The organism is Cobetia sp. MC34 (genome assembly GCF_018340035.1).
GTDB lineage: Bacteria > Pseudomonadota > Gammaproteobacteria > Pseudomonadales > Halomonadaceae > Cobetia > Cobetia amphilecti.
This window is the reverse complement of the sequence record NZ_JADPPY010000003.1, coordinates 115,344-173,014: the sequence shown is the minus strand read 5'-3', so window position 1 is coordinate 173,014 and position 57,671 is coordinate 115,344. Positions and strand designations below refer to the sequence as shown.

The 57,671-nt window shown below is 63.0% G+C and carries 44 protein-coding genes and 3 tRNA genes (2 of these 47 cut by a window edge); 19 read left to right on the top strand and 28 right to left on the bottom strand.

Annotation, left to right across the window (positions count from 1 at the left end):
• From IZU87_RS02940 to IZU87_RS02925, 4 genes are all read left to right on the top strand, one after another.
• On the top strand, window positions 1–154 hold the 3' end of the coding sequence (locus IZU87_RS02940) for a beta-ketoacyl synthase (RefSeq protein WP_213113658.1). 1,721 nt of this gene lie to the left of the window's left edge; only the last 154 of its 1,875 coding nucleotides appear in the window; the start codon falls outside the window, past its left edge; it ends in the stop codon at window positions 152–154.
• A 227-nt stretch (window positions 155–381) separates the two neighbouring features.
• A complete protein-coding gene (coaD, locus tag IZU87_RS02935; RefSeq protein ID WP_043334599.1) occupies window positions 382–891 on the top strand; it encodes a pantetheine-phosphate adenylyltransferase in 510 nt (169 codons plus the stop codon).
• Between the two features lie 10 nt (window positions 892–901).
• Window positions 902–1,159: a YfhL family 4Fe-4S dicluster ferredoxin gene (locus IZU87_RS02930; RefSeq protein WP_213113619.1), complete on the top strand. Its 258-nt coding sequence runs from the start codon at window positions 902–904 to the stop codon at window positions 1,157–1,159.
• A gap of 569 nt (window positions 1,160–1,728) precedes the next feature.
• Window positions 1,729–4,665, top strand: coding sequence for a sensor domain-containing diguanylate cyclase (locus tag IZU87_RS02925; protein WP_213113618.1), 2,937 nt, complete (start codon window positions 1,729–1,731; stop codon window positions 4,663–4,665).
• A 107-nt stretch (window positions 4,666–4,772) separates the two neighbouring features.
• On the opposite strand, the gene IZU87_RS02920 is transcribed toward IZU87_RS02925, so the two are convergent.
• Window positions 4,773–5,054 (bottom strand): hypothetical protein, encoded by a 282-nt coding sequence (locus IZU87_RS02920; RefSeq protein WP_234368090.1) that lies wholly within the window; start codon window positions 5,052–5,054, stop codon window positions 4,773–4,775.
• A gap of 273 nt (window positions 5,055–5,327) precedes the next feature.
• On the opposite strand from IZU87_RS02920, the gene IZU87_RS02915 reads away from it, so the two are divergent.
• The 4 genes from IZU87_RS02915 (at window position 5,328) to IZU87_RS02900 (ending at window position 10,378) form a co-directional block, all read left to right on the top strand.
• Window positions 5,328–6,662, top strand: coding sequence for an MATE family efflux transporter (locus tag IZU87_RS02915; protein WP_213113615.1), 1,335 nt, complete (start codon window positions 5,328–5,330; stop codon window positions 6,660–6,662).
• Window positions 6,663–6,830: 168 nt separating this feature from the next.
• On the top strand, window positions 6,831–8,141 hold the full coding sequence (locus tag IZU87_RS02910; protein ID WP_213113614.1) for a short-chain fatty acid transporter: 1,311 nt from the start codon (window positions 6,831–6,833) through the stop codon (window positions 8,139–8,141).
• 272 nt (window positions 8,142–8,413) lie between these two features.
• A complete protein-coding gene (locus IZU87_RS02905; RefSeq protein WP_043332919.1) occupies window positions 8,414–8,938 on the top strand; it encodes an acyl-CoA thioesterase in 525 nt (174 codons plus the stop codon).
• A 114-nt stretch (window positions 8,939–9,052) separates the two neighbouring features.
• Window positions 9,053–10,378: a bifunctional transcriptional activator/DNA repair enzyme AdaA gene (locus tag IZU87_RS02900; protein ID WP_213113613.1), complete on the top strand. Its 1,326-nt coding sequence runs from the start codon at window positions 9,053–9,055 to the stop codon at window positions 10,376–10,378.
• A gap of 13 nt (window positions 10,379–10,391) precedes the next feature.
• On the opposite strand, the gene IZU87_RS02895 is transcribed toward IZU87_RS02900, so the two are convergent.
• Window positions 10,392–11,843 (bottom strand): aminotransferase-like domain-containing protein, encoded by a 1,452-nt coding sequence (locus IZU87_RS02895; protein WP_213113612.1) that lies wholly within the window; start codon window positions 11,841–11,843, stop codon window positions 10,392–10,394.
• A gap of 157 nt (window positions 11,844–12,000) precedes the next feature.
• Here IZU87_RS02895 and IZU87_RS02890 point away from each other — a divergent pair, with 157 nt between their 5' ends.
• The 6 genes from IZU87_RS02890 to IZU87_RS02865 all read left to right on the top strand — a co-directional run bounded on the left by IZU87_RS02890 (window position 12,001) and on the right by IZU87_RS02865 (window position 16,091).
• Window positions 12,001–12,603, top strand: a complete 603-nt coding sequence (locus IZU87_RS02890) for a LysE family translocator (protein WP_213113611.1) — start codon at window positions 12,001–12,003, stop codon at window positions 12,601–12,603.
• Window positions 12,604–12,736: 133 nt separating this feature from the next.
• Window positions 12,737–13,342, top strand: coding sequence for a glutathione S-transferase family protein (locus IZU87_RS02885; RefSeq protein ID WP_213113609.1), 606 nt, complete (start codon window positions 12,737–12,739; stop codon window positions 13,340–13,342).
• A 44-nt stretch (window positions 13,343–13,386) separates the two neighbouring features.
• Complete coding sequence (locus IZU87_RS02880) at window positions 13,387–13,830, top strand: GNAT family N-acetyltransferase (RefSeq protein ID WP_249330403.1); 444 nt, start codon at window positions 13,387–13,389, stop codon at window positions 13,828–13,830.
• A gap of 106 nt (window positions 13,831–13,936) precedes the next feature.
• Window positions 13,937–14,341: a DoxX family protein gene (locus IZU87_RS02875; protein ID WP_043332928.1), complete on the top strand. Its 405-nt coding sequence runs from the start codon at window positions 13,937–13,939 to the stop codon at window positions 14,339–14,341.
• A complete protein-coding gene (locus tag IZU87_RS02870) occupies window positions 14,341–14,925 on the top strand; it encodes a DNA-3-methyladenine glycosylase I (RefSeq protein ID WP_213113608.1) in 585 nt (194 codons plus the stop codon). Before IZU87_RS02875 ends, IZU87_RS02870 begins: the two co-directional genes overlap by 1 nt.
• Before the next feature lie 50 nt (window positions 14,926–14,975).
• Window positions 14,976–16,091, top strand: a complete 1,116-nt coding sequence (locus tag IZU87_RS02865) for a metal-dependent hydrolase (protein ID WP_213113607.1) — start codon at window positions 14,976–14,978, stop codon at window positions 16,089–16,091.
• Window positions 16,092–16,176: 85 nt separating this feature from the next.
• On the opposite strand, the gene IZU87_RS02860 is transcribed toward IZU87_RS02865, so the two are convergent.
• The 3 genes from IZU87_RS02860 to IZU87_RS02850 form a co-directional block, all read right to left on the bottom strand.
• The gene (locus IZU87_RS02860; RefSeq protein WP_213113606.1) at window positions 16,177–17,496 is read right to left on the bottom strand and encodes a sodium ion-translocating decarboxylase subunit beta; all 1,320 of its coding nucleotides are present in this window, start codon (window positions 17,494–17,496) and stop codon (window positions 16,177–16,179) included.
• Between the two features lie 70 nt (window positions 17,497–17,566).
• Entirely contained in the window at window positions 17,567–19,402 is a 1,836-nt protein-coding gene (gene oadA / locus IZU87_RS02855) for a sodium-extruding oxaloacetate decarboxylase subunit alpha (protein WP_213113604.1), read from the bottom strand.
• A 205-nt stretch (window positions 19,403–19,607) separates the two neighbouring features.
• A complete protein-coding gene (locus IZU87_RS02850; protein ID WP_213113603.1) occupies window positions 19,608–19,874 on the bottom strand; it encodes an OadG family protein in 267 nt (88 codons plus the stop codon).
• Window positions 19,875–20,130: 256 nt separating this feature from the next.
• On the opposite strand from IZU87_RS02850, the gene IZU87_RS02845 reads away from it, so the two are divergent.
• The gene (locus IZU87_RS02845; protein WP_131433209.1) at window positions 20,131–21,189 is read left to right on the top strand and encodes a tRNA dihydrouridine synthase; all 1,059 of its coding nucleotides are present in this window, start codon (window positions 20,131–20,133) and stop codon (window positions 21,187–21,189) included.
• Window positions 21,190–21,502: 313 nt separating this feature from the next.
• Here the strand turns inward: IZU87_RS02845 and IZU87_RS02840 are convergent.
• The 9 genes from IZU87_RS02840 to IZU87_RS02800 all read right to left on the bottom strand — a co-directional run bounded on the left by IZU87_RS02840 (window position 21,503) and on the right by IZU87_RS02800 (window position 29,720).
• A tRNA-Arg gene (locus IZU87_RS02840) sits at window positions 21,503–21,579 on the bottom strand.
• Between the two features lie 96 nt (window positions 21,580–21,675).
• Window positions 21,676–21,752: transfer RNA gene (locus IZU87_RS02835), tRNA-Arg, on the bottom strand.
• 22 nt (window positions 21,753–21,774) lie between these two features.
• Window positions 21,775–21,867, bottom strand: a tRNA-Ser gene (locus IZU87_RS02830).
• Between the two features lie 463 nt (window positions 21,868–22,330).
• On the bottom strand, window positions 22,331–22,522 hold the full coding sequence (csrA, locus tag IZU87_RS02825) for a carbon storage regulator CsrA (RefSeq protein WP_043332937.1): 192 nt from the start codon (window positions 22,520–22,522) through the stop codon (window positions 22,331–22,333).
• A 358-nt stretch (window positions 22,523–22,880) separates the two neighbouring features.
• Entirely contained in the window at window positions 22,881–24,128 is a 1,248-nt protein-coding gene (locus IZU87_RS02820) for an aspartate kinase (RefSeq protein ID WP_043332939.1), read from the bottom strand.
• A gap of 109 nt (window positions 24,129–24,237) precedes the next feature.
• Window positions 24,238–26,841, bottom strand: coding sequence for an alanine--tRNA ligase (gene alaS / locus IZU87_RS02815; protein WP_054556500.1), 2,604 nt, complete (start codon window positions 26,839–26,841; stop codon window positions 24,238–24,240).
• A 242-nt stretch (window positions 26,842–27,083) separates the two neighbouring features.
• The gene (locus IZU87_RS02810; protein WP_349305157.1) at window positions 27,084–27,728 is read right to left on the bottom strand and encodes a regulatory protein RecX; all 645 of its coding nucleotides are present in this window, start codon (window positions 27,726–27,728) and stop codon (window positions 27,084–27,086) included.
• Between the two features lie 172 nt (window positions 27,729–27,900).
• Window positions 27,901–28,968 carry a recombinase RecA gene (recA, locus tag IZU87_RS02805; protein ID WP_043332943.1) on the bottom strand — a complete coding sequence of 356 codons (1,068 nt, stop codon included), beginning with the start codon at window positions 28,966–28,968 and terminating at the stop codon, window positions 27,901–27,903.
• A 215-nt stretch (window positions 28,969–29,183) separates the two neighbouring features.
• Window positions 29,184–29,720, bottom strand: a complete 537-nt coding sequence (locus IZU87_RS02800; protein WP_474373264.1) for a CinA family protein — start codon at window positions 29,718–29,720, stop codon at window positions 29,184–29,186.
• A gap of 166 nt (window positions 29,721–29,886) precedes the next feature.
• Here IZU87_RS02800 and mutS point away from each other — a divergent pair, with 166 nt between their 5' ends.
• Together mutS and fdxA are read left to right on the top strand one after the other, a co-directional pair.
• Window positions 29,887–32,466, top strand: a complete 2,580-nt coding sequence (mutS, locus tag IZU87_RS02795) for a DNA mismatch repair protein MutS (RefSeq protein WP_153636588.1) — start codon at window positions 29,887–29,889, stop codon at window positions 32,464–32,466.
• A gap of 279 nt (window positions 32,467–32,745) precedes the next feature.
• Window positions 32,746–33,069: a ferredoxin FdxA gene (gene fdxA, locus IZU87_RS02790; protein ID WP_043333067.1), complete on the top strand. Its 324-nt coding sequence runs from the start codon at window positions 32,746–32,748 to the stop codon at window positions 33,067–33,069.
• A 1,260-nt stretch (window positions 33,070–34,329) separates the two neighbouring features.
• Here the strand turns inward: fdxA and eno are convergent.
• The 12 genes from eno to pilM form a co-directional block, all read right to left on the bottom strand.
• Entirely contained in the window at window positions 34,330–35,619 is a 1,290-nt protein-coding gene (eno, locus tag IZU87_RS02785) for a phosphopyruvate hydratase (protein ID WP_043332946.1), read from the bottom strand.
• Window positions 35,620–35,721: 102 nt separating this feature from the next.
• Complete coding sequence (kdsA, locus tag IZU87_RS02780; protein ID WP_213113601.1) at window positions 35,722–36,573, bottom strand: 3-deoxy-8-phosphooctulonate synthase; 852 nt, start codon at window positions 36,571–36,573, stop codon at window positions 35,722–35,724.
• 131 nt (window positions 36,574–36,704) lie between these two features.
• Window positions 36,705–38,345 carry a CTP synthase gene (pyrG, locus tag IZU87_RS02775; protein WP_043332948.1) on the bottom strand — a complete coding sequence of 547 codons (1,641 nt, stop codon included), beginning with the start codon at window positions 38,343–38,345 and terminating at the stop codon, window positions 36,705–36,707.
• A 194-nt stretch (window positions 38,346–38,539) separates the two neighbouring features.
• Window positions 38,540–39,955, bottom strand: coding sequence for a glutamate synthase small subunit GltD family protein (locus IZU87_RS02770; RefSeq protein ID WP_043332950.1), 1,416 nt, complete (start codon window positions 39,953–39,955; stop codon window positions 38,540–38,542).
• Window positions 39,956–40,032: 77 nt separating this feature from the next.
• The gene (gene gltB, locus IZU87_RS02765; protein WP_054556504.1) at window positions 40,033–44,484 is read right to left on the bottom strand and encodes a glutamate synthase large subunit; all 4,452 of its coding nucleotides are present in this window, start codon (window positions 44,482–44,484) and stop codon (window positions 40,033–40,035) included.
• Window positions 44,485–44,991: 507 nt separating this feature from the next.
• Window positions 44,992–46,098: a 3-dehydroquinate synthase gene (aroB, locus tag IZU87_RS02760; RefSeq protein ID WP_054556505.1), complete on the bottom strand. Its 1,107-nt coding sequence runs from the start codon at window positions 46,096–46,098 to the stop codon at window positions 44,992–44,994.
• A 69-nt stretch (window positions 46,099–46,167) separates the two neighbouring features.
• A complete protein-coding gene (gene aroK / locus IZU87_RS02755; RefSeq protein ID WP_054556506.1) occupies window positions 46,168–46,710 on the bottom strand; it encodes a shikimate kinase AroK in 543 nt (180 codons plus the stop codon).
• Window positions 46,710–48,767 carry a type IV pilus secretin PilQ gene (locus IZU87_RS02750; protein ID WP_213113599.1) on the bottom strand — a complete coding sequence of 686 codons (2,058 nt, stop codon included), beginning with the start codon at window positions 48,765–48,767 and terminating at the stop codon, window positions 46,710–46,712. The genes aroK and IZU87_RS02750 overlap by 1 nt, the downstream gene beginning before the upstream one ends.
• Before the next feature lie 152 nt (window positions 48,768–48,919).
• The gene (locus IZU87_RS02745; RefSeq protein ID WP_213113598.1) at window positions 48,920–49,471 is read right to left on the bottom strand and encodes a pilus assembly protein PilP; all 552 of its coding nucleotides are present in this window, start codon (window positions 49,469–49,471) and stop codon (window positions 48,920–48,922) included.
• Window positions 49,468–50,100, bottom strand: coding sequence for a type IV pilus inner membrane component PilO (locus IZU87_RS02740; RefSeq protein WP_043332958.1), 633 nt, complete (start codon window positions 50,098–50,100; stop codon window positions 49,468–49,470). The genes IZU87_RS02745 and IZU87_RS02740 overlap by 4 nt, the downstream gene beginning before the upstream one ends.
• Window positions 50,097–50,687, bottom strand: a complete 591-nt coding sequence (locus tag IZU87_RS02735) for a PilN domain-containing protein (RefSeq protein WP_064503256.1) — start codon at window positions 50,685–50,687, stop codon at window positions 50,097–50,099. The genes IZU87_RS02740 and IZU87_RS02735 overlap by 4 nt, the downstream gene beginning before the upstream one ends.
• Window positions 50,684–51,748 (bottom strand): type IV pilus assembly protein PilM, encoded by a 1,065-nt coding sequence (gene pilM / locus IZU87_RS02730; protein WP_107335932.1) that lies wholly within the window; start codon window positions 51,746–51,748, stop codon window positions 50,684–50,686. Before pilM ends, IZU87_RS02735 begins: the two co-directional genes overlap by 4 nt.
• A gap of 248 nt (window positions 51,749–51,996) precedes the next feature.
• On the opposite strand from pilM, the gene IZU87_RS02725 reads away from it, so the two are divergent.
• Together IZU87_RS02725 and IZU87_RS02720 are read left to right on the top strand one after the other, a co-directional pair.
• Window positions 51,997–54,513, top strand: coding sequence for a penicillin-binding protein 1A (locus tag IZU87_RS02725; protein ID WP_213113597.1), 2,517 nt, complete (start codon window positions 51,997–51,999; stop codon window positions 54,511–54,513).
• A gap of 224 nt (window positions 54,514–54,737) precedes the next feature.
• On the top strand, window positions 54,738–55,499 hold the full coding sequence (locus tag IZU87_RS02720) for a DUF481 domain-containing protein (protein ID WP_043332961.1): 762 nt from the start codon (window positions 54,738–54,740) through the stop codon (window positions 55,497–55,499).
• Window positions 55,500–55,687: 188 nt separating this feature from the next.
• Here the strand turns inward: IZU87_RS02720 and IZU87_RS02715 are convergent, their stop codons facing one another.
• Both IZU87_RS02715 and rpmE read right to left on the bottom strand, forming a co-directional pair.
• Window positions 55,688–56,956 carry a malic enzyme-like NAD(P)-binding protein gene (locus IZU87_RS02715; protein ID WP_213113596.1) on the bottom strand — a complete coding sequence of 423 codons (1,269 nt, stop codon included), beginning with the start codon at window positions 56,954–56,956 and terminating at the stop codon, window positions 55,688–55,690.
• Window positions 56,957–57,511: 555 nt separating this feature from the next.
• Window positions 57,512–57,671, bottom strand: partial view of a 50S ribosomal protein L31 gene (rpmE, locus tag IZU87_RS02710; RefSeq protein ID WP_054556509.1) — the 3' portion only. It continues 53 nt past the right edge of the window; 160 of the gene's 213 nt are visible here — the last part of the coding sequence; its start codon lies beyond the right edge, outside the window; its stop codon occupies window positions 57,512–57,514.

The window sequence follows — 57,671 nt, the reverse complement described above, 5'->3', positions numbered from 1 at the left end:
CAAGGCACAGCGCGGCGAATTCACGCCGACCTATCGCTTCGGTGAAGGCGTGCTCGAAGGTCCGGAGCTGGAGATCACGGATCGCGAGATCCGTATCCCCGGCTATGCGAAGCCCGTCTCGCTCAAGGTCGACAACCCCTTCGGTTCGCTGTAAGCCAGGCTCGCTGCAAGACCGGCTGGCTGCCCCTCCCGGGTTGCGCACTCGGTGACGAATCCCCTCCCGCGACTGGCAAGCCGCGCGAGGGGTTCTACACTCGGCGTACCGGGGGAGCCGGCGGCGCGACAGCCACTGCGTCCCGGCCTTCTGCGGCTCCTCATCCTTCGTCGTCCACTGCAGCCGGTCACCAGGCTGACCCGCTGCCGACAGAGCTCGAGTTCGTCATGCCCAAGAACATTGCCGTCTATCCCGGCACCTTCGACCCGATCACCAATGGCCATACCGACCTGATCGAGCGCGGCGCCCGCCTGTTCGACAAGGTAGTGGTCGCGGTGGCTTATAGCCCCAGCAAACGCCCCGCGCTGCCGCTGGAGATGCGCATCGATCTGGCACGCCGGATTCTGGCGCATCTCGACAATGTCGAGGTCATCGGTTTCAGCTGCCTGCTGACAGAGCTGCTTGAGCAGCAGAATGCGCGTATCATTCTGCGCGGCCTGCGTGCGGTCTCCGACTTCGAGTACGAACTGCAGCTGGCCAACATGAACCGGGCCCAGGCACCGCACGTCGATAGCCTGTTCCTGACCCCGGAATTACAGAACTCCTACATTTCATCGACCATCGTGCGCGAGATATCGCGTCATGGCGGTGATGTGTCGCGTCTGGTGCATCCGCTGGTGGCCGAGACCCTCGCCCGGCATTTCTCCGCTACCGACGACGACACCGCCACAAGCTGAGGACAGCATCATGGCCCTGATCATCACTGATGAGTGCATCAACTGCGACGTCTGCGAGCCGGAATGTCCCAATGGGGCCATCTCGCCGGGGGAAGAGATCTATGTCATCGACCCGGACCTGTGCACCGAATGCGTCGGACACTTCGATGAGCCGCAATGTCAGCAGGTCTGCCCTGTCGACTGCATCCCGCTCGACCCGGCCAACAAGGAAAACCAGGAAGAGCTGATGGACAAGTACCACATCATCACGGCCGCACTCGGCAACTGATTGCCGCCTGCTCCGGCAGCCGTCATGGCGATGACATGGCCTGTACTGCGCCACATCCGTCGTGACGGCTGCTGCTTGCTTCTTGCCTGACACCTCCTGCTTTCTCCGCAAGCCCTCTATATAAGCTCTTTCCTCAAGCCCTCTCCATAAGCCCTTTCCTCAGGCTCGGCCCTGACTGACGCTTCAGCGCCAGACTCGCCAACGCGTCGCCTCTTGCCGCGAGACACCAACGGGTAACGTAACCGACTGGCACTAACACCGACTGGCAAAGGCGCCGACGGGCAAAGACGCCGGCTGGCGATACACTTCGTTCGCGATCAAGACCTCCCGCTCTACCCGCCAGTGCCTGCTCCCGCCGTCCTCCCTGCTGGCCCCGCTGCTGGCCCCGCTGCTGACATGGCCAGACAGCATCGTGGCTACCGGCCTGCTCTCGGCCCCTGCCTAAACAGCTACGCAATTAATACCAAACGCTACTCTAAGTTATTTTCTGTTAGGATAATGTAAACAATCTATTCTATCCTGTAGTTACGCAGTCACCGGTCATCCCCTTTCACGCGCACGGATTGCCCATGTCCTCTCGCTCGCTCTCTACCGTTCTCAAGCGCCCCTTCCTGGGGACACGCACACAGCTGCCCAATGCCGGCACGGCGATGCTGCTTGTCATGCTGGCGATCATGGTGGTCTTGATCGTGGTGCCGCGTCCGCAGCTGTTCAGCTCGGTCGGACATTACCTCGTCCCGCATTCACTGCTGGAAATGGGCGCGATACTGGTCGCACTGATGTCTGCCGTCTCCATCTTCCAGGGGCACCGTCGGACGCTGCCGACCAGCTTTCTGGTCATGGGATGCGCCTTCATGCTCTCCGCCTTCTTCGACATGGTGCATATCTTCAGCTACGACGGCATGCCCGACTTCGTCAGCGAAGCCTCCGTCAGCAAGGCCATCCACTTCTGGCTGGCAGGGCGGACCGCCTTCATCATCGCGCTGCTGGCCCCCTGCCTGCTGACAGCCCGCCCCGTGCCGCGTCGCTATCTGCCCCTGGCCTTTGGCTTGACGCTCGCCATCGGGCTGGCGGTGAGCTGGATAGGCCTCTTTCATCTCGACTTCCTGCCAGAGACCTTCATCGTCGGCAGCGGCCTGACCGCCTGGAAGATCGGCTACGAGTGGACCCTGGCGCTGAGCGCTGTGCTGGCCGCGGTACTTCTGCTCGGCGCGCGCCGACTGCCTGAAGGCACCAATGCCGGCTGGCTGGCGGTCGCGGCGCTGGCCACGGGGATTTCCGAGCTGTGCTTCACGCTCTATGCCACTGCCTTCGATGTCTTCAATCTGCTCGGCCATCTGTACAAGGTGGTGGCCTACGCGATGATCTATCACGCCATCTATTCATCGCGCATGGTCTACCCCTATCAGCAGCTGCAGAAGATGAGTGACGCCCTGGGCGAGGCCGAACAACGCTGGCAGTTCGCGCTGGAAGGCTCAGGCGCCGGCGTCTGGGACTGGGACTGGAAGCAGGATACCGATCACGTCTTCTACTCTCCGCAGTGGAAAGCGACGCTCGGCTTCCAGGAACACGAGATCGGCAGCAGCTTCGATGAGTGGAAGTCACGCATTCACCCGGATGACATGCCGCGCACCCTCGACGACCTGAAACAGCACTTTGAAGGCCACAGCGCAGAATATCGCAACGAGCACCGCATGCTGACGCGCAACGGTGAATGGAAGTGGATTCTCGATCAGGGACGCGTGGTGGAACGTGCCGAGGATGGCAGGCCCCTGCGCATGATCGGCACTCACAGCGATATCGACTGGATCAAGGAGCAGCAGCAACGCCTGATCAGCAGCCGTGCCCGTCTGCGCTCCATCTATCACTCCGCCCCGGTGGGCATCATCGTCGCCGACCGGGATGGCACCATCGCGGATGCCAACTCGGCCATGCATGCCCTGCTGGGCAAGAGTGATGCCGAGCTTTTCCAGCAATCGCTGTGGGGGCTGTTCTCACTGGATGAGATCAGTCGCATGAAACGTGCCTGGGGCCAGCTGCAGCGCGAAGGCGGCAGCTTCCAGGACGAATACCACATGCAGACTGATACGGGGCAGATGTTCTGGGCGGAAGTCACCCTCACGCCGCTCGAGGGCGAGGAACGCACCCTGGTATTGATCAACAATATCGAGGACCGCCGCCGCGCCATCGAGTTGCTCGAGGAGAATGCGACCCTGTATCAGGAAGTCTTCAGCACCGGCAACGCCATCAAGCTGCTGATCGACCCGGAGCTTGCCGAGATCATCGATGCCAACCCGGTCGCCGCCGACTTCTATGGCTACAGCATCGGCGAGATGTGCGGCATGCCACTGGGCCGTATCAACGTGCTGGCCAGCCAGTCGCTCTCCAAGCGCATCCGTGCGGTCGTCAACCGTACCGACAACCACTTCGAGGCCAGCCATCAGCTTGCCAACGGTGAATTGCGTGATGTCGAGATCTTTACCGGCCCGGTGGACCTGAACGGCCGCACCCTGCTGTTCTCCATCGTTCACGACATCACCGACCGCAAGCGTGCCCAGCGCGACCTGCAGGCCGCCAACCTCAAGCTGTCGCGACTCTCCGAGAGCCGCAGCCAGATCCATCACCTCGCGGAATGCCTGCTGACCTGCTCCCAGCTCGATGAGATCATCACCCAGCTCAATGTTCGTCTGCCCAGCCTGTTCGCCGGCTGCGAAGGCAACGTGACCCTGCATGACCCGAATGACATCAATCAGACGATGCATATCAACTGGGGGACACCACCCACCGATGCTCGTCACCTCAAGCAGACGCTGACGGTCGGGGATGGCCAGGTGGGGGAATTCGTGCTGCTGATCCCGCCGGAAGAGGACAGCCTGGAGCGCCTTCAGCCCCTGGCGGAAGATGTCAGCCACCTGGTGATGCTGGCACTGGCCGACCTGCAGCTGAAGCGGGGTCTGGCACATGAGGCGCGCAAGGACACGCTGACGCGCCTCTTCAATCGTCGTCACCTCGATGAGGTGCTGCCCCAGAAACTGGCCGAGGCCAGCATCGGCAACCCGCTGTCTCTGGTGGTGCTGGATCTCGACCACTTCAAGCAGGTCAACGATACCTACGGGCACGAGATGGGCGATCAGGTCCTCACGCGTCTGGCCAACCTGATACGTGAGTCGCTGCGCAGCTCCGATGAAGCCTGTCGCTACGGCGGCGAAGAGTTCGTGATTCTGATCCCCGGTGCCAGCGCAGCGGTGTCACGCGCACGCGTCGAGGCCATTCTCGAAGCCTTCCACGAAGAAGTCTTCGAGCATGAGACGCTGGGGCCGCTGACCGGCTTGAGCTTCTCCGCCGGGGTCGCCAATGCGCCACATGACAGCCAGGCCACCGACGCGCTGTTCAACATGGCCGACAATGCGCTCTATGAGGCGAAACGCGCCGGACGCAAACGCGTGCTGTGCTTCAACTCACTGCCGCCCGCAGCCGATAGCCACGCCAGGCAACCCGCGCACTGACCCCATCTCTCACCACCCTTCAGACACGACAACGCCGACCCTCGAGGTCGGCGTTGTCGTGTCCAGCCATGAGCGGCGCGTGCTCACCAGCCGCGATCAGGACATCCTCAATCCCAATCGACCCGCGTGGTCTTGCAGCCCAGGCAGCGAGCGAAGGTCGCCTGCGCCGGGGTCGCGACCAGTACGCGCGCCGTCTCATCGATATTCTGCCCCATGGCCGCGAAGGGAGCCGACACGACAAAGATGGCAGCACCGACGACGGTCGTGGCCAGCAACAGTGGACGCCCGATAAGGGCATCGGCCACCATCATGCCTGCGCTGGGTGTGTCGTCACCCTGCTCGCTGGGCAGCTCGATGGCCTGCACCGGCGTCGCCAGCACCAGCGTCATGCCAGCTGCTGCAAGCCCAGTGCGCAATCGCGTGCTTCGCTGAAAAATCGTGCGTTTCATAGTCAGTTCCCTTGCGTCCGGACGCTCCATGCGTCCCTGTTATGGGTCTTCGCGCCAGTGGATCTCTCGGCTGGCGCATGGCAGGCCTTGCCATCAAGTCACCAGAACTAGATTAGCGCTCCAGCGCCATTACGCCCAGCCCTGCCAGGCCTTATCCTGATCAACGCGACCGCTCCCGGCTGACCTTACCTTCACCCCTCATTCGGACCCAACATGCCCGCCCCTTCCCTGAAGACCGCCACACTGCCTTCCGCCGATCGCCATATGTGGCGCCTGGCCTGGCCCATCATCCTTTCCAACATTTCGGTGCCGTTGCTGGGGCTGGTGGATACCGCCGTGGTCGGGCATCTCGAGGATGCGGTGTATCTGGGCGCGGTCACGCTGGGCGCGGTCCTCTTCAGCTTCCTGTACTGGGGCTTCGGGTTCCTGCGCATGGGCACGACCGGCATGACGGCACAGGCCCATGGCCGTGAAGACCACAATGGCCTGCGCACCTTGCTGGGCCAGGGCATCGGGCTGGCGCTGGCCATCGGGCTGGTGTTGATCATCGCCGGCTCGCCGCTGATCACCCTGGGACTATCGCTGATGGAAGCCAGCGAGGCCACGCTTGCCCTGGCCCATGACTACGCCAGCATCCGGCTGTGGTCGGCACCGGCCGTGCTGATCAACTACGTGATTCTGGGCTGGTTCCTGGGGCTGGGGAATTCGCGTGTCACGCTCGGCATCCTCGTGCTGACCAATGGCGTCAACATCCTGCTCGACCTGGCCTTCGTGCCCGGCCTTGGCATGACCAGCGATGGCGTGGCGCTGGCCAGCGTGATCGCCGACTACTGTGCGCTGGCCACGGGCCTGTGGCTGGTCGCCCGCCAGCTCAGACGCATGCCGGGGCGCAGTGACCGCGCAGCGCTGCTGTCTCTCCCCGCCTGGGGCGCGCTGATCCGCGTCAATCAGCATCTGTTCGTGCGCACCCTGTGCCTGCTGGGCGCGACGGCCTATTTCACCTCGCAGGGTGCCAGCTTCGGGGATGATGTTCTGGCGGCCAATGCGGTGTTGCTGCAGTTCGTGATGATGACGTCCTATGCACTGGATGGCTTCGCCCAGGCGGCGGAATCAGAGGTCGGGCGAGCCGTCGGCCAGAACGACTGGCAACGCTTCGCGCGCAGCGTGGGAGCGGCAACCCGCTTCTCCTTGATCACCGCGACAGCGGCCAGCGGCCTGCTCTGGCTCTGCGGGCCGGCGTTGATCCACCTGCTGACCGACATTCCCGAAGTCCGTGCCCTGGCCACCCTCTATCTGCCCTGGATGGTCGCCATGCCCCTGGTCGCGGTGTGGAGCTACCTGCTGGACGGCATCTTCATCGGTGCCACGGCGACGCGTGAAATGCGCAATACGCTGGTGGTATCCCTGCTGGCCTTCATCGGCCTGTGGCCGCTGCTCGAAGGCTTCGGCAATAATGGACTGTGGCTGGCCTTCCTGCTGTTCACCAGCGTGCGCTCTGCCGTGCTCGGCGGCTACTACCTGCATCATCGCCGCCATCATTGGCGCTGATGCCATGCCAATTGAAGTCTCCAGCAGGTTGATGCAGCGCTGAAAGGCTTGCCGCTGGCATTGGCGCGCCACTCGACCATCGCGCGATATTCTCCTGATAGCGAATGGACTAATGTGAGCGTGCCAACCCGTTTCCCATACTGATAAAAAGCCAACAGGGACTCTCACATGCTGCAATCGCTATCACGGCCAGCCGTCAAGCTGGTTGAGCGCTATCTGCCTGACCCCTATATCTTCGTCTTGTTGCTGACCGTCGTTGCAGCGGCAGCCGCCATGCTCATCGAACAGCGCTCCCCCACCGAGGTGATGCGCTATTGGGGCGATGGCTTCTGGAATCTGCTGACCTTCTCGATGCAGATGCTGCTGGTGTTGATCTCCGGCTTCATGCTCGCCAACACCCCGCCGGTGAAGAAAGGCCTGGCCAGCATCGCCTCGCTGGCCAGAACGCCCGGCAGCGCCATCATGCTGGTCACCTTCGTGTCGCTGATCGCCAGCTGGATCAACTGGGGCTTCGGGCTGGTCATCGGGGCACTGTTCGCCAAGCAGCTGGCCAGGATGATCAAGGTCGATTACCGCCTGCTGATCGCCAGTGCCTACTCCGGTTTCGTGATCTGGCATGCGGGCATCTCGGGCTCGATTCCGCTGACCATCGCCACCGCGGGCCACTTCACCGAGGACAGCATCGGCATCGTGCCCACCTCGGACACCATCTTCGCCTTCTTCAATATCGCCATCGTCGCGGCGCTCTTGATCATCATGCCGCTGGTCAATCGCGCCATGATGCCCTTCGAGAAGGAAAGCGTGTACGTGGACCCGGCCCTGCTCGAGGAGAAGCACACCGAGATCAGCGACCAGCCTCGTCCCGCCGAGCGTCTCGAGAACTCGCCGATTCTCGCCTGGGTCGTCGGGCTGTTCGGCCTCGCCTGGCTGGTGGATCACTTCGTGATTCGTGGCGGCGGACTGAACCTGAACGTGATCAACTTCAGCTTCCTGTTCCTGGCCATCGTGCTGCATGGCACGCCGCGCAAGCTGCTGGACAGCCTGAATGAAGCCATCAAGGGTGGCGCAGGCATCGTCATCCAGTTCCCCTTCTACGCCGGCATCATGGCGATCATGGTGCAGTCGGGACTGGCCGCCACGCTGTCCGAAGGCTTCGTGTCGATTGCCACCGCCGACAGCCTGCCGTTCTGGTCCTTCATCAGTGCCGGTATCGTCAATCTGTTCGTGCCCTCCGGTGGCGGTCAGTGGGCCGTGCAGGCACCGGTCATGATTCCCGCCGCCCAGGCATTGGGTGCCGACCTGCCACGCGTCGCCATGGCCGTCGCCTGGGGCGATGCCTGGACCAACATGCTGCAGCCCTTCTGGGCACTGCCGGTGCTCGCCATCGCCGGACTCAAGGCCAAGGACATCATGGGCTTCTGCCTGGTGCAGCTGCTGGTGACCGGCATCATCATCTCGCTGGGTCTGACGCTGCTCTGATACCTGCCTGACGGCGGCGTCAGCTAGCCTTTTCAGCCAGCGATTCAGATAGCCTGCCTGATAACCCCGCAAGCTCCTTGCCCCCACAGGCGACTGTGGGGGCAAGGTCGTTTATAGATAGCTGATATGCCGCTCACGGGGTGCCAAGACGTCACGAATCCCGCAGACTAGCCATTATCCCTCTCTGCGCGGCATGCCAGAGCCATTGCTTCACCTGAGAGCCCCTGACAGCTCCCACTCACCTGACAGGCCCGTGCCTGAAGGACGCCCCAATGAGCGAGAACCAGCCAGAACAGACCGCCCTCAACGAAGCTCTGCCCGGCCAGCATCAGTTGATCATGACCGAGCTGATGACCCCCGACATGGCCAACTTCAGTGGCAAGGTGCACGGTGGCGCCATCCTCAAGAAGCTGGATGAAGTCGCCTACGCCTGTGCCAGTCGCTACAGCGGCAGCTACGTCGTCACCCTCTCGGTCGACCAGGTGCGCTTCAAGCAGCCGATCCACGTCGGTGAGCTGGTGACCTTCCTGGCCTCAGTCAATCATGTCGGCCGCTCCTCGATGGAGATCGGCATCAAGGTGGTCGCCGAATCCATCCAGGGTCGCCTGATTCGTCATACCAACAGCTGCTATCTGACCATGGTCGCGGTCGATTCCAACGGCCAGCCGGTGCCGGTGCCGCCACTCAACCTGGAAACCCAGGAACAGAAGCTGCGCTTCCACAAGGCCGCCATCCGCAAGAAGCTGCGCAAGCAGGCCGAAGAAGAAGAGAAGCGCCAGGAATCCATCGAGTTCTGAGCGAACCCCGGCAAATGCTGCGAGCGCAATCCTGACAGTCAGCACAAGATACGGAGTGCACCGCCCCGAGCGGATGGCGATACTGATCGTGAACCTTGCACAGCGAGATGAACGATGACATCAGTGTCCGGCGAAAAGACAGCGGTAGGCATGACGGCACCACCTGCCGCTGGCGACGCTCAAGGGTGCGATGAGGCCATCTGGCAGCGTCTGCTGGCGCGCCAGCCGATCGCCGGGGAGGCGCTGCGCTACGGCGTGATCACCACTGGCATCTTCTGTCGCATCGGCTGCCCATCCCCGGCGCCACGCCGGGACAACCTGCGCCTGTTTGCCGACGCCCACGCGGCGCGAGCCGCAGGCATGCGCGCCTGTCGGCGCTGTCATCCTGAGCAGTCCGACAAGCCTGATCGCCCTCAGGCCGACAAGCAGACTCGCCATCCCGTCAGGGCCACGTCTGGAGCACCGACGATGCCGGAATCGAACGCCTCACATTCATGCGCCTCCACTGCCGCCAGCTCGGCACCTGAAGATGCTGCCTCAGCCCCCGCCTCACCCTGGCCGCTGACGGTATGTCGGCAGCTGGAGCAGGCCGTCGCCGCAGGCGAGCCCACCCCGACACTCGCAAGCCTGGCGGCGGAGCACGGGATAAGCGCCTCGCATCTTCAGCGCCGCTTCACGACACTGCTGGGCCTGTCTCCTTCCGAGTACTCGGCGGGTCTGCGTCAGATGCAGTTCCATGCGCTGCTGGAGGAAGGCCATGGCGTGACCGAGGCGATCATCGCCGCCGGCTATCGCTCCAGCAGCCGCGCCTATGCACGCAGGGACGGCATCACGCCCAGCGCCCGCCGCTCCGGCGGCCAGGGAGAAGACCTGCTGGCATTGCATTGGCCGTGTCGCTTCGGGATACCGGAACAGTCCTGCTGGCTGAGCGCAGGCCTCAGCGCGCGTGGCGTGGTGGTCATCCAGCTCAGCGACAGTCGTGAGGCTGGCCAGCAGGCGCTGGAAGCACGTCTGCCCAAAGCCAATTGGCAGCAGATGGAGGCAGACGAGCAGGACGGCAACACTCACGCGGTCAGTCGCCTGCTGCATGCCTCACTGGGGGCACGGTTACTCGCCCTGTGCGAGCAACCGGAGACCAGTCATGCACTGCTGCTCGAACTGCCGCTGGATGTGCGTGGCACCGCCTTTCAATTGAGCGTCTGGCAGCAGCTCAACGCCACCGTGAGCGGCGATACCCTGACCTACCGCCAGCTGGCCGAGACGCTCGAGCGACCGACCGCCAGCCGCGCCGTCGCCAATGCCTGTGGTGCCAATCCGCTGGCTCTGCTGACGCCTTGTCATCGTGTGGTACGCGGCGATGGCGGGCTCGGCGGCTATCGCTGGGGCGTGCCGCTCAAGCAGGCCAGATTGGCGCAGGAGTCCGGCACCCGCCGGGAGTGAGCGCGGCGAAGCGCTAGAGCGTCATGGGACGCAGTGCAGGCGGCGCCTGCAGCTGCTCGCGCACGATTTCCAGCGCGTGGGTCAGCGCCTCACGGCTCTGGGCAGCGCTCAGGCACAGTCGGATGGCCTGCGGTGGCGGCTCATTGCCGACACAGAAGGGCTCGGCGCTGGTGACGTGCACACCCCGCTCGGCCAATGACGCGACCATCGCCTGACTGCGCTGCCCTTCGGGCAACCCAAGCCACAGATCGAACGAGGACGGCCGCGCCGCCGGTGACCACTCCGCCAGCAGCGTGCGGGCCAGTCGCTGGCGCGCGCGCATCTCCTCCATCTGCCACTCCACCAGCTGTGTCGCGTTGCCGCTGGTCAGCCAGGCGCAGACCGTCTCCATCAACAGCGGCGCCACCATCCAGCTGTGGCTGCGCAGCACTGCGCCGATGCGGGTCAGTACCTCCACCGGCGCCCGCAATACGCCCAGGCGCAGGCCGCCGGCCAGCAACTTGGAGGTGCTGAAGACATACAGGGTGCGCTCCGGCGCCATCTGATAGAGCCGCTTACCGCACTCCTCGTCGGGCAGATATTGCACCCCATCTTCCAGAATCCAGAAGTCATGCTGGCGTGCGAGGGCGACCAGTGCCTCGCGCCGGGCATGAGACAACTGCGCCGCGCCCGGATTGTTCTGCTCGGCCATCACATAGACCATTCTGGGCGCCTGCTGACGACACAGCCGCGCCAGCGCCTCGACATCCATGCCGTCCTTGTCCAGCGGCACACGCAACAGCTTGAGGCCACGTTCGGCGCTGGCGACGATCAAGCCGGGATAGGTCAGCGCGCCGGTGACCACGGCATCCCCGGGCGCCAGCAGCGCCGACAACGCCAGCGTGATGCCATTCTGGCCGCCCTGGGTCAGCATCAGCTCCTCGGGGTCGACCGGCATGCCGAGCTCGCCCATCCAGCTCGCCAGCAATTGACGATGGCTGCCGTCGCCGAATTCATTCTGATACTCGACACTGCGCTGCAAGGCCTCGGGTGACTGGCTGATCGCGGCCAGCGCCGCCGCCATTCCCTGCTGCCGCGCGGGGTGAGGCGGAGGCAGGCTCATGGTGAGATCGATCACGCCGGACGCTGCCGGCAGCGCGCCCTCCTGTTCTGGCGCCAATCCGTAGGCCTTGCTGGCACGCAGGGCATGCCCGAAGCTGCTGAAGGACCCATGCGCGCTCCGGGTGGCGCCATTGATGTAGGTGCCGCTCCCGACACGCGCCGACACCAGGCCACTCCGCTCGGCCTCGGCGTAGCCTCGCGTCACCGTGCCGATGGTCACGCCCAGCGCATCCGCCAGCCGCCGTTGAGGCGGCAGTCGCTCGCCTTCCTTGAGTTGGCCCGCGGCGATATCGAGGCGGATGGCCTCCGCCAGCGCACGGTAACGCGGCATGGCGGGGTCCAGGGTCGGAATCCACATTGTCATGGTGACAAAAAACCTGTTGACGGTAATTGTCATCAGATTATGCTCAAAACATGCCGCCAACAAGCCACAAAACACGGGAATGTGCCGGCACCTGAAAATTGAACCCATACAATCAGATACACCACCTCGACAACGCCCACCACGCTGAAGGACACCCATGGAATCCCTCGCCTTTCTGGCCCCCGCCACGCTTTTCATGCTGTCGATGACCCTGACGCCCGGCCCCAACAACGTGATGTTGACGGCCTCGGGGGCCAACTATGGTTACTGGCGCACCCTGCCGCATATCTTCGGCATCCTGATCGGCTGCCTGGTGCTGTTCATCGCCATCGCGCTGGGGCTGGGGCTGGTCTTCGAGCGATATCCCATCGTGCAGACGCTGCTGAAGGTGCTGGGCAGTGCCTACCTGCTCTATCTGTCCTGGAAGATCGCCACCGCCCCGCCCCCTGACTTCGCCAGCCAGCAGGATGCGCGTCCGATGACCTTCCTCGCGGCGAGCCTGTTCCAGTTCGCCAACCCCAAGGCCTGGGTGATGGGCATGGCGCTGATGGCAAGCTTTCTGCCCGAGGAAGGCCCGGCACTGCTCAACGCCGTATTGCTGGCAGGCTTCGCGGAACTGGTCGCGTTGCCGTGCATCTCGCTGTGGGCGGGCTTCGGGACCGCCATCGGGCGCCTGCTGAATACCGAACGCGCCTGGAAGATCTTCAACCGCGTGATGGGCGTACTGACCGCTTCCTGCGTGGTGATGATCCTCGGCTGATCCACAGCCTGCGTCTGGAGTACGCGAATGACACCGGAGCGTCGAACACTGTTCGAATAATCACTGTTCATGCAGGCGAGGTTGGTTAGACTGTCGAGACGCCAATTCCACGCTCGCACAGGACGCTCCCTGCATGCTGACACTCTACGGTGATCGCCGCTCCGGCAACTGCTACAAGGTCGAGCTGCTGCTGCACCTGCTCCAACGCCATCATCACTACATCGAGGTCGACATTCTGGCCGGCGACACCCGCACGCCGGAATTCCTGACCCGTAACGTCAATGGCAAGATTCCGCTGCTGGAGCTGCATCGCGGCGAGACACTGTCAGAGTCGAATGCCATCCTGAATTACCTCGCCGATGGCAGTGACTATCTGCCGAGTGACCCCTTCCTGCGCGCCAAGGTGCTGCAGTGGCAGTTCTTCGAGCAGTACAGCCATGAGCCGTACATCGCCACCGCCCGCTTCATCAATCGCTACCTTGGCCTCCCCGATGAGCGCCGCGCCGAGTACGCCGCCAAGCAGGATGGCGGCAAGCGCGCCCTGCGCGTGATGGAGCACCATCTCGCCGAGCATGACTGGCTGGTCGGGGACCGATTCACGATTGCCGACATTTCCCTTTATGCTTATACGCATGTTGCCGATGAAGGCGGCTTCGCGCTGGATGACTATCCCGCCATTCAGGCGTGGCTGGCACGTGTCGCGGCTCAGCCGGGGCATTTCGATATCCCGCGGGACTGATAGGATATGGCATCCCCGACGACCGCCGTTTGCCAGGACACACGATGCCAACCTTGACCTATCGCCCGATGACACCGGAAGACCACCCTGCCTTCATCGCCATGATGGAGGTGACTCCCGGGGTAGTCATCCGCGATGCCGACCGCCATGCCCCTGTCGCCCGCTATCTGGCGCGCAACCCCGGCATGAGCCATCTGGCCTTTCTCGATGAGCGCCTGGTCGGCTGCGCCATGGCGGGCCATGACGGCAAGCGCGGCTATCTTCAGCATGTGATGACAGCGCCGGACATGCGTGGCCAGGGCATCGCCAGCACGCTGGTCGACCGCTGCCTGGCAGCCCTGGCCTGCGAAGGCATCGACAAGGTGCATCTGGATACCCTGCACGACAACCATGACGCTCACCGCTTCTGGGAGCGCCTTGGCTGGTCCAACCGCAATGCCGAGATCGTGCGCTTCTCGCGCATTCTGGTGGACAACCCCAACGCCTGAGACAGCCGCCTTCTATCCCGACGACCGCCGAGCAAGCCCGACGACTACTGAGCAAGCCCGACGACCACTGAGCAAGCCCGATGACCGCTGAGCAAGGAGCTCTACCGTGCAATTTCTCGAAAATGACGACCTCGGCAAGCTGATACTGCGCCTGATGCTGGGCCTGCTGTTGCTGTTTCATGGCCTCTCGAAATTGCTCGGTGATGGCGGCACGCTGAGCTGGATCGCCGGCGAGCTCGAGAATCTGGGCATCCCGGGCGTGGTGGCCTATGGCGTCTACATTGGCGAGATCATCGCGCCCATCATGCTGGTGCTCGGCGTGCACTCGCGCATCGCCGGACTGATCGTGGTCGCCAACATGCTGTTCGCCTTTGCCGTGGCGCACATGGGCCAGCTGTTGAGCCTGTCGCCCTCCGGCGGCTGGGCGCTGGAGCTGCAAGGCTTCTTCCTCGCCAGCGCCCTGGCCATCGTCTTTCTCGGCAGCGGCCGCTTCGCGGTACAGGAGGACTGATGGCCGACGTCGTCACCGCCAGCACCTATTGCGAGAATGCTCCTCAGCACCCGATTCATGGCCCATATCATGATCATGAATACGGCTTTCCGGTCAGCGATGACCGGGTGCTGTTCGAACGCTTCGTGCTCGAGATCAATCAGGCCGGCCTCTCCTGGCTGACGGTGCTCAAGAAGCGCGCGGCCTTCCACGAGGCCTTCGAGGATTACGATATCGCGCGCATCGCCGCCTACGGAGACGAGGATCGCGCGCGCCTGCTCAGCAATGCCGGCATCATTCGCAACCGGCTCAAGATCAATGCCGTGATCCACAACGCAGGCGTGGTGATGCAGCTCAAGGACTCCCACGGCAGCTTCAGTGCCTGGCTGGATGCCCACCATCCACAACCGCTGTCAGCCTGGATCAAGCTGTTCAAGAAGACCTTCCGCTTCACCGGCCCCGAGATCGTCAACGAGCTGCTGATGAGCTGCGGCTATCTGCCCGGCTGTCATCGTGATGATTGTCCGGTGCAGGCACGCGTGCTGGATGCCGGCCCGCGTTGGGCCGAGCCGGGCGCCCTGGCGGCGATCCGCGCAGATGACTGACGCCTGCTCCCACGCCTCCCGCTCTCTACTTCCTCACAGGTAGCCCACGCATGGACTCCCTTACCCAGATATGCCTCGGGGCCGTCGTTGGCGGCGCCGTCATGGCGCCGGCCATTCGCCGCCTGCCCGGCCCGAAACGCGGCGCGGCCATCCGCTATGCGCTGCTCGGCGGTGCGGCACTCGGCACCCTGCCCGACCTCGACGTGATGATCGACTACGGCGACGCGGTCGCCAATTACACCCATCACCGCGGCTTCAGCCATTCCCTGCCGGTGCTGGCGCTTTTGGGCATCGTGCTCGGCTGGCTGCTGGCGCGCCTGCCACGTCTGGCGAGTCTCGGCCGTGGGCGGCTGATCGCCTACTGCGTGGTGTGCCTGGCCACCCACCCGCTGCTGGACAGCTTCACCACCTATGGCACCCAGCTGCTGTGGCCGTGGCCCGGCCGCCCCATCAGTCTGGCCAGCATCTTCATCATCGACCCGCTCTACACCCTGCCGCTGCTGATCACCGGCCTGTGGGTGGCGATTCGTGGTCGCGCCGGGCGCCTTCTGACCGCGGGCCTCATGCTCTCGAGCCTCTATCTGGGCTGGGGGCTGGCCGCCAAGAGCTGGGTCGAACATCGCGTGGCGCCGCTGCTGGCCAGTCAGGGCTTCGCCGACGCCCCGCGCATGGTGCAGCCGACTCCCTTCAACAGCCTGCTGTGGCGTGTCAGCGCAACCACCCCACAGGCGGATCACGAGTGGATGGTCAGCGTGTTCGACTCCGACGCGCAGCTGGCGTCTCTCGTACGCCGTGATTTTCCGCGCCATCCAACGCTGGATGCCGAGGTCGCGAAGCTGGAGGACGGCCAGCGTCTGCGCTGGTTCGCGGCGCCCTATCTGCGCGCGAGCCGCGAGCGGACCCCAGAGGGTGAGACGCTGTTGGCAGTGACCGACACACGCCTGGGCTCACCCGGCTATCACCCCTTCCGCTTTGCCCTCGCACGCCAGAACGCCCAAGGGGAATGGCAAGGGCTCGAGGACAGCCAGCGCCTGCCCAGCCAGCCTGTCGATCGCGCCGCCCTGCTAAGCCTCTGGCAGGCCGTCCACGACCCGCAGACGCGCATGCAGCCGAATCAGCGCACCGTCTCTGCCACGCCCTCAAATCCCTCGGCCGAGACAAGATAAAGCGCCGCTGATGAAGGCCCGAGATACGACAACGCCCGCCATGGTAGCCATGGCGGGCGTTGTCGTATCAGTGCTGTGGTGACGATCAGCCGAGGTACTTGATCATCACCCCCGCGGCAACCGCCGAGCCGATCACGCCGGCCACGTTCGGCCCCATGGCATGCATCAGCAGGAAGTTGTGCGGGTTGTACTCGAGCCCGACCTTGTTGGAAACACGTGCCGCCATCGGCACCGCCGAGACACCGGCCGACCCGATCAGCGGATTGATCGGTGTCTTGGAGACCTTGTTCATCAGCTTGGCCATCAGTACCCCGCAGGCCGTGCCGATACCGAAGGCGACCACGCCGAGGGCCAGAATGCCCAGCGTCTCCACCGCCAGGAACTTGTCGGCCTGCAGCTTGGAGCCCACCGACAGCCCCAGGAAGATGGTGGTGATGTTGATCAGTGCGTTCTGGGCGGTATCCGACAGACGCTCCACCACGCCACACTCGCGCATCAGGTTACCGAAGCAGAACATGCCCAGCAGCGGTGCGGCGTCCGGCAGCAGCATCGCCACCATGATCAACAGCACCAGCGGGAAGAGGATCTTCTCGGTCTTGGACACCGGGCGCAGCTGGGTCATGACCAGGCTGCGTTCCCTGGCGGTGGTCAGCGCGCGCATGATCGGCGGCTGGATCATCGGCACCAGAGCCATGTAGGAGTAGGACGCCACGGCGATCGCGCCCAGCAGCTCCGGCGCCAGCAGGCTGGCGACGTAGATGGAGGTCGGGCCGTCCGCACCGCCGATGATGCCGATGGCCGCCGACTGCTGCAGGCTGAAGTCCATCAGGCCCATCGAGGTCAACGCCACCGCGCCCAGCAGGGTCGCGAAGATGCCGAACTGCGCCGCCGCACCGAGGAACAGGGTCTTGGGATTGGCCAGCAGCGGGCCGAAGTCCGTCATCGCGCCCACGCCCATGAAGATCACCAGCGGCGCGATGCCGGAGGCGATCGCCACGCTGTAGAAGCTGTAGAGCATGCCGTTGGAGAAGCCGCCATCCAGCGCCATGTTGCTGGCCTGCTGCTTGAGCGCGACGGGAATCTCGCCATGCAGCGCCTGCTCCACCGCGTGGCGCGCCTCATCCAGCGGCAGGCTGGCGATGTTGACGTTGAGCAGATTGGCCATCGAAGCCAGCAGCTCCGGCTTGCCGAGATGGGCCGCCTGCTCGGCGGCAGACAGCGCCAGCCCGGCTTCCGGGATGTTGGCCAGAATGCCGCCGAAGCCGATCGGCACCAGCAGCAGGGGTTCGAAGTTCTTGCGGATCGCCAGATAAAGCAGGCCAAGGCCGATGACGATCATCGCCAGCTGGCCGAAGCTCATGTTGTAGAGCCCCGAGCCGTGCCAGAGGTTGAGTATCTTGTCCATGTCGTGTCGCCTTGCAGAGGAGCATCACCGACCGGCCCGCCGTGCATGACGACGGGCCGGACACACCGGCTCAGAGGGTGATCAGAACGTCGCCAACACTGACACTGTCGCCTTCCTTGACCTTCACCGCGGAGACGGTACCGGCCTGGTGGGCACGGATCTCGGTCTCCATCTTCATCGCCTCGAGGATGATGACCACATCCCCTTCGGCCACGCTGTCACCGACACTGACATTGACCTTGAAGATGTTGCCCGCCAGCGGCGCACTCACCGGCTCACCGGAGGCGGCCTGTGCGGCAGGTGCCGCCGCTGCGGCTGCCGGAGCAGGCGCCGCTGGCGCACTGGCCTGCACCTGGGTGATGTCTCCGCCTTCGGCGACCTCGACCACATACTGCTTGCCGTTGACGTTCAGGGTGTAGGTCTGCGGACCGCTGGACGCGGCTTGAGCACTGACGGCTGGAGCACTGGAGACCGGCGCACTTGCAGCCTTGGACGCCTTGTCATCGACAGCCTGCGGGGCGGGCTCGAAGACAGCCGGGTTGCCACGGTTGCGCAGGAACTTGAGGCCGATCTGCGGGAACAGCGCGTAGGTCAGCACGTCATCGGTCTCGCGCTCGCCGCCTTCCAGGGTGATGCCCTCTTCACTGGCCTTGCCCTTGAGCTCCTCACGCAGACGCTCCATCTCCGGCGTCAGGTTGTCGGCCGGGCGGCAGGTGATCGGCTCGCCGCCTTCCAGCACGCGGGACTGAAGCTCGCTGTCGAAGGGCGCCGGCGCCGCGCCATATTCGCCCTTGAGCAGCGCCTGCACTTCCTTGGAGATCGACTTGTAGCGCTCGCCCATCATCACGTTCATCACCGACTGGGTGCCGACGATCTGTGAGGTCGGGGTCACCAGCGGGATATAGCCCAGGTCCTTGCGTACACGCGGAATCTCGGCGAGCACGTCATCCAGCTTGTCACCGGCGCCCTGCTCCTTGAGCTGGCTTTCCATGTTGGTGAGCATGCCACCCGGCACCTGCGCGACCAGGATGCGCGAGTCGATACCGCGCAGGCTGCCTTCGAAAGCCGCGTATTTCTTGCGCACTTCGCGGAAATAGCCGGCGATATCCTCGAGTTTCTCGAGATCGAGCCCGGTATCGCGCTCGGTTCCCGCCAGCATCGCGACCACGGATTCCGTCGGGCTATGGCCGTAGGTCATCGACATGGAAGAGATGGAGGTGTCGACGTTGTCGATGCCCGCCTCGATGGCCTTGAGGGCCGTGGCGGTGGAAAGCCCGGTGGTGGCGTGGCACTGCATGTGGATCGGGATCGACAGGCTCGCCTTGAGGCGCGAGACCAGTTCAAAGGCGGTGTACGGCGTCAGCAGGCCCGCCATGTCCTTGATCGCCAGTGACTGGGCTCCCATGGACTCGATCTTCTGCGCCAGCTCGACCCACATCTCTAGGGTGTGCACGGGGCTCACGGTGTAGGAGATGGTGCCCTGGGCATGCTTGCCCTGATCCAGTACCGCCTTGAGCGGACGCTCGAGGTTGCGCGGGTCATTCATGGCATCGAAGACACGGAAGACATCGACACCGCTGGTCGCGGCACGCTTGACGAAGGTATCCACCACATCATCGGCGTAATGACGATAGCCGAGCAGGTTCTGGGCGCGCAGCAGCATCTGCTGTTGGGTCTTGGGCATCGCTTCCTTCAAGGCACGAATGCGCGCCCAGGGATCTTCGCCCAGGTAGCGAATGCAGGCGTCGAAGGTCGCGCCGCCCCAGCTCTCCAGCGACCAGAAGCCGATGTCGTCCAGCTTGGCGGCGATCGGCAGCATGTCATCGAGGCGCATGCGCGTGGCCAGCAATGACTGATGCGCGTCGCGCAGTACCACATCCGTGATGCCCAGCGGTTGCTTGTCCATGAGTGATCCCTTGTTCTTTATATTGTGGATATCGAGTTCTGCGCGCGCTGCAGGCAGCCTGTTGCGTCAGCCTGCAACACAGAATATTGCACTCGGGGGGAGGTCTACCCACCGTACTGCTCGTGATAGAATCGCCGCCTGCTACTCTTGGCAGTGGTCAGACGCTCGGCAGAGCCCAGACGCTATCGGCGAAGCCGCGCAAGCGTCAGTGCTTGCGCTGGTCCTGCCGGAAGCGGTGAATCGCCGCGGCCATGACGGCCGTCAGTTCGCTATCGTCCCCTGCCGCAGGGGCCGGGGCAGCCGGCGCCCGCGCAGCACCTGGCGCAGCGGGCACTGGTGCAGGCGCGAAGCGATCCACCAGCCTGGCCATCGCCATCATGGCGACCACCAGCAGACTTAGAAACACGAACACGAACCCCATCCCGAACACCATCAGGTTCAAGCCTTCACCGAGCAGATCATTCTCTTGCATGCCAGTGTCCTCGAGTCTTTCTCGTTATCGAGCCGCACTACGGCGCAGCGCCTGCGCTGAACGCCAATGTCTTCGGTCACGCCGGACACGGCACGACGGATAGGCTCCGCCGCCGATAGCCTCTGTCGGTATGCCCATGCAGCTGCATTCAATGCTTGTTGGTCGCTCTAAAGTGCCTGATTCCACGGCAATTGCAATGACACCATCGTTGACCCCACAGGCCCTCGCGCGGGCCGGCCGCATCGGCATCGCGCCGATGGAAGGCGTGATAGATGACATCACACGCGAATGTCTCACTGGCCTTGGCGGCTACGACTGGTGCGTGACGGAATTCGTGCGCGTGACCCACGTCAAGTTACCGCCGCGCGTCTTCAAGCGCATCTGTCCGGAGCTGCTCGACGCCTCCCCGACACAGACGGCACGAACACGACACGAGACCCCGGTCGCCCTGCAGCTGCTGGGGGCCGACCCCGAGGCACTGGGCATCAATGCCCGCGTCGCCGCGCGCCTGGGGGCCCCCAGCGTCGATATCAATTTCGGCTGCCCGGCCAAGACCGTCAATCGACATGATGGTGGCGCGGCACTGCTGCGCTCGCCGGAACGTGTCTTCCGCGCGGTGGAAGGCGTGCGCAAGGCACTCGAGGGCACGGGCGTGCCGGTCACCGCCAAGATTCGTCTCGGCTTCAATGATCGGCGCCTGGCGCTGGCCTGCGCTCAGGCGGCCGAGGCAGGCGGTGCGACTCAGCTGGTGGTGCATGGGCGTACCAAACAGGAAGGCTATCGCCCACCGGCGCACTGGGAATGGATCGGCAAGATCACCTCCGAGCTCTCCATTCCGGTGGTCGCCAATGGCGATATCTGGGATATGCACTGCTACTGGCGGGCGCGCTCTCTGTCCGGCTGTCGCGATGTCATGCTGGGGCGTGCCGCCCTGGCTGACCCCTTCCTGGCGGCGCGCATCAAGCATTGGCAGGCGACCGGCGAGCTGCTGCCCGAGACGGACTGGACACAGCGTGCGCAGGTGCTGCTCTCCCACGCCGAACGCTGCGCTCACCTCCCCGACAAGGTGATGGTGCCGCTGCTCAAGCAGTGGATGAACATGATGCGCCAGAGCGGCAACGCGGAAGCCGAAAGCCGTTTCCAGGCCATCAAGCGCCACAAGGGGCGCGCCGAGTTCTTCACCGGCCTGGTGGCCGGCACTGCGCTGGAGCTGGCGCCGAGTCTTCTGACGTCGGTGACTCGCATGCCGGAGCCGGCTCAGGCACCAGAATCGCCTCAGGCATCGGAAACGGAAGCCGCGACCACCCCGGCCTGAGCCTGAACCGAAACCTGAACATCAGCACCGACCAACACCCGATCCGTTCGCTGCCCCGATCAGTGAACCAAAAAAAGGGCGCCCCTCGCGAAAAGGGCGCCCTGGCGATCGTCCGCCCGAAGGCGTGACATCACAGTCAAGGAAAGCGGTAGAACACTCAGATCGTCAGCAATGCGGGGATCGGGGCCGTGCAGGCGGCGATCACTCGGCACTGATCTTGCCTCATAGCCTGGCTCAATAGCCTGGCGTCTTTCAGTGCCTGACTTTTCTTCAGACGAAGAAAAACCCGCTTCAGTGAAGCGGGTTTTTCAATTGGCGCGCCCTGGAGGATTCGAACCTCCGACCGCCTGATTCGTAGTCAGGTACTCTATCCAGCTGAGCTAAGGGCGCATAAACCTTGAAATCTGTGGCCTGAGCATTTCAAATGACTTCAGGACTTTATCGTGCGAGTACTGCGTCTTTCCAACTTCATGTCTTGCGTTGCAGTGGCGCGCCCTGGAGGATTCGAACCTCCGACCGCCTGATTCGTAGTCAGGTACTCTATCCAGCTGAGCTAAGGGCGCATCTTACTGCATTTGTACCTAATGGCGGAGAGAGAGGGATTCGAACCCTCGATAGGGCTATAAACCCTATACTCCCTTAGCAGGGGAGCGCCTTCAGCCACTCGGCCACCTCTCCTCATCAGGTACGGCGCATATCTTACTCATTTGATTGGGCTTTGTCCAGCCCCTGTGTCGATTTTTTGGCTTCGATGCTGAACATCTCATCACCACTCGACAACAGGCTCGAGGCTGCGCGCCCCCAAGCAATCTCCCCGCATGAACCAGAACATGACGATGGCTAGCCTGTCGTCGCGTCTCGTTCGAGGGAGCGGGCATATTACCGAACCAGAATCGGCTTGTCTCCCCCTTTTTGAGAAAAAAGCCAAATTTTTCCCTTACGGAACACAGACTTGAACAAGCCACCCTCTCATCACCCCGCATGAGCCGCTGCTCATGGAGGTAAGTACGCCGTTGTTCATGAGCTAGGCGGGCCGCCCTCGCCTGCGCCAGGCCCACACACGCGAACGCCAGCCATGGGGACAATGGCTGGCGTTCATCGGGTCGTGCAGGGTCGTGCGACGTGCAGGCGCAGCATGCCGTCAGGCGATGGCATCGCCATTGTCTTCTTTCTCACGCTGGATGCGCTGATAGATCTCTTCTCGATGGACGGCAACGTCCTTGGGCGCGTTCACACCGATACGCACCTGATTACCTTTCACTCCGAGAACGGTGACAGTGATGTCGTCTCCGATCATCAGAGTTTCACCCACTCTACGGGTCAGGATGAGCATGACTGATCTCCTTGTCAGAAATTCAAAACAGCTGGGACTTCAACGGGATGTGGAGGCGGCGATCGACCGGGACAAGTCGACCACCCTGATGCATGAAGCTCGAATTATGCGCTATGCATGCTCCGACGGCCAATGCCATACCTTCATCACACCCGATAGACACGTTGAATGAAAGCGCCCGATGCACAGACTGACATTCAGAAGAATGACAGAAAATACATCGGGCGCTATCGACTTCACGTGCCGCACGTCAACCAGACCAATATCCCCGGCCTGGGCACCGACGCTTAACGACTTGGGCAAGTCATTGATTGTCGGTGTCTTTACGACTTCCTTGCTGCACGCTCCGTGGTGAGACTCAGGCAGTCTCGTCGCTGATCGCTTCTGCATCCAGCCCGAAAGCGGTGTGCAGGGAGCGAACCGCCAGCTCCATGAATTTCTCGTCGATCAGGACGGAAATCTTGATCTCTGAAGTGGAGACCATGCGGATATTGATGCCTTCTTCCGCCAGTACGCGGAACATCTTGGAGGCGACACCGGCGTGAGAACGCATGCCGACACCGACCAGCGAGACCTTGGCGATGTTGTCATCACCGCGCATCTCACCACCACCGACGGACGGAATCACCGTCTCGGTCAGGATGCGCTGGGTCGCCTTGAAGTCGGTCTTGGCGACGGTGAAGGAGAAGTCAGTGGTATTGCCGTCCGGAGAGACGTTCTGGACGATCATGTCGATTTCGATGTTGGAATCGGCGATCGGGCCCAGAATCTTGGAAGCGACACCCGGGATATCCGGCGTGTTGAGCAGAGTCAGCTTGGCTTCGTTGACATTGAAGGCGATGCCGGAGATCAGCGGTTCTTCCATGTTGTCTTCTTCCTCAGCGACGATCAGGGTACCCGGGCCATCCTCGAAGGAAGACAGCACACGCAGGGGAACATTGTACTTGCCGGCGAATTCCACCGAACGGATCTGCAGGATCTTGGAGCCCAGGCTCGCCATTTCCAGCATTTCCTCGACGGTCACCGTTTCCAGACGACGTGCCTTGGAGCACACGCGCGGGTCAGTGGTATAGACACCATCGACATCGGTGTAGATCTGGCACTCATCCGCCTTCAGTGCGGCAGCCAGGGCGACACCGGTGGTGTCAGAGCCACCACGACCGAGCGTCGTGATGTTGCCCTCTTCATCGACACCCTGGAAGCCTGCCACCACGACCACCTTGCCATCGTCGAGGTCTTCACGCAGGTCATCGGTATCGATGTGCTGGATACGCGCCTTGGTGTGCGCGCTATCGGTGCGGATTCCCACCTGCGCCCCTGTGTAGGAGGTCGCGTCGACGCCGATCTTCTGCAGCGCCATGGCCAGCAGGGAAATGGTGACCTGCTCGCCAGTGGAGACCAGCATGTCCATCTCGCGCGGTGTCGGGTCATCATTGATCTCGCTGGCGAGACCGATCAGTCGGTTGGTCTCGCCACTCATGGCAGAGACGACCACGACAATCTGATGGCCTTCATCGCGGAATCGCTTGACCTTCTCGGCGACGGCCTTGATCCGCTCCACCGAGCCGACCGAAGTGCCTCCGAACTTCTGAACGTATAGCGCCATGTGCGTTTCCGTTATCCGTGTCCGTTTGCGTTGTCCCCACATGAAGCTCATGTGAGCCCAAAAAGAGGCCGGGTCTCCCCAAGAGGAGCCCGGCCTTCATCTTGTACTGTCAGCCCAGCTGGGCGTCTACCCATGATGGCACACCGGCCAGTGCGCCCGGAAGCGAGGCGGCGTCACTGCCACCGGCCTGGGCCATGTCAGCACGACCGCCACCCTTGCCACCGACCTGCTCGGCCACGTGGCGCACCAGATCACCCGCCTTGACGCGCGAGGTCAGGTCGTCGGTGACACCGGCGATCAGGCTGACCTTGTCACCGTCCGCGACGCCGAGCACCAGGATGCCGGAGCCGAGCTTGGACTTGAGGTCATCCATCAGGCCACGCAGCTCCTTGCCGGAGACGCCTTCGACCTGCTTGGCCAGCACCTTGATGCCCTGGACATTGGCGATGTCGCTGAGCATGTCGCTGGCCGAAGCAGACGCCAGCTTGGCCTTGAGGCGTTCAAGCTCCTTCTCGAGGCCGCGGTTGCGCTCCAGCAGGCTGCCGACGCGCTCCTCGACCTGCTCCGGCTTGGCCTTGAGACGCTCACCGAGGCGAGCCAGAGTCGCTTCCTGCGCGAGCAGGAAGTCACGCGCGGCGCGACCGGTGATGGCCTCGATACGACGCACGCCGGACGCGATGCCGGTCTCGGCGAGAATGTGCATCTGGCCGATGTCGCCGCTGCGCTTGACGTGAGTCCCGCCGCACAGCTCGATGGAGAAGGCATCCTGACCGATGGTCAGCACGCGGACTTCCTCACCATACTTGGCATCGAAGAGTGCCGCTGCGCCGCGCGCCTTGGCCTCATCGAGGCTCATGAACTCGATGGTGGTCTCGGCGTTGGCCAGGATCTGCGCGTTGACGATGCGCTCGACCTCGGACAGCTGTTCGGCCGTCATCGCCTCAAAGTGGCTGAAGTCGAAGCGCAGACGCTCGGCCGTGACCAGCGAGCCCTTCTGCTGAACGTGCTCGCCCAGCACCAGACGCAGCGCTTCGTGCAGCAGGTGCGTGGCGGAGTGGTTGCGCACGGAAGCCGCGCGCAGCTCGGCATCGACCTGCGGACGCACCTTGTCACCGACCTTGAGAGCGCCTTCGATCAGCACACCGTGGTGCAGGTGATGGCCGGTCTGCTTCTGGGTATCGCTGACCTGGAAGCGACCGCCGTCCAGATGCAGATAACCGGTGTCACCGGCCTGGCCGCCTGATTCGCCGTAGAACGGGGTGGTATCGAGCACCACGATGCCCTTGGTGTCCACCTCGAGCTGCTCGACGGCATTGCCTTCGGCGTCGAACAGCGAGGTGACGGTGGCTTCCCCTTCCAGCTGGTCGTAGCCGGTGAAGACGGTCTCGCCTTCCAGCACCAGGTTGGCGGAGTAGTCGCCGCCGAAGTTGCTGGCGGCACGGGCGCGATCACGCTGTGCTTCCAGGGCCGCCTGGAAACCTGCCTCATCGAGGATCAGCTCGCGCTCGCGGCAGATGTCGGCGGTCAGGTCATACGGGAAGCCGTAGGTGTCGTAGAGTTTGAAGATGGTCTCGCCGTCGAGGGTATTGCCCTCGAGGCCAGCGATGGCTTCTTCCAGAAGCTTCATGCCGTGTTCCAGCGTACGTGCGAACTGCTCCTCTTCCTTGAGCAGCACACGTTCGATCTGCTCGCGAGCGGCGCGCAGTTCCGGATAGGCATCACCCATCTCGCTGTCGAGAGCCGCGACCAGCTTGTAGAAGAAGCTGCCACGCGCCCCCAGCTTGTGACCGTGACGCACGGCGCGACGGATGATGCGACGCAGCACGTAGCCACGGCCTTCGTTGGACGGCAGCACGCCATCGGCGATCAGGAAGGCACACGAGCGGATGTGGTCAGCCACCACGCGCAGTGACGGCGTGGCGATGTTGTCGTGACCGATGATCTCGGCCGCGGCGGCCAACAGATTCTGGAACAGGTCGATCTCGTAGTTGGAGTGCACGCCCTGCATCACGGCCGCGACACGCTCCAGGCCCATGCCGGTATCGATGGACGGCTTGGGCAGCGGGTGCAGCGTGCCCTCGGCGTCACGGTCGAACTGCATGAAGACCAGGTTCCAGATCTCGATGTAGCGATCGCCATCCTCGTCCGGGCTGCCCGGCGGGCCACCGGCGACGTCTTCGCCGTGGTCATAGAAGATTTCGGAGGACGGGCCGCACGGGCCGGTGTCGCCCATCTGCCAGAAGTTGTCCTCGTCGAGACGCGAGAAGCGGTTCTGATCGATGCCGACCTCGTTGAACCAGATGTCACGGGCTTCGTCATCGCTGACGTGCACGGTGACCCACAGCTTCTCCTTCGGCAGGCCGAGTTCTTCGGTCAGAAACTTCCAGGCGAACTGGATGGCTTCGCGCTTGAAGTAGTCGCCGAAGCTGAAGTTGCCCAGCATCTCGAAGAAGGTGTGGTGACGGGCGGTATAGCCGACGTTGTCCAGGTCATTGTGCTTGCCACCGGCGCGCACGCAGCGCTGCGCGGAGGTTGCACGGCTGTAGCCACGCGGATCACGGCCCAGGAAGACATCCTTGAAGGGCACCATGCCGGCGTTGGTGAACAGCAGGGTCGGGTCGTTGTTCGGCACCAGGGAGCTGGTGGGAACAATGGTATGGCCCTGCTTCTCGAAATAGGTCAGGAAGGCGTTTCTGATTTCTGCGCTTTTCATAGAGGTTCCGTAGCGATGTGCGTAAAGACGCTCCGGGGGTCTTCTGCATGACTTCCGCATGGTTTCTGCATATTCATCCATGTGGGTATGCATGGAGGTGCAATGAAAAGCATGAAAGAAGGCGCCTGCCCCGTGCCGTCGCAAGACGACCTAGTATAACGCCTGTTCGCGCAAGCTAAAGGGGGGGAAATGCCTTGAAGCGCCGGTTTGCGCGTCATGAGAGCCAAACAGTCGCCCGCCAGCTAGCCTTCTTCGCCCTCATCACTCCAGGCGGACTCCATGGCATAGCGCAGCTGCTCATAATCGAAGCCGCGCTGGAGCAGAAAGCGTTCGCGCCGTGCGCGCTCCTTGTGTCCCTCGCCGGGGCCGGTAAAGCGCCTGGTCAGCGTCTCGCGCGCCAGCTCGAAGAAATCCACCGCCTCGACATGACCGAAGGCATCCGGCGTCGGGTCACTGGCGGCACGCATCACGGCATTGAGCGTCTCGCTATCGATACCACGCTGGCGCAGCTCCTGCTGGATACGCCTCGGCCCCTGCCCGCGCAGCACTCGCGTCCGCAGGAAGCTGGCGGCAAAGCGCTCATCGGATTGCAGGCCCTCCTCGGCCATGCGCTCCAGCACCTCCTCGATCAGCAGCTCGACCTCATCGCGACTCAAGGCCGCCTGTGCGCCCTCCTCGCCCGCGGCTTGCCGCTCTGCCAACTCGTCATCGCTGACCGCCCGCAGGTAGTCACGCTCCTTGAGATAGTCGTGCAGCTCGCGGCGGCTATGTTCGCGGCGCGCCAGTCGCGCGATGGCATCATTGCGCGCACGCCGCTGCGGCGTCATCGCGCCTGAGTCGAGCGGTTGATACTCAGGCCCACCCATTTCAGCGCTGTCATCGTGCATGGTCATGCTCCCCGGGGTTGAGCAGAAGGACATCGATGGACGTGAACGCAAGGCGCCCGCCTCCGAGTCATCGGGGCGGGCGCCTTGGGATCATCTCACCGGGTCGGAAACGACACGTTGAGATGACGCCAGCCTGGCGGCTGGCGCTCTTGCTCTTTCTTCTGGACGAACCTCAATCGAGATCGATATCCAGGTCGTCTTCACTCTCGGCGGCCGCGGTCTCTTTCGGCTCTTCCTTGGCTTCCGGCGCTGCCAGCAACTGGGCACGGATCTGGGTTTCAATCTCCTCCATGATGGCGGGATTGTCTTCCAGGTACTGGGCGGAGTTGGCCTTGCCCTGACCGATCTTGCTGCCCTGATAGCTGTACCAGGCGCCTGACTTGCCGACCAGACCACACTGCACACCCAGGTCGATCACCTCACCGGCGTGATAGATGCCCTTGCCGTAGAGAATCTGGAACTCGGCCTGACGGAACGGCGGCGCGACCTTGTTCTTGACGACCTTGACGCGGGTCTCGTTACCGGTGACTTCATCACCGGACTTCACGGAGCCGGTACGACGGATATCCAGACGCACACTGGAGTAGAACTTCAGTGCGTTACCGCCAGTCGTGGTTTCGGGGCTACCGAACATCACGCCGATCTTCATGCGGATCTGGTTGATGAACACCACCATGCAGTTGGCGTTCTTGATGTGACCGGTCACCTTGCGCAGCGCCTGGGACATCAGACGCGCCTGCAGGCCGACGTGGGAGTCACCCATCTCGCCTTCGATCTCGGCACGCGGCGTCAGCGCCGCCACAGAGTCGACGATGATGACGTCAACACCGCCGGAGCGTACCAGCATGTCGACGATCTCGAGCGCCTGCTCACCGGTGTCCGGCTGGGAGACCAGCATCTCGTCCAGATTGACGCCCAGCTTCTCGGCGTAGGACGGATCCAGTGCGTGCTCGGCATCGATGAAGGCACAGACCTTGCCCTGCTTCTGCGCCTGGGCGATGACCGAGAGGGTCAGTGTCGTCTTGCCCGAGGATTCCGGACCGTAGATCTCGACCACGCGCCCGAAGGGCAGGCCGCCGATGCCGAGTGCGATATCCAGCCCCAGAGAACCGGTGGAAACCGACGGGATGGCCACACGCGGGGCATCGCCCATGCGCATGACGGCGCCCTTGCCGAACTGGCGCTCGATCTGGGACAGCGCCGCGTTCAGCGCCTTGGTACGATTGTCGTCCTTTGCCATGTGGCCTCCTGTCGAACGGCGGAGCCACACGGGCTACCACCTAGAATAGAGAATTCTGTCACTGAGAGCTGAGCAGACACCGTCAGACTAGCGGCTGAGGTGTCGTGGCAAAACCCTGTATACATGGACAGTATAATGCCGCAAGTTGCGTCACTCTGCCAGTCCGGTGATGCGCTTTTTCAGGCAGCACCCTCAACGCGGGGCTTGCATCGGGCTCACGCGTCTTCGGTGCCGATCTGCAAGGCCTCCACGCGCTCGATCAAGCCCTGTAACGCTTCCCGCACGGCGGCGTCACGCACGGCCTGCCGGTCGCCGGGAAAGTGACAGCAGCGTGCCTGCTGGCGCGCCTCACTCCCCCACGCCAGCCACACGGTGCCGACGGGCTTCTCGTCACTTCCCCCGCCGGGGCCGGCCACACCGCTGATCGCCACCCCCAGCTCAGCGCCACTTTCGCGACAGGCGCCCCGCACCATCTCGCACACGACCGCCTCTGAGACGGCACCGAATGTTTCAAACGATGTCTCACTGACCCCCAGCAGGCGCTGCTTGGTGGCATTGGAATAGGTCACGTAGCCCGCATCGAAATAGCTGGAGCTACCGGCAATCGCCGTGATCGCCGCACTCACCCCACCCCCGGTGCACGACTCGGCGGTGGTGACGCGCACGCCGCGCGCGACTGCCAGCGCCTGCAACTGCTCAGCCAGGGCATTCGCGCACGCAGCCTCGGGGGTCGTACCAGTCAATCGGCTCACGAACTTTCTCCTTGTGGAGGTCATCGGGTGAAAAGGGCAGCGAGCATGAGACATCACAGGCATTGGAGCCGGCCGCGCCAGTCCGTAGAATATCGCGCATCCCGCATGCCGTGCTCTCGCATGTGTGCTTTTTCCCATTGCAGTGCAGTCAAGGAAGTCCATGGCCATGGCCAAGAACAGCGCGCCCCAGATGACGCCGATGATGACGCAGTACATGAAGATCAAACGCGAGCACCCCGGCGTGCTGCTGTTCTATCGCATGGGCGACTTCTATGAACTGTTTCATGAGGACGCCAAGCGCGCAGCACAACTGCTCGATATCACGTTGACGGCGCGCGGCAGCTCCGGTGGCTCACCGATTCCCATGGCAGGGGTGCCCTACCACAGCGCTGAAGGCTATCTGGCACGCCTGGTCAAGATGGGCGAATCGGTGGCCATCTGCGAGCAGATCGGCGACCCGGCGACCAGCAAGGGGCCTGTCGAGCGCAAGGTCGTGCGTATCGTCACCCCGGGGACGCTGCACGATGAGGCGCTGCTGGATGCCAGCCGCGACAACCTGCTGGTGGCGCTGCACCGTGATGGCGAGACCTGGGGCCTGGCCGCTCTCGAGCTCTCCTCCGGTCGCTTCAGCGTGCTCGAGGTCAATGGTGATGACGAGCTGCTGGCCGAGATCCAGCGTCTGTCGCCTGCCGAAGTCATGGTCGGCGAAAGCCGTACCCTCCCCGCCAGCCTGGCCTCGCGCCCGGGCCTGACCCGCCAGAGCGATTGGCACTTCGATCACGAGACTGCCTTGCGCCTGCTGTGCGATCAGTTCGGCGTCCAGGACCTCAACGGCTTCGGCTGCAGCCACCTGACGCGCGCCGTCACGGCAGCCGGTGCCCTGCTCGACTACGCTCGCGACACCCAGCGTACCGGCCTGCCCCACGTGACCGCGCTGGCCGTCGAGAGCCGCGATGACTCGGTGGTGATCGATGCCGCCAGCCGTCGCAACCTCGAGATCGACACCAACCTGGGCGGCACCAGCGACAACACGCTGGCCAGCGTGCTGGACGTCACCGCGACCGCGATGGGTTCACGCCTGCTCAAGCGCTGGCTCAACCGCCCGCTGCGCGATCAGCTCCAGATCGGCCAGCGTCAGGCGGCGGTGCAACGTCTGCTGGATGGCGACTACCCCTTCGAGCTGCAAGGCCTGCTCAAGCGCATCGGCGATGTGGAGCGTATCCTCGCCCGTGTCGCGCTGCGCAGCGCACGCCCCCGTGACATGGCACGCCTGCGCGATGGCCTCAACACTCTGCCCGAGCTGCGCGCCGTGCTCGCCAGCGTCGAAAAAGGCAGCGCCATCGATGACCTGCGCGATGCCATCCGCCTGTTCCCGGCACTTTCCGCGATGCTCAGCGAGGCGCTGGTCGAGAATCCGCCGGTGGTGCTGCGCGATGGTGGCGTGATCGCCGATGGCTACGACGATGAGCTGGACGAGTATCGCGGCCTGTCCGAGAACGCCGGCCAGTATCTGGTCGCACTCGAGACCCGCGAGCGCGAGCGCACCGGCCTGAGCAACCTCAAGGTCGGCTACAACCGCGTGCATGGCTACTTCATCGAGCTGCCGCGCTCGCAATCGGCCGAGGCCCCGCCGGAATACATCCGTCGCCAGACCCTCAAGAATGCCGAGCGCTTCATCATCCCCGAGCTCAAGGAGTTCGAGGACAAGGCGCTGTCTGCCAAGTCCAAGTCACTGGCGCGCGAGAAGCTGCTGTACGAGCACCTGCTGGATGACCTGAATACCGAACTGGATGGCCTGCAGCAGACGGCCCGCGCACTGGCGTCACTGGATGTGCTGACCGCCTTCGCCGATCGCGCTGCCTCGCTCGATTTCGTGCGCCCCGAACTCAGCGAGACCCCGGGCATCGATATCGAAGGCGGACGCCACCCGGTGGTCGAGCATGTCAGCGATCATCCCTTCGTTCCCAACGATGTGCGCTTCGATGATGCGCGGCGCATGCTGGTGATCACCGGCCCCAACATGGGCGGTAAATCCACCTACATGCGCCAGACGGCACTGATCGCTCTGCTCGCGCATACCGGCAGCTTCGTGCCGGCGTCGCGCGCCTGCATCGGCCCGCTGGACCGCATCTTCACGCGCATCGGCTCCTCGGATGACCTGGCCGGCGGCCGCTCGACCTTCATGGTCGAGATGACAGAGACCGCCAGCATCCTGCACAACGCCACTGACGAGAGCCTGGTGTTGATGGATGAAATCGGCCGCGGCACCTCGACCTTCGATGGCCTGTCACTGGCATGGGCCAGCGCCGAGCATCTGGCGCGCACGCGTGCCTTCACCCTGTTCGCGACTCATTACTTCGAGATGACAGCGCTGCCCGAGCATGCCGATGCCGTCGCCAACGTGCATCTGACGGCCGCTGAGCACGGCGATGGCATCGTCTTCATGCACCGCGTCGAGGAAGGCCCCGCCAGCCAGAGCTATGGCCTGCAGGTAGCCCAGCTGGCTGGGGTGCCGCAGAGCGTCATCCTGCGGGCACGCGAGAAGCTGACCAGTCTGGAGCAGCAGGAAGTCGATCGTCCGCAGGTGGCGCGCGAGGATGCGCTGGGCCAGCCGGTACCGCAACAGAATGACCTGTTCGCGGCACCGCCGCATCCGGTCGTCGAGGCCCTCAATGGTCTTGACCCGGATGATCTGAGCCCCAAGCGAGCGCTGGAGCTGATCTACGAATGGCACCGTCAGCGCTGAGCGCCGTCACACCGAGCCAGCGTTGGCGCGCCTGGCCCGAGAATGAGTGGCAAGGCCCGAGAATGAGCGGCAAGGCTCGACAGCAACCTTCGGGCATAGCACCATTCCAAAACGATCCGCCCCTGCTGATTGCGGGGGCGGCAGAGCGCCACTAGAATAACGCCTTATAACATCTGCGCCGCTTATAACCTGAAGGCCATGATGTCGCCGAGACGACACATGGTGGGCGCCTGGACCACGACCTACGAGAGAGACGCCAATCCGCGTCAGGAGACCTGCATGGCATTCATCGTCACCGAGAACTGCATTCGCTGCAAATACACCGACTGCGTGGAAGTCTGCCCGGTGGATTGCTTCTACGAAGGCCCGAACTTCCTGGTGATCAACCCGGATGAGTGCATTGACTGCGCGCTGTGTGAGCCGGAATGCCCCGCCGAAGCCATCTTCTCCGAAGATGAAGTGCCGGAGAACCAGAAGGAATTCATCGAGCTGAATGCCGATCTGGCCGAAGTCTGGCCGAACATCAGCGAGAAGAAGGACGCCATGGAAGACGCCGAGAAGTGGGATGGTGTCGATGGCAAGCTTGAGTATCTGGAGCAGTAAGCCCCTCAAGCAAACCGCATCTCACGTGGCAAGTGGCTTGCCCGCCCTGACCGGGCAAGCCCGGCTCTCACGACAGAAACGGCAGCGATTCCCTCGGGAGCCGCTGCCGTTTCGGTATCTGATGCCGGAAGTCGGAGACTCAAGCTCATGCCAGGAGCTCATGCCAGGAGCTCAGCCCCCTGACATCCGGACATAAAAAAGGGCGACCCCGTAAGGTCGCCCGCTCCAAGCGTGTCCCTGTCGATCCATCCTAGATCGCACTCCTGAGTGCTGTCCCTGCCCTTCACGACATCCTGTCATTCGGGGCGCACCGTCACGCGTGGCGGGCATTGCAGCACTGCTCGCGCAGCTGTCCCACCGCAATGCCCGTTCGTGCAGATATTTGCCTGTCCTGCTGTCCTGCCCATGCATTGCCCGGCGTCCTGCCTGTACCGCTCCCTGCCTGTGCAGCTGACAGCCTCATGACATTCCTTGTCCACCATCCTTGTCGTGGCTTCCTGCCACTTGATGCTGCCGCTGTCTGCCCCATCATTCCTGACGCCGATGATGCCCCGTCATCCGTCACTTCCTGTGAAGGGCAAGCTTCCTAACTGCATATCAGAGCCTGGGGCTCTTCGACACTCCGTGTCGTTATCGTGCTTCCTGCCTGTGTGGCGCTTCCCATCGCCGACGGATCATCCTGATCCTGACACACTCCGGTGTCATGCCCGCTATCCTTGCTTCCCTGGCATCTCTCGCCTGACTCCTTCAAGCGAAGATATGCAGCTCTCTGCTACCGACGTCCATGTCAGGTCCTTTTCCGCCGAGCGTCCTGCTCAGCGAGGCGAAACGTCCTGTCTCGCCATCAAGTCTTTTCTGATCATCCCGTTGGCATCCTGCCGAGACTGCGGTGTCCCGCCGCACCCTCACGTCCATGCAGCCATTCTGGGCAGCATTCGCCGGCGAGGCAACTAGCCAAACCGCTTAACCCGCTATACCTGAACAGGTCGTCAAAGAAAATATATTCAATAAAATTAAATAGATACTGAATAACATACGTTCATAGCCGAAGGCAACTCGCAGCCAGTGTCTCGATTGTCCTGCGGGATTTGTAAGAGATGGCTTACACGAAATCAGTGCCTGAAAGCGGCCTGTTTCCTGCCCCCCTCAAACGCACTCAATCATCGCCTGCAATGCACAACGGGGCCGTGCCAGAAGGCACGACCCCGTTGCAAGTTACCTCTGCGATGCTGGGCGTTGAGCCCCTCACATCACAGGCGATTACTGACCCTTGATCTCTTTCAGGCCGTTGTAAGCCACATCACCCAGCTGCTGCTCGATCACCAGCAGACGGTTGTACTTGGCGACACGGTCAGAGCGGCACAGAGAGCCGGTCTTGATCTGGCCAGCACAGGTACCGACAGCGAGGTCGGCGATGGTGGTATCTTCGGTCTCGCCACTGCGGTGGGAGATGACCGCGGTGAAGCCGGCGGCCTGCGCCATCTTGATCGCATCCAGGGTCTCGGACAGCGAGCCGATCTGGTTGAACTTGATCAGGATGGAGTTGCCGATGCCTTCATCGATACCACGGCTCAGGATGCGCGTGTTGGTGACGAACAGGTCGTCGCCGACCAGCTGCACCTTGTCGCCCAGCTCGTCGGTCAGCATCTTCCAGCCTTCCCAGTCGGACTCGTCCATGCCGTCTTCGATGGAGACGATCGGATATTCCGCGGCCAGGCCGGCCAGATAGTCGACGAAACCACGTGCGTCGAAGCTCTTGCCTTCGCCGGACAGGTTGTACTGACCGTCCTTGTAGAACTCGGAAGACGCGCAATCCAGCGCCAGGGTCACATCGGTGCCCAGGGTGTAGCCCGCATCGCTGACGGCCTGCTTGATGACGGCCAGTGCTTCGGAGTTGGACGCCAGGTTCGGTGCAAAGCCACCTTCATCACCCACGGAGGTGCTCAGCTCGCGACCCTGCAGCACCTTCTTCAGTGCGTGGAAGATCTCGGCGCCGGTGCGCAGTGCTTCACGGAAGGTCGGCGCGCCGACCGGCTGGACCATGAACTCCTGGATGTCGACATTGTTGTCGGCATGCTCACCGCCGTTGATGATGTTCATCATCGGCACCGGCATGGAGTACTGGCCCGGCTGGCCGTAGAGCTCAGCGATGTGAGCATAGAGCTCGATGCCCTTGGCCTGCGCTGCCGCCTTGGCAGCCGCCAGAGAGACGGCAAGAATCGCGTTGGCACCCAGCGATTCCTTGTTCTCGGTACCGTCCAGCGCCAGCATGGCATCGTCCAGCGCGCGCTGGTCGAGTGCATCCATGCCCACGAGGCGCTCGCGGATCGCGCCATTGACGGCTTCGACTGCCTTCAGCACGCCCTTGCCCAGATAACGGCTCTTGTCGCCATCACGCAATTCCAGCGCTTCACGCGAACCGGTGGAGGCACCGGAAGGAGCGCAGGCACTGGCGCGTTGGCCACCTTCCAGCACGACCTCGGCCTGTACGGTCGGGTTACCACGGGAATCGAGCACCTCAAGGGCGCGGATTTCGACGATATTGGCCATCTTGTGTCGTCCTCTACACGGGGGATTGAAACACCACGACGGGCATCTTGCCCATAGTGCAAAAAGGCCGCTCACACAGGGGTGAACGGCCAGTAGTCCTGCTCAACGAATGTCCAGCGGCGCGAAGCCCTTGACCAGCGCATCCAGCGATTGCAGCTGGCGCAGGAAGGGTTCGAGCTGGTCCAGCGGCAAGGCGCAGGGGCCGTCACACTTGGCGTTGTCCGGGTCCGGATGCGCTTCGAGGAACAGACCCGCCAGCCCCAATGCGACACCGGAGCGTGCCAGATCGAAGACCTGCTCACGACGCCCGCCAGCGGAATCGGCTCGCCCGCCCGGGCGCTGCAGCGAGTGGGTGACATCGAACAATACCGGCAGGCCGCTATCCTTCATCTCGGCCATGCCGAGCATGTCGACCACCAGGTTGTTGTAACCGAAGCTGGAGCCACGCTCGCACAGCAGAATCCGGTCATTGCCCGCTTCACCGCACTTGGCGACGATATGGCGCATCTCGTGCGGCGCGAGGAACTGCGGCTTCTTGACGTTGATGACGGCGCCGGTGCGCGCCATGGCCACGACCAGGTCCGTCTGCCGCGCCAGGAAGGCCGGCAGCTGGATGACATCGGCCACTTCCGCCACGGCCGCCGCCTGATGCGGCTCATGCACGTCCGTGATGATCGGCACACCGAAGCGCGACTTGATCTCGGCCAGAATCTCGAGCCCCTTCTCCACCCCTGGACCGCGGTAGGAGTGCATGGAGCTGCGGTTGGCCTTGTCGAAGCTGGCCTTGAAGACGTACGGCATGCCCAGGCGTGACGTCACTTCGACGTACTGCTCGGCGACTTCAAGCGCCAGCTCCCGCGATTCGAGCACGTTCATGCCACCGAAAAGCGTCATCGGACGATCGTTGGCGACTTGCAGACCCGCAAATTCGATCACGCGTTGTTCGTTGCTCATCTCTGCACCGTCCATCAAATCGTTGTCCAGCGGCAGTCTGCCTGATGATGCTCTGGCGAACATCAAGACATGCAACCACCGCGGAGAAGACCTACGGGCGCCACCCGAGGTGGCGCCCGCTCAACACCCTATCACTCGCCGCGAGTACGCGCCGCCTTGTGATTGAGCGCGGCATTCACGAAGCCGGTGAACAGCGGATGGCCATCACGCGGCGTGGAGGTGAATTCCGGGTGGAACTGACATGCCACGAACCACGGGTGATCCGGCAGCTCGACCATCTCGACCAGCGAGTTGTCGACACTGCGACCGGAGAAGATCAGGCCCGCTTCTTCCAGGGCCGGCACGAACTGGTCGTTGACCTCATAGCGGTGACGGTGACGCTCGACGATCTCATCGCTGCCATAGGCCTGATGCGCCTTGGAGCCGTTGAGCAGGCTGCAGGCCTGGCCGCCGAGGCGCATGGTGCCGCCCAGATCAGACGCCGCGTCGCGGGTCTCGATCTTGCCTTCCGGCGTCAGCCACTCGGTGATCAGACCGACCACCGGGTGCTGGGTGTCATGGGTGAACTCGGTGGAGTTGGCATCGCTCCAGCCTGCCACGTTACGCGCGAACTCGATGACGGCAACCTGCATGCCCAGGCAGATGCCCAGATACGGCACCTTGTTCTCACGCGCGAAGCGCGCAGTGGCGATCTTGCCTTCCACGCCACGCTCGCCGAAGCCGCCCGGCACCAGCACCGCGTCCTTGCCGATCAGACGGTCGGTGCCGTTGCGCTCGATCTCCTCGGAGTCGATGAAGTCGACGTTGACCTTCACACGCCCCTGGATACCGGCGTGGATCAGCGCCTCGTTCAGCGACTTGTAGGCGTCGAGCAGCTCCATGTACTTGCCGACCATCGCGATGTTGATGGTCTTGAGCGGGTTGAGCTTGGCGTCGAGCACCGCGACCCACTCGGACATGTCGGCCTCTTTGGCCTCCAGGCGGAACTTGTCGCAGACGATCTCGTCGAGGCCGGCTTCGTGGAGCATCAACGGAATGCGATAGATGGTGTCGGCATCCTGCAGGGAGACGACGGCACGCTCTTCGACGTTGGTGAACAGCGAGATCTTGCGACGCTCGCTTTCCTCGATCTCGACTTCGCTGCGGCAGATCAGGATATCCGGCTGGATACCGATGGAGCGCAGCTCCTTGACGCTGTGCTGGGTCGGCTTGGTCTTGGTCTCGCCGGCCGTCTTGATGTACGGCACCAGTGTCAGGTGCATGAAGAGCGCACGCTCGCCACCCAGCTGCGCACGCAGCTGACGGATGGACTCCAGGAACGGCAGCGACTCGATGTCACCCACGGTACCGCCGATCTCGACCAGTGCGACGTCATAGCCTTCACCGCCGGCGATCACGCGACGCTTGATCTCGTCGGTGATGTGCGGGATGACCTGCACCGTTCCGCCGAGGTAGTCACCGCGGCGCTCCTTGCGCAGTACGTGCTCGTAGACGCGACCGGTGGTGAAGTTGTTGCCCTGGGTCATACGCGAACGGATGAAACGCTCGTAGTGACCGAGGTCGAGGTCGGTTTCCGCGCCATCTTCGGTGACAAAGACTTCGCCGTGCTGGAACGGGCTCATGGTGCCCGGATCGACGTTGATGTACGGATCCAGCTTGAGGATGGTGACCTTGAGGCCACGGGCCTCGAGAATAGCCGCCAGCGAAGCGGATGCGATGCCCTTGCCAAGCGAGGACACAACGCCGCCCGTCACGAAGATAAATCGTGTCATGGAAACCTGCCGAAAACGTGAGCTGTAGGAGAGATCCGGGGGAACGGATCAGGATGGGTCGCCAGTCTAGCGGAAAGGCTGCTCCGGCTCAATTTGAATGCCACCACCTGCCCATCTCGCGTCGCCATCCGATACACCCGCCATAACGCATCAGACCCGCCGTGGCGGGCCTGATGCGTGACGTCAGACGACCTTTACACTTCCAGGAAATCAAGAATCCCTTCAGCGGCACGGCGACCTTCATCGATGGCGGTCACCACCAGATCGGAGCCGCGCACCATGTCACCGCCAGCGAACACCTTGGCGTTGGTGGTCTGGAAGGCATGACGCTCGGCGCTGGTCGCGATGCGGCCACGCTCATCGACGGCGATGTCGAAGTCGGCGAACCACGGCGCAGGGCTTGCCTGGAAGCCGAAGGCCACGACCACGGCATCCGCCGGCAGAATCTCTTCGGAACCCGGCACCACTTCCGGACGCTGACGGCCATTGGCATCCGGCTCACCCAGGCGGGTGCGCACGACCTTGACGCCTTCGACCTTGCCATCGCCGACCACTGCCACCGGCTGACGGTTGAAGAGGAAATCGACGCCCTCTTCGCGGGCATTGGTCACCTCACGACGTGAGCCCGGCATGTTGGCCTCGTCACGACGGTAGGCACAGGTCACGCTTTCCGCGCCCTGGCGGATGGAGGTGCGGTTGCAGTCCATCGCGGTATCACCACCGCCGAGCACCACGACCTTCTTGCCTTCCATGGAGACGTAATCCGCCGGGTCCTTCTCGAAGCCCAGACAGTGATTGACGTTGGCGATCAGGAAGTCGAGCGCCTTGTGCACGCCCGGCAGATCCTCGCCCGGGAAGCCGCCACTCATGGCGTTGTAGGTCCCCATGCCCAGGAAGACGGCATCGTATTCCTCGAGCAGCGCATCGAAGGTCACATCACGCCCGACCTCGACGTTGAGACGGAACTCCATGCCCATCTCTTCGAAGATCTCGCGGCGACGCGTCATCACGCCCTTCTCGAGCTTGAACTCCGGGATACCGAAGGTCAGCAGACCGCCGATTTCCGGATGGCGATCATAGATCACCGGACGCACGCCATTGCGCACCAGGATATCGGCGGCACCGAGACCCGCCGGGCCTGCACCGATGATGGCGACGCGCTTGTCGGTCCAGCTGACCTTGGACATGTCGGGGCGCCAGCCCATCGCGAAGGCGGTGTCGGTGATGTACTTCTCCACCGAGCCGATGGTGACGGCACCGAAGCCGTCATTCAGAGTGCAGTCGCCCTCGCAGAGACGGTCCTGCGGGCAGACGCGACCACAGACTTCCGGCAGCGAGTTGGTCTGGTGCGAAAGCTCGGCGGCTTCAAGGATATTGCCCTCGGAGACCAGCTTCAGCCAGTTGGGAATGTAGTTGTGTACCGGGCACTTCCACTCACAGTAGGGGTTGCCACAGCCCAGGCAGCGATGTGCCTGGCTGGCGGCTTCTACCGGCTTGAACTCGGCATAGATCTCGTTGAACTCACGTGCGCGCACGCGAGCATCTTTCTTCTGCGGGTCCTGACGACCCACATCGATGAACTGGAAGTCGTTGGCGAGCTGATTGGCCATGATGAATCCTCCTTCAAAATCCGGGCACCGTCGCGGTGCGGGCCCTCACCCGAGGCATGCTGGGGTGAGGGATGCGATCACTCCGGCTGACGCCGTGACTGGTCCAGCAGGCCGTTGAGGCTTGCCGCCTTCGGCTTGACCAACCAGAAGTGACGCACGAAGTCAGGGAAATCACGCAGGATGTCGCGCCCGCGTTCGGAGCCGGTCTCGGCCACATATTCCTCGATGACTTCGCGCAGATGGCGACGATAGGCCTCCATGGCTTCGGTATTGATGCGGTGGATTTCCACCAGCTCGTGGTTGTACTTGTCGACGAAGTCGCGATTCTCGTCCAGCACGTAGGCGAAGCCGCCCGTCATGCCCGCACCGAAGTTGACGCCTGTCTCGCCCAGCACGCACACCAGACCGCCGGTCATGTACTCACAGCAGTGGTCACCCGCGCCTTCGATCACGGCGTGCGCACCGGAGTTGCGCACCCCGAAGCGCTCGCCGGCGGTGCCCGCGGCATACAGCCGCCCGCCGGTCGCGCCGTACAGGCAGGTATTGCCGATGATGGCGGTCTTGTGGCTTTCGAAGCGCGAACCACGCGGCGGCACGATGGTCAGCTTGCCGCCGTTCATGCCCTTGCCGACATAGTCGTTGGCGTCGCCTTCCAGATGCATCTCGAGTCCATGCGCGTTCCAGACACCGAAGCTCTGGCCTGCCACACCGGTCAGGCTGACCTTGAGCGGCGAGCCCGCCAGTCCGGCCTCGCCATAGCGCTTGGCGATTTCACCCGAGACACGCGCGCCCACCGAGCGATCGCAGTTGGTGACATGGAAGCTGAACTCGCCACCACTGCGGCTGTCGATCGCCGACTCCATCGCGGCCAGCATCTCGAGGTTCTTGGCGCCGGGGTCATGCGGCTCGTTGCGGCTGACCTGGCAGAACTGCGGCGCGTCCTTGGGCACGAAGTCATTGCCCAGCAACGGCGTGAGGTCGAGACGACGCTGCGCGTTGGTCTCGCCTTCCAGCACTTCGAGCAGATCGGTACGACCGATCAGGTCGGTGATCTGACGCACACCCAGCAGTGCCATCAGCTCGCGCACTTCCTCGGCGATGAAGCGGAAGTAGTGCTTGACCATCTCGACGGTGCCGCGGAAATGCTCGTCACGCAGCGCCTGGTGCTGGGTCGCGACACCGGTGGCACAGTTGTTCAGGTGACAGATACGCAGGTACTTGCAGCCCAGCGCGACCATCGGCGCGGTGCCGAAGCCGAAGCTCTCGGCGCCCAGGATCGCGGCCTTGACCACGTCCAGGCCGGTCTTGAGGCCGCCATCCGTCTGCAGACGGATCTTGTGCCGCAGCTGGTTGATGCGCAGCGCCTGATGCACCTCGGGCAGCCCCAGCTCCCACGGGGAACCGGCGTGCTTGATCGAGGTGATCGGGCTGGCCGCGGTGCCGCCGTCATAGCCGGAGACGGTGATCAGGTCGGCGTACGCCTTGGCGACACCGGTGGCGATGGTGCCGATCCCCGGCTCGGAGACCAGCTTGACCGAGACCTGCGCCGACGGATTGACCTGCTTGAGATCGAAGATCAGCTGCGCCAGATCCTCGATGGAATAGATATCGTGGTGCGGCGGCGGCGAGATCAGTGTCACCCCCGGCACGGCGTAGCGCAGGCGTGCGATCAGGTCGTTGACCTTGCCGCCCGGCAGCTGACCGCCTTCACCGGGCTTGGCGCCCTGTGCGACCTTGATCTGCAGTACCTCGGCATTGACCAGGTACGCCGGCGTGACACCGAAGCGACCGGAGGCGATCTGCTTGATCTTGGAGGAGCGCACGGTGCCGTAACGCGCCGGGTCTTCACCGCCTTCACCGGAGTTGGAGCGCCCACCGGCCTCGTTCATGGCCTGGGCCAGCGCTTCATGTGCCTCGGGAGACAGTGCGCCAAGCGACATTCCGGCGCTGTCGAAGCGCGGCAGCAGTGACTCGACGGACTCGACTTCCTCGATCGGCAGCGGCTCGGCGACCGGCTTGAGGGTCAGCAGATCACGAATGGTCGCCACCGGACGCTCGTTGACCAGGCGCGCGAACTCCTTCCACTTGCCGTAGTCACCCTGCTGCACGGCCTGCTGCAGCTTCACCACCACATCCGGGTTGTAGGCGTGGTATTCGCCGCCATGCACGTACTTGACCAGCCCGCCCTGCTTGATGCGCTTGCGCGGCAGCCAGGCTTCACGGGCCAGCAGCTCCTGCTGGAACTGCAGCTCGGCAAAGCCGGCGCCTTCGATGCGCGAGGCCATGCCGGTGAAGCACATGTCCATGACTTCACTGTTGAGGCCGACCGCCTCGAACAGCTGCGAGCCACGATAGGAGCCGATGTGCGAGATGCCCATCTTGGACAGGATCTTGTAGAGCCCCTTCTGCATGCCCTTGCGATAGTTCTCGCGGGCATCTGCCGGGTTGCCGGACAGCTCGCCGGTGCGATGCATGTCAGCCATCACCTGATAGGCAAGGTACGGGTAGACCGCCGTGGCGCCCACCCCGAACAGCACTGCCATCTGGTGCGCGTCACGCGCATAGCCGGTCTCGATCACCAGGTTGACGCGCGGGCGCAGGGCCAGTGCACCGAGATGATGATGGATGGCGCCGGTCGCCAGAGCGGCGTGGATCGGCAGCTGCCCCTTCTTCAAGCCACAGTCGCTGAGTACCAGAATCACCTTGCCATTGCGCGCCGCTTCCTCGGCCTGCTGACAGAGGCCCTTGAGCGCCTGCTTGAGGGAGTCCTGCGCCGGATCGTAGTGCAGCTTGAGCGTCTGCGAGGTGAAGGCCGGATCTTCGTGATTGACCAGCGCATTGAACTTGCGCGGTGACAGCACCGGCGTGGTCAGGATCAGGCGATGCGCGTGTTCCGGCGTCGCGTCGAAGATGTTGAGCTCGGCGCCACAGCAGGTCTCCAGCGACATCACGATCGCTTCGCGCAGCGGATCGATCGGCGGGTTGGTGACCTGGGCAAACTTCTGACGGAAGTAGTCGGTCAGCACGCGATTCTGGCGCGACAGCACGGCCATCGGCGTGTCATCGCCCATGGAGCCGACCGCCTCCTGACCGCTCTCGGCCAGCGGGCGCAGCAGCTGATCGCGCTCCTCGAAGCTGACCTGGAACATCTTCTGGTAGACGTCCAGCTGATCGGCATCCATCGGCTGGAAACGCGCCAGCTCGGTCAGTGCAGACTCGAGATAGTTGGCGTTCTCACGCAGCCAGCGCTTGTAGGGATGCGCGCCCTTGAGGCGCTCACTGACCTGATCGGTGTGCAGCACTTCACCGGTCTCGGTATCGACACCCAGCACCTGACCCGGCCCGACGCGCCCCTTGGCGACGACATCTTCCGGCTTGTAATCGTAGGTGCCGATCTCGGAGGCCAGGGTGATGAAACCATTGCGCGTGATGACCCAACGCGCCGGACGCAGGCCGTTGCGGTCCAGCATGCACACGGCGTGGCGACCGTCGGTGAGCACGATGCCCGCCGGGCCGTCCCAGGCCTCCATGTGCATGGAGTTGTATTCGTAGAAGGCACGCAGATCGGAGTCCATCTGCTCGACGTTCTGCCATGCCGGCGGCACCATCATGCGGATGGCGCGATAGATATCCATGCCACCGGTCAGCAGGACTTCCAGCATGTTGTCCATGCTGGAGGAATCGGAGCCGACAGTGTTGACGATCTCGTCCAGCTCGGCGATCTCGGGCAGCTGCTCGGAGACGAAGTTCTCCTTGCGCGCGTTGGCCCAGCCGCGGTTGGCCTCGATGGTGTTGATCTCGCCGTTGTGGGCAAGGAAGCGGAACGGCTGGGCCAGCGGCCAGCGCGGCGCGGTGTTGGTCGAGAAGCGCTGGTGGAAGACACAGATCGCGGTCTCGAGGCGCGGGTCGCCCAGGTCCTTGTAGAAGCGCGGAAGATCTTCCGGCATCACCAGCCCCTTGAAGGAGATGACCTTGCCGGAAAGCGAGCAGACGTAGAAGTCCTCTTCACTCTTCAGCGCCTGCTCGGCATAACGGCGCGCCATGAACAGATCGACATTGAAGGCGATGTCGGTGCGCTCGTCGGCGGCACCGACGAAGACCTGGCGGATGCGCGGCAGGCAGTCGCGGGCCATCGGGCCGCACACGCTGTCATCCACCGGCATGTCGCGCCAGCCCAGCACCTCGAGATTGCGCGCGCTCAGCGCCGACTCGAAGGCGTCACGCGCGGACTGTTCACGCGCGTCATCATCGGGCAGGAAAAGCGTGCCGACGGCATAGCGAGCGCCCAGTTCCAGCCCGAGGGTTTCTCGAGCGATCTGGCGCATGAAGCCGTCCGGCATCTTGAGCAGCAGGCCACAGCCATCGCCGGTCTTGCCGTCAGCGGCAATCCCGCCACGGTGGGTCATGCAGGTCAGGGATTCAATGGCGGTCTGCAGCAATTCGTGGCTCGCCTGCCCTTCCATATGGGCGATCAGACCGAAGCCGCAGTTGTCGCGGAACTCTCCCGGATGGTGGAGACCTTTGTTCATGGGGCGTGCCTCACGGAGAAATCATGTGTCCAGATGCTTTTTTTCAAGCATTTTCCCGGTTATAGTTATCGGTTATCTTTATTTTTATACCTGCCGATAGTGGCGCCATCAGTGTCGCTACACGACGCCAGATTTCCCTCGAGCATATCCCCCAGCTTCCCGCCTGCGCAATTCTCCACAGGTCGCCCATCGACCAAAAAAACCTGACAAAACCGAAGGTTAGAAGAACCTTCAACCAAAAAACCCTGTAGGCTCAAGCGCTTAGCGGGTAGACATGCCCCATGAATTTCGCCTTGCAACTTTAGTATTGGTTAAATAAAAAACAGCGTTTTTATTCGATTTACCCCATACCGATTACGCATACGGCATACCAATTCAGGAATCACGCTCCACCAATGACTCCGTCACGGCGCGCTGACACCCGCCAAAAGAAAAGCCGCCACCCAGAGGGTGACGGCTTGCGTGGTCGTGCAGCGCCCATGAACCAGCCGTTGGCTGGCCGGGATGTCAGCGAGAGCTGCGCGGCCAGTGCTCCAGCATGTCGGCCAGCACACCGGCTGGCGCCTCTTCGGTAATCACCGCTCGGCCGATACGCTCAAGCAGGATCAGGCGCAGACGGCCATCGACATTCTTCTTGTCCAGCTGCATGTGCTTGAGGAAGTCCTCGACGCCCATGTCTTCCGGAGCCGCCAGCGGCAAGCCTGCCTTGGCGATGATGTGCGAGACACGCTCCACATCCGCACTCGACAGCCAGCCCATGCGCGCCGAAAGCTCAGCCGCCATCAGCATGCCGGTGCCGACGGCTTCGCCGTGCAGCCAGACGCCATAGCCCTGGTCCGTCTCGATGGCATGCCCGAAGGTGTGCCCCAGATTGAGCAGCGCACGCACGCCCTGCTCGGTCTCGTCCTGCGCCACGACATCCGCCTTGATGGCACAGCTGCGGCGAATGGCTTCACCGAGCAGGGTCTCATCCAGCGCCATCAAGGCCGTCATGTTGTCTTCCAGCCAGCTCAGGAAGCTTTCATCCCACAGCAGACCATACTTGATGACCTCGGCCATGCCCGCTGACAGCTCACGCTGCGGCAATGTCTTGAGGCTTGCGGTATCGATCAGCACCAGACGCGGCTGCCAGAAGGCGCCCAGCATGTTCTTGCCACGCGGATGGTTGACGCCGGTCTTGCCGCCCACCGAGGAATCCACCTGCGACAGCAGCGTGGTCGGCACCTGGATGAAGGCCGCGCCCCGCTGATAACAGGCCGCCGCGAAGCCGGTCATGTCACCGATCACGCCGCCACCGAGGGCGATCAAGGTGCAGCGGCGATTGAAGCCGGCCTCGAGCAGGGCATCCCAGATCAGGCCGATGCTGGCCATGTGCTTGGTCTGCTCACCGTCGTCGAGGATGACCTCGCGGATATCGAGCCCCTCGCCCAACGAGGCCTTCAGTGCGTCCAGATACAGCGGTGCCACCACGGTGTTGGTGACAATCATCACCTGACGCCCCGCAAGGTGCTCACGAATCAGATCACCACGCGCGGTCAGGCCCGGCCCGATATGAATGGGGTAACTACGCTCGCCGAGCGCGACATCAAGACGATGAGCAGGTGCCAGGGACATCAGAATTCTCCTTGGGCGAAACAGATGACAGCGACTGATGCCCGCCAGGGCCACCAGCCGCTGATGAGACTAGCCAGGGGCGTGCAACGGGTCCGCCAGCGCCTTGATGCGGCGACGGATCTCGTTGGTGACCGCCCGAGGACTGCGCCGATCGGTACGCACGATGATATCGGCCGTCTCGCGGTAGAGCGGGTCACGCAACTCGAACAGGCGCTTGAGCACCCGCCCGGGATCATCCTGCTGCAACAGCGGACGATTGCGATCACGGCCGGCTCGCTTGAGCTGCTGTTCGACAGGCGCGTAGAGATACACGACAGTGCCGCGTTCGCGCAGTACGCGCCGATTGGCCTCCGCCATGATGGCGCCGCCACCGGTGGCCATCACGACTTCCCTGAGCGAGGTCAGCTCATCGATGACAGCCTGCTCACGCTCACGAAAGCCGGACTCGCCCTCGACGTCGAAAATCCACGGAATGCTGGCTCCGCAGCGGTCTTCAATCACATGGTCGCTATCGCAAAATTCACGATGCAAGTCGGCCGCCAGCAGGCGGCCGATAGTGCTCTTGCCGGCCCCCATGGGGCCGACAAGGAATACGTTGGGAATCACATGCATCAGCGCACCGCCAGGCCGTCCTCGATGATCTTCGGGGTAATGAATACCAGCAATTCTACCTTCTCGTTGGACTCTTCGGTATAGCGGAACAGATTCCCGATCACCGGCAGGTCCCCGAGGAAGGGCGTCTTGAAGACGCTGCGAATCTGCTCGGAGGTCAGAATGCCGCCCAGCACCACGGTTTCGCCATCATTGACCAGCACCTGCGTCTCGATTTCATTGGTATCGATGGCCGGTTCGCCATTGAAGCTGTCATCGGAGACATCGTCATTGTTGATCAACAGATCCATGATGATGCGGTTGTCAGGCGTGATCTGCGGCGTCACTTCCAATGCCAGCACCGCTTCCTTGAACTCGATGTTGGTCGCACCGCTGGAGGTCGCCTCCTCGTAGGGGATTTCCTGACCCTGCTTGATGACGGCCTTCTTCTGGTTGGCGGTGATGATCTTGGGCTGGGAGATGGTCTGGCTCTTGCCTTCGCTTTCCAGCGCCGAGAGCTCCAGGTCCAGCAGGATATCGCCGGACAGGTAACCGAAGCTGAAGGTGCTGCCCGGATCACTGTCATCGCCGAGATTGACTCTCAGGCCGCCATCGTCATTAATACCATCAGCCGCCCCACCAAGGTCGAACTCGCCATCACTGCTGTTGGAAAGCCCCCAATTGACACCGATCTCGCTGGAGACGCTGCTGCGCGCGATGACGATGCGCGCCTCGATCTGCACCTGACGCACCGGGATGTCGAGATATTCCAGCGTGCCGCGAATGGACTCGAGCGTATCGCGGGTATCCTGGATCAGCATGGTGTTGGTGCGCTCATCGACCATCACGCGGCCCCGCTCGGACAGCAGACCGATACCGCCTTCACCGCGCAGCAACGCCGCCAGATCCGCCGCCTTGGCATAACGCACCTGGATGTATTCGGTGGTCATCGGCGCCAGTTCCTTGACCTGCTGGTTCGCCTCGAGCTCCTTGCGCTCCAGTGCCGCCAGCTCTTCCGCCGGCGCGACCATCAGCACGTTGCCCATGCGACGACTGGCCAGACCGTTGGACTTGAGCACCAGATCCAGCGCCTGATCCCAGGGCACTTCCTTCAGGTTCAGGGTCACGTTGCCGGTGACGTTGTCACTGGCGACCAGATTGAGTCCCGTGAAGTCAGCGATGATCTGCAGCACGGAGCGCACTTCGATGTTCTGGAAGTTGAGCGAGATCTTCTTGCCGGTGTAGGGGAACTTGTCCTTGATGCGCTCCGCCTGCTCTTCGCGCGTCAGCGGCTTGACCTCGAGCACCAGCTCGTTGCCTGCCTGAGTGGCCAGCTGGGTGTAGTAGCCACTGGCATCCACCACCATGCGCACGCCATCACGGGTACGCTGCGGATCGATACGCGTCACCGGCGTGGCGAAATCGCCGACATCCAGCACCTGATTCATCTCCGGCGGCAGCTTCACGCCCTTGATGTCGACGTAGATCTTGCGCCCGCGCTCGGTGACACGCGATTCGACGTTGGAGCGGTTGAAGTTGATCACGACGCGACCTTCACCGTCCGTGCCACGACGGAAATCGATGCCACTGACGGCCGGCTCGCTGGCCACTTCCAAGGCACGATTGTCCGGCGGCACGTTGGCGGCGTTCGCCTGGGAAGCAGCCGCAGGCTGAGCGCCCGGCGCTCCGCCCTGCTCGCCGATGATGACGTAGAGGCTGTTGCCCTCGGTGCGCGTGACGTACGGCTTGGACTGGTTGAGCTTCATGACCAGACGCGTGCGCGAGCCGGCCTCAAGCGCCACCAGTTCGTCCACGCCGCTGAGCCCCAGATCGAAGCGACGCTTGTCGAGCTGACTGCTGGTATCCAGGAGGTCGATGGTGATGCGCGGCGGCGTCTCGATACGGTAGCCCTTGACCTCCGGCACTCCGCCGACGAAGTCGAGCTTGAGCTCCATACGGTCGCCCCCGAGGGCGGTGAAGTTGAGGTCCTGCAGCGACGATGCAGCCATCGCCACATTCGCCATCAGGCTACCGACTGCCGCCAGCCCCAGCAGACTCATTCGTTGCAATCGCGTCATGTTCCCTAGTCCCCTGTCTCGCCGTGGCTCCGTTCAACCGTCGGGCTGATCGCGCCTTATTCTTATCGAAGCGTTATGGTGTCGATCGCCAACTCTTGCGGGTCGACCGTTCGTCTTCCGTGACAATATGGCTACTGCCAACGCCAGTGATCTCAACCACCTTGCGACACGGGCTCTTTCAGCGCCATGGCGCGAGACCGCTCTATCCAACCGCCCTGACCATTGGGCACGATTTCCACCATATCGATCTGCGTATCACCGATACGGGTGATCCTGCCGAAGTTGCTGCCCATATGGTTGCCGACCCGCACACGCTGGACTTCCTGCTCCGGCGTCAGAATCAACGCCGAACGCGCGCCATCGACATCCAGCGTCCCGACCATGCTGAGCTGCTCCATCGGCCAGGCTTCCAGCGGTTCACGAGGGCGATCGAGGTCCGGTCGCACACCGTTGTCGACGGCCGTCAGCTCCTCTTCGGGCTCCGGCAGGCGTGACTGGAAAGGACTGCGCGCATCCGCCATGTCATAGGTGACGGGATGATACTCGGGTTGCGGCGGCAGCTCCTGCACCTTGCCGGAAGGACGCCCTCTCAAGGACTCGAGCTCCCCCTCCAGCGCGCCCAGCTGCGGATCTCCACACCCCGCCAGCAGAGTGACCAGCAACACACTTGCCATCATGGTATTTCGACGCGTCATCAGGCTCATTGCTTGCCTCCTGATGTTGCCGGGGTCTGACGATAATTGTAGGTCTTGGCCAGCAGCGACAGCTCGAGATCATCACTGTTAGCGACCGGCGTCAGCACGAAATCATGCAGCGTCACGATGCGTGAAAGCCCCGCGACACCGGAAATGAAGGCGGCGATACGATGATAGTCGCCGCGCACCTTGATATCGAAAGGTTGTTCGACGTAGAAGTTGCGATTCTCCGCCGGCTTCAGACGAATGTACTCGACCGCCAGCTGGTTGTTGATCGCCGTCTCGCTGATGTCATCCAGCAGCGCCGGGACTTCCGCGTCGGTGGGCAGCATTTCCAGCAGCTGCCCCATGCGGGACTCCAGCTCCACCATCTGCTCGCGCATGGCCGGCAGGTTGGCGGCCTTGAATGCCTTGCTCTCAAACTGCTGGAGCAGCTGACTTTCCTGCGCACGCAGACGCTCGAGGTCTTCCGCCTTGGGCGCCGCAAGGAACCAATGGGACGCCCAGAACAGGGCGCCCAGCACGATGAGCGCCAGCACGGCCTGCAGCGTGACCGGCCAGATGCCGGCTTCCTTCAGATCAAGATCACGAAAATCCGTCGACTTGAGGCGGCGGATTTCAGCATCGATGAAACTCATCGCCGACCTCCTTTCTTGTCATTTTCCGCATCGGCAGCGCTCAGAGCCGACCCCGTCGGGCGCTCCGGAATCATGATGTTGAAGCTGCGCTGATCGTCGTCATTGCTCTGCACATCGGAGAGCGTCGGGGTGCCGAAGGAATCCGACAGGGCGATGGCGCGCATCAGGCCGGAGACCTGACGCGTGCTTTCCGCCGTGCCATTCGCCTTGAGCTGGCGCCCGCTGCGACTAATGCTCTGATACCAGGCGCCGTCCACCAGAGACGTCACCAGCTGATTGAAGACCCGTACCGTTTCCGGACGCGAGAACTGCAGACTGCGGATCAGTTCTATCTGGTCGAGCATCTGGGTGCGGCGTGCCTCGATGTCCTCGACTTCCTTGATGTCCCGATTGAGGCGGGCCATTTCCTTCTCGATGAAGGCATGGCGCTGCTGCTGCGCCTCGAGCTGGCTCTGGTAATACTCGCTCATGCCATAGCCGCCACCGATACCGATGACGGCCGCCAGTGCCAGTATGCCCATGAAGCGCTTGCTGCGCTTCTCACGCCGGTCTTCACGCCAGGAAAGCAGGTTGATCTCGATGGTCATGAGCGCTTCCTCATCGCAAGACCGCAGGCCGTGAGCATCGCCGGGGCATCGCCCGCCAGCGCCTGGATGTCGACGCGGGGATTGACGCTCATGTGAGTGAAGGGGTTGGCCATGATCACTTCAAGCCCGGTGTGCTCCGCCAGGCCTTCACGTAGCCCGACGATGGCGGCCGTACCGCCCCCGAGCAGGATGCGCTGCACCTCGCGGCGCTTGCCGGCGGTGTAATAGAGCTGCAGTGAGCGTGCGATCTGCTGGATGAGCGTCTCGCGGAACGGACCCAGCACTTCGCTGTCATAGGTATCCGGCAGACCGCCCCGCTTCTTGGCCAGGCCCGCCTCATCATTGGAGAGATCGAAGCGATTCATGATCTCGTCCGTCAGCTGACGCCCCCCGAAGACGGCGTCGCGACTGTAGACGATGCGGCCATTCTGGATGACGTGGAAGGCGGTCATCGTCGCGCCGATATCGACGACGGCAACGCACTCTTCGTTGTCGTAGGTCGGCGGCAACTGATGACGCAGCTCGCCGAAGGCGCGCTCGAGGGAGAAGGTCTCGACATCGACGGCAGCTGGCTCGAGGCCGGCCTGGGACAGTGCCGAGGTCAGCTGATCGACGTCCAGGCTGCGACACGCCACCAGCAGCAGATCCTGCTGATCGGGATTGCGCGGATTGACGCCCAGATGCTGGAAGTCGAACGCGACATCGTTCAGCGGAAAGGGAAAGTGCTTCTCGGACTCGAGCGCGATGCGCTGCTCGATCTCGTCATCGGCGAGATTGGCCGGGAAGCTCAGTGTCTTGGTGATGGCAGCGCTCGCGGGAACCGCGACCACGGCACGCTTCGAGCGCGGCTGTGCCTGCTCGACCGCGCGCTTGATGGCCAGCACGACTTCGTCCATGTCCCGTATACGTCGCTCGACGACTGCGCCTTCCTTGAGTGGACGCACCGCATAGCTATCGATCTGGTATCGATTTCCTTGCCTGGACAGCTCCAGGAGCTTCACCGTGGCCGACGTGATATCGACCCCGATGAGTCCCTTGCCGGCGGATTTGAGTCCCAGCAATTGGCGTTCCCCTGCTCTGATGACGATCTTGCCAGACTGGCTGGCCGCCGGTTCCCTGACGACGTTGCCGCGACACCCTCTATCATTCCAGGATGTTACATTATGTTTCCCAGAATAACACAACAGACGCGCAAGTCAGGGTTCAACGCTGGCCGCATCTGAACCCGCTACTTATAATGCCCCAGCAATGGAATTGCCAATCCCCGCGCAGCCACTCGCTTTTCTTACCCACGGACCCTGTCTTGCCCATGAAGCTATTGAGACGACTACTTTCGCCAGTGTTCTGGCTGCTGCTATCACTATGTGCCGCGGGACTTCTGGCCATCGTTGGCGCTTCGCTGTACTTCTCGCCGGGCCTGCCCGACGTCCATCAGCTTCAGGATACCAAGCTGCAGACGCCGCTGCGCATCTATACCCGCGATGGCAAGCTGATCGGCGAATACGGTGACCAGCGCCGCATCCCGGTCACCTACGACGAGATCCCCGAGACCTTCGTCGACGCCCTCCTCGCCGCCGAGGACAGCAACTTCTTCTCCCACCCGGGCATCGACCCCAAGGGGCTGGCGCGCGCGGCCTTGCAGCTGGCCTCCAGCGGCAGCATCCAGTCCGGTGGCAGTACCATCACCATGCAGGTGGCGCGCAACTATCTGCTGACGCTGGACCAGACCTTCACGCGCAAGATTCGCGAGATTCTGCTGTCGCTGCAGATGGAAGAGATCCTCTCCAAGCAGGAGATCATGGAGCTCTACGCCAACAAGATCTTCCTGGGCCATCGCGCCTACGGGATCGCCGCCGCTGCGCGCACCTACTACGACAAGTCCCTGGATGAACTGACCCTGGCCGAGCAGGCCATGCTGGCCGGCCTGCCCAAGGCGCCGTCGAGCTTCAACCCGCTGACCAACCCGCAGCGCGCACTGATCCGTCGCAACTGGATCCTGCTGCGCATGAAGGAGCTGGGCTACATCGAGCCCCAAGCCTATGACGAAGCCGTCAAGGCACCGATCACCGCGGCACGCCACTACTCCAGACCGGAAGTGCAGGCACCCTACGTCGCGGAAATGGCACGCAGCTTCGCCGTCGACCGCTTCGGCGACAAGGCCTACACCGACAACGTCCGCATCACCACGACGCTGGACAGCTCGCTGCAGCCAATGGCACGTGATGCGCTGATCAAGGGGCTGATCGCCTACGATACCCGCCATGGTTGGCGCGGGGTCGAGGAATCCGACATCGCCGCCTCACTAGCGGAAGCCCAGGACCAGACCGATCAGGCCGGCCTCGAGGAAGAACTCTCCAAGTCACCGGAAGTGCTGGAAACCGCCAAGCAGGCAGCCCAGAAGAGCGAGAAGCGCATCGCCGGCATCGACCGTGATGTCTCGAACTGGCTGAAAGTGCTCGACCGCACCCCGGACTACGGCCCGCTGAAGGCTGCCATTGTGGTCGAAAGCACCGGCAAGCAGATGAAGGCACTGCTGGCCGACGCCACGGTCGTGACCCTCGACTGGGACGGTCTGAAGTGGGCGCGCGAGTACAAGAGCGCCAAATGGCGTGGTGGCGTGCCGGGTTCGGCCGCCGAGATCGCCAAGGCCGGCGATCTGGTACGCGTGATCAAGCAGGACGACGGCTACCGTCTTGGCCAGCTGCCGGACGCGCAATCCGCCATCGTCTCGCTGGACCCGGAAAGTGGCGCCATCCTCGCCCTGCAAGGCGGCTTCAGCTATTCCGCCAGCAAGTTCAACCGCGCCATCCAGGCACGCCGTCAGGCAGGCTCGATCTTCAAGCCGTTCGTCTATCTGTCCGGGCTCGAGCAGGCTGGCATGTCACCGGCGACCATCATCAACAACGCCCCCGTCGTGCTTCAGGACGGCGGCAAGGTGTGGCGCCCAGAAAATGCCGGCGGCAAGTTCACCGGCCCGACCCGCATCCGCGTTGGCCTGTATCGCTCGCTGAACCTGGTCTCCGTGCGCCTGCTGCAGACAGTCGGCCTCGACAAGACTCTCGACTTCCTGGTCAAGCTGGGCTTCCAGCGTGACGAGTTGCCCAATGGCCTGTCACTGGCCCTGGGTAGCGCCTCGCTGACCCCGCTGGAGATGGCACGCGGCTATGCCGTGCTCTCCAATGGCGGCTTCCGTGTCGAGCCCTGGTACATCGATACCATCACGCGTGGCGATGACGAGACCGACTATGAAGCGCATCCGCCGGTTGCCTGCGCCAACTGTGCACCGGGCATGGTCACCGTCAATCGTGACGGTCGCCAGTACCCGCTGGCCGAGCGTGTCGCCTCCCCTGAAGCCATGTATCTGATCCGTGACATGATGCAGGATGTCATCAAGCGCGGTACTGGCCGTGGCGCCCTGGCGCTGGGTCGTGATGACCTGGCCGGCAAGACCGGCACCACCAACGACCAGCGTGATGCCTGGTTCTCCGGCTTCAACAGCAAGCTGGTGGCCACGGTCTGGGTCGGCAAGGACTCCAACGACACCCTGGCCGAGTATGGCGCCCAGGCCGCCCTGCCCATCTGGGTCGACTACATGCGCGGCGCCCTCAAGGGCATGCCGTCCTCCACCATGGAGCGTCCGGACAACATCGTGACGGCGACCATCGACCCGGACTCTGGCAAGCGCCTGCGCAGCGGTCAGTCCGGCGGCATCAGTGAGCTGTTCCGCAAGGATAATCTGCCACCCTACCAGGAACGCACCATCCGCAAGGAGCTGGAGCAGGAAAGCGGTTCAGAAGGTACCGGAACTTTCGAGGCCATCTTCTGATCTGATCTCCAGACCTCGCCTGCCAGCCTCATCGGCAGGGGGAGAGCCCAAGGAAGAGCGGCCGCTGGTCGCTCTTCTGCCATCTGAGCATTCGCAAGGCTCCCCCGTATCGCGATCCACTGGTAGCGTCCGGATGACGCGCCAGGCCGCCTCGCTCAGCAAGCGTCATCTCGCAAGCCACATTCCCGATGATGATGTCATGCCTCAAACATGCCGGAGTTCGCATGCTTCACCCATTGCCCACACTGCGCAGGACCGCGTTTCTGTGCCTGGCCCTGCTTCCCCTCGACACGGCTGTCGCAGACGACCTCTTCTATGCACCTCCACCCGCCAGCGAGGACTCTGAGCCCTTCAGCGGCCAGGCCGAGCTGGGCTTCACCAAGCTGTCGGGCAACTCGAACAGCGAGACCCTGCTGGGCAAGACCAGCCTGTCCTGGCACCTGAAACCCTGGACCCACACCTTCCGTGTGGAGGCCAAGCATGTCTCCAGCAGTGGCGAGACCACGACCGACAAGTACCTGGTCGGGCAGCGCGAGCGCTATGACCTCAGCGATGACCACTACGCCTTCGGGCTGCTGCGCTGGGAGAAGGAGCGCTTCTCCGGCTACAACCACCAGGTCACCTCCATCGTCGGTGAGGGCATCACGATACTGGATGGCCCCGAGCACAACCTCTCCCTCGAGGCCGGGCCGGGCTATCGCTTCGATGACATCACGGCGGGGGATCACGAGAACTACCTGCTGGGCTATGGCGCGATGGACTACCGCTGGCAGCTGTCCGACACCTCCAAGTTCGAGCAGCAGTTCTCGGCGGAGGCCACGCGCGAGAACGTGATCAGTCGCAGCTATACCGCGCTGACGGTCGCCATCAATGCAAGCCTCGCCCTCAAGCTCTCGCACGAGATCGAGAACAACACCAACCCGCCCGACGAGTCGGATGCCAAGACCGACACCACCACGGCGGCCTCCATCCTCTACAGCTTCTGAGCAAAGGCCTGACGCCTGCCTGCCCAGGCGCCAGTCGCTGGTGGCTCGTGGCTCGCGGTTCATGGCTCATGGCTCTAGGCTGAAAGCAGCCACCAACAAAAAGCCCTCGCCGGAATCTCCGACGAGGGCTTTTTCATGTCTTGCGTCGCTTCAGCGACGCCGCCAACCGGCCATTCGACCGCTGACGCTTAACCGTAGACCTGATCCGTGCTGGTCAGCGGGTAGTGCGCCGGGTACGGCTTGCGTGCGACACCGGAATCGATGGCCGCCTGGGCCACGGCGGCCGGCAGACGCTCGAGCAGACGCGAGTCCATCGGCGTCGGGATGATGTAACCCGGACCGAATTCGAGGCTGTCGATCTCGTAGGCATCCAGCACATCCTGGCTGACCGGCTCACGCGCCAGGTCTTTCAGGGCGTGAACGGCGGCCAGCTTCATCTCTTCATTGATGCGCGTCGCACGCACATCCAGCGCGCCACGGAAGATGAACGGGAAGCCCAGCACGTTGTTGACCTGGTTCGGGTAGTCGGAGCGACCTGTCGCCATGATGACGTCCGGGCGTACTTCGCGAGCGGTATCCGGATGAATCTCCGGGTCCGGGTTGGAGCAGGCGAAGACGATCGGGGTGGCGGCCATCTTCTTGAGCTGCTCGGCCTTGAGCAGGTTCGGGCCGGACAGACCGACGAAGACGTCGGCACCATCGATGGCGTCGTCCAGGGTGCGCAGCTCGGTCTCGGTGGCGAACATCGCCTTGTACTGGTTCAGGTCGTCACGGCCGCTGTGGATCACGCCCTTGCGGTCGAGCATGAAGATGTTCTCGACCTTGGCACCACTGGCCACCAGCAGCTTCATGCAGGCGATGGCGGCAGCGCCGGCGCCCAGGCAGACGATACGCGCGTCTTCCAGCTTCTTGCCGGCGATATCCAGGGCGTTGAGCATGCCGGCCGCGGTGACGATGGCGGTGCCGTGCTGGTCATCATGGAAGACCGGGATGTTGCACTGTTCGATCAGCGCCTGTTCGACTTCGAAGCACTCCGGTGCCTTGATGTCTTCCAGGTTGATGCCACCGTAGGTGGTGTGGATGCGACGCACGGTGTCGATGAAGGCCTGCGGGCTTTCCGCATCCACTTCGACATCGACGGAGTTGATGCCAGCGAAGCGCTTGAACAGCACGCCCTTGCCTTCCATGACCGGCTTGGAAGCCAGCGGTCCCAGGTTGCCCAGGCCAAGGATGGCAGTCCCGTCAGAGATGACTGCGACCAGGTTGCCCTTGCCGGTGTACAGGTAGGCATTTTCCGGGTCGGCGGCGATTTCGCGGCACGGCTCGGCAACGCCCGGGCTGTAGGCCAGCGCCAGGTGCTTGGCGGTCTCGGTCGGCTTGGTCAGCTCGATGGAGAGCTTCCCGGGAATCGGTTCGGCGTGATATTGCAGTGCTGCTTTCTTCATGGCATCAGACATGCGTGTCATCCGGTATTTTGGCGGGGGGTTGGCTGCTCCAGAATATAGAAAAAGACACCTCTGAACAACCGACGCAACTTGCTGTTATGCATGACTTTAAAACGATCGTTTAAAAAATATTTTAGCCATTCGTCTAACGTTATGGATGCCCTACCCAGCCATAAACCTTTCCTTATCGCTGACCGGCTTTCACGTCGATTTCGGCCCGAGATGACGCCACGATTCGCGCAAGATCCTCGATTTTCGACCTATCACTGACGCAACCCGCCATTCTGGCGCGCTTGATGCAGAGGCAGAGCAGAAAAAGTGCCAAATCGGAAACAATCTTTCCTTTCAGCAAGCGCAGCGCAGGGGTGACATCACCGCAAGGGCATCACGTCAGACCATCACGACAAGGGCATCACGACAAGGGCATCCCGGGCCGGCTGGCGTGGTCGCGGCTCTCTTCAGAGCGGCCTGAACGACAGGCACAAAAAAACCCGCTCGTGAGCGGGTTTTTCGTCCATGACGCTGCAAGATGCGCAGCGCCATGAAAGCGACAAGCAGCTGAAGGTATCAGCGCTTGATGGCAGCACCGAAACGCTTGTTGAAGCGCTCGACGCGACCACCGGTGGTAGCCTGCTTCTGCTTGCCGGTGTAGAACGGGTGGCACTCGGAGCACACGTCAAGCGCGAAAGTCTGCTTGGAAGTGGTACCGATTTCGTGCTGCGCGCCG

Coding starts and splice junctions, on each gene's coding strand:
- coaD (WP_043334599.1), top strand. CDS start 382: ATGCCCAAGAACATTGCCGTCTATCCCGGCACCTTCGACCCGATCACC.
- IZU87_RS02930 (WP_213113619.1), top strand. CDS start 902: ATGGCCCTGATCATCACTGATGAGTGCATCAACTGCGACGTCTGCGAG.
- IZU87_RS02925 (WP_213113618.1), top strand. CDS start 1,729: ATGTCCTCTCGCTCGCTCTCTACCGTTCTCAAGCGCCCCTTCCTGGGG.
- IZU87_RS02920 (WP_234368090.1), bottom strand. CDS start 5,054: ATGACGCTGGTGCTGGCGACGCCGGTGCAGGCCATCGAGCTGCCCAGC.
- IZU87_RS02915 (WP_213113615.1), top strand. CDS start 5,328: ATGCCCGCCCCTTCCCTGAAGACCGCCACACTGCCTTCCGCCGATCGC.
- IZU87_RS02910 (WP_213113614.1), top strand. CDS start 6,831: ATGCTGCAATCGCTATCACGGCCAGCCGTCAAGCTGGTTGAGCGCTAT.
- IZU87_RS02905 (WP_043332919.1), top strand. CDS start 8,414: ATGAGCGAGAACCAGCCAGAACAGACCGCCCTCAACGAAGCTCTGCCC.
- IZU87_RS02900 (WP_213113613.1), top strand. CDS start 9,053: ATGACATCAGTGTCCGGCGAAAAGACAGCGGTAGGCATGACGGCACCA.
- IZU87_RS02895 (WP_213113612.1), bottom strand. CDS start 11,843: ATGACAATGTGGATTCCGACCCTGGACCCCGCCATGCCGCGTTACCGT.
- IZU87_RS02890 (WP_213113611.1), top strand. CDS start 12,001: ATGGAATCCCTCGCCTTTCTGGCCCCCGCCACGCTTTTCATGCTGTCG.
- IZU87_RS02885 (WP_213113609.1), top strand. CDS start 12,737: ATGCTGACACTCTACGGTGATCGCCGCTCCGGCAACTGCTACAAGGTC.
- IZU87_RS02880 (WP_249330403.1), top strand. CDS start 13,387: ATGCCAACCTTGACCTATCGCCCGATGACACCGGAAGACCACCCTGCC.
- IZU87_RS02870 (WP_213113608.1), top strand. CDS start 14,341: ATGGCCGACGTCGTCACCGCCAGCACCTATTGCGAGAATGCTCCTCAG.
- IZU87_RS02865 (WP_213113607.1), top strand. CDS start 14,976: ATGGACTCCCTTACCCAGATATGCCTCGGGGCCGTCGTTGGCGGCGCC.
- IZU87_RS02860 (WP_213113606.1), bottom strand. CDS start 17,496: ATGGACAAGATACTCAACCTCTGGCACGGCTCGGGGCTCTACAACATG.
- oadA (WP_213113604.1), bottom strand. CDS start 19,402: ATGGACAAGCAACCGCTGGGCATCACGGATGTGGTACTGCGCGACGCG.
- IZU87_RS02850 (WP_213113603.1), bottom strand. CDS start 19,874: ATGCAAGAGAATGATCTGCTCGGTGAAGGCTTGAACCTGATGGTGTTC.
- IZU87_RS02845 (WP_131433209.1), top strand. CDS start 20,131: ATGGAAGGCGTGATAGATGACATCACACGCGAATGTCTCACTGGCCTT.
- csrA (WP_043332937.1), bottom strand. CDS start 22,522: ATGCTCATCCTGACCCGTAGAGTGGGTGAAACTCTGATGATCGGAGAC.
- IZU87_RS02820 (WP_043332939.1), bottom strand. CDS start 24,128: ATGGCGCTATACGTTCAGAAGTTCGGAGGCACTTCGGTCGGCTCGGTG.
- alaS (WP_054556500.1), bottom strand. CDS start 26,841: ATGAAAAGCGCAGAAATCAGAAACGCCTTCCTGACCTATTTCGAGAAG.
- IZU87_RS02810 (WP_349305157.1), bottom strand. CDS start 27,728: ATGCACGATGACAGCGCTGAAATGGGTGGGCCTGAGTATCAACCGCTC.
- recA (WP_043332943.1), bottom strand. CDS start 28,968: ATGGCAAAGGACGACAATCGTACCAAGGCGCTGAACGCGGCGCTGTCC.
- mutS (WP_153636588.1), top strand. CDS start 29,887: ATGGCCAAGAACAGCGCGCCCCAGATGACGCCGATGATGACGCAGTAC.
- fdxA (WP_043333067.1), top strand. CDS start 32,746: ATGGCATTCATCGTCACCGAGAACTGCATTCGCTGCAAATACACCGAC.
- eno (WP_043332946.1), bottom strand. CDS start 35,619: ATGGCCAATATCGTCGAAATCCGCGCCCTTGAGGTGCTCGATTCCCGT.
- kdsA (WP_213113601.1), bottom strand. CDS start 36,573: ATGAGCAACGAACAACGCGTGATCGAATTTGCGGGTCTGCAAGTCGCC.
- pyrG (WP_043332948.1), bottom strand. CDS start 38,345: ATGACACGATTTATCTTCGTGACGGGCGGCGTTGTGTCCTCGCTTGGC.
- IZU87_RS02770 (WP_043332950.1), bottom strand. CDS start 39,955: ATGGCCAATCAGCTCGCCAACGACTTCCAGTTCATCGATGTGGGTCGT.
- gltB (WP_054556504.1), bottom strand. CDS start 44,484: ATGAACAAAGGTCTCCACCATCCGGGAGAGTTCCGCGACAACTGCGGC.
- aroB (WP_054556505.1), bottom strand. CDS start 46,098: ATGTCCCTGGCACCTGCTCATCGTCTTGATGTCGCGCTCGGCGAGCGT.
- aroK (WP_054556506.1), bottom strand. CDS start 46,710: ATGCATGTGATTCCCAACGTATTCCTTGTCGGCCCCATGGGGGCCGGC.
- IZU87_RS02750 (WP_213113599.1), bottom strand. CDS start 48,767: ATGACGCGATTGCAACGAATGAGTCTGCTGGGGCTGGCGGCAGTCGGT.
- IZU87_RS02745 (WP_213113598.1), bottom strand. CDS start 49,471: ATGAGCCTGATGACGCGTCGAAATACCATGATGGCAAGTGTGTTGCTG.
- IZU87_RS02740 (WP_043332958.1), bottom strand. CDS start 50,100: ATGAGTTTCATCGATGCTGAAATCCGCCGCCTCAAGTCGACGGATTTT.
- IZU87_RS02735 (WP_064503256.1), bottom strand. CDS start 50,687: ATGACCATCGAGATCAACCTGCTTTCCTGGCGTGAAGACCGGCGTGAG.
- IZU87_RS02725 (WP_213113597.1), top strand. CDS start 51,997: ATGAAGCTATTGAGACGACTACTTTCGCCAGTGTTCTGGCTGCTGCTA.
- IZU87_RS02720 (WP_043332961.1), top strand. CDS start 54,738: ATGCTTCACCCATTGCCCACACTGCGCAGGACCGCGTTTCTGTGCCTG.
- IZU87_RS02715 (WP_213113596.1), bottom strand. CDS start 56,956: ATGTCTGATGCCATGAAGAAAGCAGCACTGCAATATCACGCCGAACCG.